At 43.2% G+C, this 57,671-nt stretch carries 38 protein-coding genes and 1 other RNA gene (2 of these 39 running past the window's edge); 4 read left to right on the top strand and 35 right to left on the bottom strand.

The genetic code is table 11. The features are described from left to right. The 3 genes from ACFGVR_RS20220 to ACFGVR_RS20230 form a co-directional block, all read right to left on the bottom strand. Window positions 1-145: the beginning of a glycoside hydrolase family 88/105 protein gene (locus ACFGVR_RS20220; RefSeq protein WP_448699314.1), read on the bottom strand. 1,004 nt of this gene lie to the left of the window's left edge; 145 of the gene's 1,149 nt are visible here — the first part of the coding sequence; its start codon is at window positions 143-145; the stop codon falls past the left edge of the window. A gap of 72 nt (window positions 146-217) precedes the next feature. Then, window positions 218-448 carry a hypothetical protein gene (locus ACFGVR_RS20225; protein WP_448699315.1) on the bottom strand — a complete coding sequence of 77 codons (231 nt, stop codon included), beginning with the start codon at window positions 446-448 and terminating at the stop codon, window positions 218-220. A 141-nt stretch (window positions 449-589) separates the two neighbouring features. Next, window positions 590-1,138: an RNA polymerase sigma-70 factor gene (locus ACFGVR_RS20230; RefSeq protein ID WP_448699317.1), complete on the bottom strand. Its 549-nt coding sequence runs from the start codon at window positions 1,136-1,138 to the stop codon at window positions 590-592. Between the two features lie 298 nt (window positions 1,139-1,436). Here ACFGVR_RS20230 and ACFGVR_RS20235 point away from each other — a divergent pair, with 298 nt between their 5' ends. Then, complete coding sequence (locus tag ACFGVR_RS20235; protein ID WP_448699318.1) at window positions 1,437-2,498, top strand: substrate-binding domain-containing protein; 1,062 nt, start codon at window positions 1,437-1,439, stop codon at window positions 2,496-2,498. Window positions 2,499-2,506: 8 nt separating this feature from the next. Here the strand turns inward: ACFGVR_RS20235 and ACFGVR_RS20240 are convergent, their stop codons facing one another. The 18 genes from ACFGVR_RS20240 to ACFGVR_RS20325 all read right to left on the bottom strand — a co-directional run bounded on the left by ACFGVR_RS20240 (window position 2,507) and on the right by ACFGVR_RS20325 (window position 32,008). Then, window positions 2,507-3,793: a sugar MFS transporter gene (locus tag ACFGVR_RS20240; protein ID WP_448699319.1), complete on the bottom strand. Its 1,287-nt coding sequence runs from the start codon at window positions 3,791-3,793 to the stop codon at window positions 2,507-2,509. A 14-nt stretch (window positions 3,794-3,807) separates the two neighbouring features. Further along, a complete protein-coding gene (locus ACFGVR_RS20245; protein WP_448699320.1) occupies window positions 3,808-4,449 on the bottom strand; it encodes a carbohydrate-binding family 9-like protein in 642 nt (213 codons plus the stop codon). Window positions 4,450-4,459: 10 nt separating this feature from the next. After that, on the bottom strand, window positions 4,460-5,566 hold the full coding sequence (locus ACFGVR_RS20250) for a phosphotransferase enzyme family protein (RefSeq protein ID WP_448699321.1): 1,107 nt from the start codon (window positions 5,564-5,566) through the stop codon (window positions 4,460-4,462). An 11-nt stretch (window positions 5,567-5,577) separates the two neighbouring features. Beyond that, on the bottom strand, window positions 5,578-7,491 hold the full coding sequence (gene nagB / locus ACFGVR_RS20255) for a glucosamine-6-phosphate deaminase (protein WP_448699322.1): 1,914 nt from the start codon (window positions 7,489-7,491) through the stop codon (window positions 5,578-5,580). A 280-nt stretch (window positions 7,492-7,771) separates the two neighbouring features. Next, complete coding sequence (locus tag ACFGVR_RS20260; protein ID WP_448699324.1) at window positions 7,772-9,721, bottom strand: metallophosphoesterase; 1,950 nt, start codon at window positions 9,719-9,721, stop codon at window positions 7,772-7,774. A 220-nt stretch (window positions 9,722-9,941) separates the two neighbouring features. Beyond that, on the bottom strand, window positions 9,942-11,186 hold the full coding sequence (locus tag ACFGVR_RS20265) for a DUF2264 domain-containing protein (RefSeq protein WP_448699325.1): 1,245 nt from the start codon (window positions 11,184-11,186) through the stop codon (window positions 9,942-9,944). Window positions 11,187-11,220: 34 nt separating this feature from the next. Continuing rightward, window positions 11,221-12,567, bottom strand: a complete 1,347-nt coding sequence (locus ACFGVR_RS20270) for a hypothetical protein (protein WP_448699326.1) — start codon at window positions 12,565-12,567, stop codon at window positions 11,221-11,223. Window positions 12,568-12,631: 64 nt separating this feature from the next. Further along, window positions 12,632-14,092, bottom strand: a complete 1,461-nt coding sequence (locus tag ACFGVR_RS20275) for a RagB/SusD family nutrient uptake outer membrane protein (RefSeq protein WP_448699327.1) — start codon at window positions 14,090-14,092, stop codon at window positions 12,632-12,634. A 20-nt stretch (window positions 14,093-14,112) separates the two neighbouring features. Further along, window positions 14,113-17,301, bottom strand: coding sequence for a SusC/RagA family TonB-linked outer membrane protein (locus ACFGVR_RS20280; RefSeq protein WP_448699329.1), 3,189 nt, complete (start codon window positions 17,299-17,301; stop codon window positions 14,113-14,115). Between the two features lie 227 nt (window positions 17,302-17,528). Further along, window positions 17,529-18,950 (bottom strand): BNR repeat-containing protein, encoded by a 1,422-nt coding sequence (locus ACFGVR_RS20285; RefSeq protein ID WP_448699330.1) that lies wholly within the window; start codon window positions 18,948-18,950, stop codon window positions 17,529-17,531. Window positions 18,951-19,024: 74 nt separating this feature from the next. After that, entirely contained in the window at window positions 19,025-20,917 is a 1,893-nt protein-coding gene (locus ACFGVR_RS20290; protein WP_448699331.1) for a beta-N-acetylhexosaminidase, read from the bottom strand. A gap of 27 nt (window positions 20,918-20,944) precedes the next feature. Continuing rightward, a complete protein-coding gene (locus ACFGVR_RS20295; protein WP_448699332.1) occupies window positions 20,945-22,147 on the bottom strand; it encodes a DUF4998 domain-containing protein in 1,203 nt (400 codons plus the stop codon). 88 nt (window positions 22,148-22,235) lie between these two features. Then, window positions 22,236-23,441 carry a DUF4959 domain-containing protein gene (locus ACFGVR_RS20300; protein WP_448699333.1) on the bottom strand — a complete coding sequence of 402 codons (1,206 nt, stop codon included), beginning with the start codon at window positions 23,439-23,441 and terminating at the stop codon, window positions 22,236-22,238. Between the two features lie 24 nt (window positions 23,442-23,465). After that, window positions 23,466-25,358 carry a RagB/SusD family nutrient uptake outer membrane protein gene (locus ACFGVR_RS20305; protein ID WP_448699334.1) on the bottom strand — a complete coding sequence of 631 codons (1,893 nt, stop codon included), beginning with the start codon at window positions 25,356-25,358 and terminating at the stop codon, window positions 23,466-23,468. Window positions 25,359-25,370: 12 nt separating this feature from the next. Beyond that, complete coding sequence (locus ACFGVR_RS20310) at window positions 25,371-28,613, bottom strand: SusC/RagA family TonB-linked outer membrane protein (protein WP_448699335.1); 3,243 nt, start codon at window positions 28,611-28,613, stop codon at window positions 25,371-25,373. A 191-nt stretch (window positions 28,614-28,804) separates the two neighbouring features. Next, window positions 28,805-29,617 carry a phytanoyl-CoA dioxygenase family protein gene (locus tag ACFGVR_RS20315; protein ID WP_448699337.1) on the bottom strand — a complete coding sequence of 271 codons (813 nt, stop codon included), beginning with the start codon at window positions 29,615-29,617 and terminating at the stop codon, window positions 28,805-28,807. 50 nt (window positions 29,618-29,667) lie between these two features. Then, window positions 29,668-30,489, bottom strand: a complete 822-nt coding sequence (locus ACFGVR_RS20320) for a sugar phosphate isomerase/epimerase family protein (protein ID WP_448699338.1) — start codon at window positions 30,487-30,489, stop codon at window positions 29,668-29,670. 202 nt (window positions 30,490-30,691) lie between these two features. After that, window positions 30,692-32,008: a BNR repeat-containing protein gene (locus ACFGVR_RS20325; protein ID WP_448699339.1), complete on the bottom strand. Its 1,317-nt coding sequence runs from the start codon at window positions 32,006-32,008 to the stop codon at window positions 30,692-30,694. 236 nt (window positions 32,009-32,244) lie between these two features. Between ACFGVR_RS20325 and ACFGVR_RS20330 the strand changes: the two genes are divergently transcribed. Then, a complete protein-coding gene (locus ACFGVR_RS20330; protein WP_448699340.1) occupies window positions 32,245-32,379 on the top strand; it encodes a hypothetical protein in 135 nt (44 codons plus the stop codon). 112 nt (window positions 32,380-32,491) lie between these two features. Here ACFGVR_RS20330 and ACFGVR_RS20335 read toward each other — a convergent pair whose 3' ends face one another. The 12 genes from ACFGVR_RS20335 to ACFGVR_RS20390 form a co-directional block, all read right to left on the bottom strand. After that, window positions 32,492-33,184 (bottom strand): TlpA family protein disulfide reductase, encoded by a 693-nt coding sequence (locus ACFGVR_RS20335; protein WP_448699341.1) that lies wholly within the window; start codon window positions 33,182-33,184, stop codon window positions 32,492-32,494. A gap of 127 nt (window positions 33,185-33,311) precedes the next feature. Further along, the gene (locus ACFGVR_RS20340) at window positions 33,312-34,184 is read right to left on the bottom strand and encodes a glycosyl hydrolase (RefSeq protein WP_448699343.1); all 873 of its coding nucleotides are present in this window, start codon (window positions 34,182-34,184) and stop codon (window positions 33,312-33,314) included. A 41-nt stretch (window positions 34,185-34,225) separates the two neighbouring features. Continuing rightward, entirely contained in the window at window positions 34,226-37,039 is a 2,814-nt protein-coding gene (locus ACFGVR_RS20345) for a beta strand repeat-containing protein (protein WP_448699344.1), read from the bottom strand. 19 nt (window positions 37,040-37,058) lie between these two features. After that, on the bottom strand, window positions 37,059-37,964 hold the full coding sequence (locus tag ACFGVR_RS20350) for a hypothetical protein (protein ID WP_448699345.1): 906 nt from the start codon (window positions 37,962-37,964) through the stop codon (window positions 37,059-37,061). Window positions 37,965-37,993: 29 nt separating this feature from the next. Next, a complete protein-coding gene (locus ACFGVR_RS20355) occupies window positions 37,994-39,559 on the bottom strand; it encodes a RagB/SusD family nutrient uptake outer membrane protein (protein WP_448699346.1) in 1,566 nt (521 codons plus the stop codon). Between the two features lie 19 nt (window positions 39,560-39,578). Beyond that, window positions 39,579-42,629 (bottom strand): SusC/RagA family TonB-linked outer membrane protein, encoded by a 3,051-nt coding sequence (locus ACFGVR_RS20360; protein WP_448699347.1) that lies wholly within the window; start codon window positions 42,627-42,629, stop codon window positions 39,579-39,581. Window positions 42,630-42,667: 38 nt separating this feature from the next. Then, window positions 42,668-43,927 carry a glycoside hydrolase family 5 protein gene (locus ACFGVR_RS20365; RefSeq protein WP_448699348.1) on the bottom strand — a complete coding sequence of 420 codons (1,260 nt, stop codon included), beginning with the start codon at window positions 43,925-43,927 and terminating at the stop codon, window positions 42,668-42,670. Between the two features lie 5 nt (window positions 43,928-43,932). Then, complete coding sequence (locus tag ACFGVR_RS20370; RefSeq protein WP_448699349.1) at window positions 43,933-45,765, bottom strand: glycoside hydrolase family 2 protein; 1,833 nt, start codon at window positions 45,763-45,765, stop codon at window positions 43,933-43,935. 363 nt (window positions 45,766-46,128) lie between these two features. After that, window positions 46,129-48,021 (bottom strand): 7TM diverse intracellular signaling domain-containing protein, encoded by a 1,893-nt coding sequence (locus tag ACFGVR_RS20375; RefSeq protein ID WP_448699350.1) that lies wholly within the window; start codon window positions 48,019-48,021, stop codon window positions 46,129-46,131. Between the two features lie 1,031 nt (window positions 48,022-49,052). Further along, window positions 49,053-49,420: a transfer-messenger RNA gene (ssrA, locus tag ACFGVR_RS20380) on the bottom strand. A 102-nt stretch (window positions 49,421-49,522) separates the two neighbouring features. Next, complete coding sequence (locus ACFGVR_RS20385) at window positions 49,523-50,719, bottom strand: pyridoxal phosphate-dependent aminotransferase (protein WP_448699351.1); 1,197 nt, start codon at window positions 50,717-50,719, stop codon at window positions 49,523-49,525. 125 nt (window positions 50,720-50,844) lie between these two features. Then, complete coding sequence (locus ACFGVR_RS20390; RefSeq protein WP_448699352.1) at window positions 50,845-51,270, bottom strand: DUF1573 domain-containing protein; 426 nt, start codon at window positions 51,268-51,270, stop codon at window positions 50,845-50,847. A gap of 138 nt (window positions 51,271-51,408) precedes the next feature. Between ACFGVR_RS20390 and ACFGVR_RS20395 the strand changes: the two genes are divergently transcribed. Both ACFGVR_RS20395 and ACFGVR_RS20400 read left to right on the top strand, forming a co-directional pair. Beyond that, window positions 51,409-53,841, top strand: coding sequence for an alpha-ketoacid dehydrogenase subunit alpha/beta (locus ACFGVR_RS20395; RefSeq protein ID WP_448699353.1), 2,433 nt, complete (start codon window positions 51,409-51,411; stop codon window positions 53,839-53,841). A 14-nt stretch (window positions 53,842-53,855) separates the two neighbouring features. Beyond that, on the top strand, window positions 53,856-54,434 hold the full coding sequence (locus ACFGVR_RS20400) for a nitroreductase family protein (protein ID WP_448699354.1): 579 nt from the start codon (window positions 53,856-53,858) through the stop codon (window positions 54,432-54,434). A 1-nt stretch (window position 54,435) separates the two neighbouring features. Here the strand turns inward: ACFGVR_RS20400 and ACFGVR_RS20405 are convergent, their stop codons facing one another. Beyond that, window positions 54,436-55,443: a PorP/SprF family type IX secretion system membrane protein gene (locus ACFGVR_RS20405; protein WP_448699355.1), complete on the bottom strand. Its 1,008-nt coding sequence runs from the start codon at window positions 55,441-55,443 to the stop codon at window positions 54,436-54,438. Window positions 55,444-55,627: 184 nt separating this feature from the next. Continuing rightward, window positions 55,628-57,671, bottom strand: the 3' portion of a protein-coding gene (locus ACFGVR_RS20410) for a PKD domain-containing protein (protein ID WP_448699356.1). Its footprint extends 1,373 nt past the window's final position; 2,044 of the gene's 3,417 nt are visible here — the last part of the coding sequence; its start codon lies beyond the right edge, outside the window; it ends in the stop codon at window positions 55,628-55,630.

Below are 57,671 nucleotides of genomic sequence, written 5' to 3' on the forward strand. Positions count from 1 at the left end.
ATAAAAGCTTAATGCTGTCTTTAGACGGTTTATTTTGCAAAACAGCCGATGAAGTCAGTTCTGTTTTTGCGAAAACAGGGATTGATGACAGGCATAGCACAGCCAGGCCCAGGGTGCAGGCATAATGTTTGAGCAACAATTTCATAAAGTGTAGTTAGTAGTGCAGTATGCTGAAAGTGCACATCGACCCGTGGTAACTCCGATTCTAAAAAACGAATCAGCCTTTGTGGTTGATTTTCTTATAAAATTTCTTCAGCAGGTCACCAGCTAAAAGCTCATTATTTTCTGTCGGAACATTGATCTTTTTCCACTCTTCTTCCAAAATTTCATCTAAAAGATCTGGATACTCCGTATTTACTAAATAATGCGCAATCTGCTGCATTTCTGCTGCCGAACATTTATTTTCAAGATATTTTAATAACAGCTTTTTCTCCTCTACCTGTAGCATAGCGATCATATATATCCTCAATACGAATATAGATGAAAATACCACCAGTAAAAAATATTAATTCGCAACAATGCGATCAATCAGCCAAAAACTATTATTATTTATATCCCTGGGTAAAACCCTTTCAGCATGTCTGTTTGGTTAATAGTTTATATGAGTTTTTAATTGTTTTAACGCAGCTACCATATGGTTTTCAACTGTATTTTTCGATATGTTCAATCTTTGAGCTATTTCATTATAAGTCAATCCTTCTTCCCTGCTTAACTCAAAAACAACTTTTTTTTGTGGCGACAGGCCGCACAACCCATCCATATATTTCCGCTCAAGCTCAATATGCATCAAACGGTCATCCGCTCTCATGTGCGAGCTTATCTCTATATAGGTATCCTCATCATTAATGGATATCGTTTTTAAAGCGTTCTTCCGGTAATGATCGATCATCTTATTTTTAACCGACCTGAAAAGATAAGCCGATACAGGTAATTCATTATTTACCAAATGCTTTTTTTGCCAGATGTTAAACATTACATCCATCACGATCTCTTCGGCCACTTCCTTATCACTTATAAATTTTAAAGTGTAGTGATACAGCTTTGCAAAATACTTATTGAACAATAGATTGTAGGCCGCCTCGTTCCCTTGTTTCCAAAGCTCAACAAGCTTATGATCGTCTGCTAATTTTACATCCATAACATTTACATTATTACATATAAGCCGGGTAATGGCAACCCATTAAAATCAATTGGTCAATATATAGACGTTTGCAACTTCTCAAACACCACCGCTTTGTCTACATACCAAACTTATAGATAAAAAAAACATCTTCAAAATAAATTTGATAAAAAGTGTGCGCACACACTATTAAAAAACTAATATGTTTGCGCACACACACAAAATTTTATAAATGTTGCCGCACACACAAATTAAAATCATATTTTTGTTAAATAACAGGTGTTTTTTAGTGTGTTGTATTAACTTAATGTAAAACGTGGACAATAAAAATATCAGGATCAAAGACATTGCCATACAGGCGGGAGTATCAACAGGCACAGTCGACCGCGTTATTCATAACCGCGGCAAAGTATCATTAAAGGTGCGTAAACGCATTTTGGCCATCATCAAAGAGCTGGATTATCAGCCCAACATGATCGCAAGGGCATTAGGCACCAATAAAATTTTTACCATTGCGGCCCTGATACCCGACAGCAATGTCGACTTTTATTGGGATGCGCCAAAAAAAGGTATTGAAAAAGCCGAAACCGATCTGAAGCAATTTGGCATAGCAGTACGCCAATATATATTTGACCCATACAACGTAGCATCGTTTTTAGAAAAAGCCCGCGAGGTTGAAGCATCAGATGCGGATGGCATTTTACTGGCGCCAATATTTCACCGTGAGGTACTCCCCTTTTTGGATGTATGGCAGCAACGGTCCATCCCGATGGTGTTTTTCAATACCCAGTTAACCGACTTTGATCCGGATAGCTATATCGGGCAGGATTCTTACCAAAGCGGTATGCTGGCCGGTAAACTATCACAACTTGGCCAGCCGGAGCATTGTTCGATCCTGATCGCTCATATTGATGAGGATATCAGCAACTCTGCTCACCTGATCAAAAAGGAACAGGGCTTTTATAATTATTTTAACAGCGATGCATTAGCCAGCAAATACAACCTGTTTAAGACTGAACTGAACAGATCCAACAAAGATGATTTTAACAAACAACTGGCTAACATTATAGCGGGTAACCCTAACCTGCGATCGATATTTGTAACAACCTCCAAAGCTTATTCGATTGCCGATTACCTGGAACAAATGAAGATCAAAAACATCAGGATCGTTGGGTATGACCTTTTGCCTAAAAACGTGGAATTTATGAATAAAGGCTCGATAGATTTCCTGATCAATCAGAATCCAAAAGGCCAGGGATATTGGGGTATATATCAATTAACAGATCTGCTTGCATTGAAAAAGAAGATCCAACCCATCAAATACTTACCACTGGATATTGTAACCAAAGAAAACCTCAACTATTACCTTGATATCTAAGCCGGAATCTATGCTTTACGCGATTTTGCCTTATGCCCGGCTACCGCGTAATAATAAATAAACAGGTAACAAGGCACCAATATCCAATAAGCTTCGCGCGAGTTAAGCTTGTCTACCAAAAAGCCGTATAATGGTGGGATAACTGCCCCGCCCGCTATAGCCATAATTAATAAGGACGAGCCTATTTTTGTAAAGCGGCCCAAACCGGCAATAGCCAATGGCCATATGGCCGGCCACATTAAAGAGTTGGCTAAACCCAGCAAAGCTATAAACAATACCGATGCATAGCCATGGGTAAATATAGCCGCAACCGAAAATATGGCACCTAAAACCGCGGATACTTTTAGCGCGTTCTCCTGCTTAATATAACGCTGAATGGTGCATATACCTATAACATAGCCAACTATCATGGCAACCAATGTACAGGCAGTGAAAAACTTGGCAGTACTTAGCGAAATACCTTGCGATGCTCCGTAACTGATAATGGTATCGCCGGCCATAACCTCTACCCCTACATATAAAAACAGCGTTAACACCCCCAGCATTAAATGCGGAAACTGAAAGATGCTTGTTTTATTGGTATTGGCTATAGCTACTGCTTCGTCCTCTTTATCAGTATCGATCTCAGGTAAACTTGAAAAATAAGTTATAATGGCCAAGATAACCAGTACAACAATGATAATGATATAAGGTAAGATAACCCTTGATGCCAGGTTATCCAACTCAATTGTTTTCTGAGCCAGGCTCATTTGTTTTAAACGGACCACCAAACCATCGGCATCCTTTAAAGCAATAGCGCCTAAAACTATTGGTGCGATAGCGCCGGCCACTTTATTGCAGATACCCATGATACTGATCCGTTTTGCAGCACTCTCGGCAGGCCCGAGTATAGTGATATACGGGTTTGACGCTGTTTGCAATATAGCCAGACCGGTACCCTGTACAAATAAACCAAACAAAAAGAAACCATAAGTACGCGTAAGTGCCGCCGGGATAAAAATAAGTGCGCCCAGCGCGATGATACCCAAACCTACCGACATCCCTTTTTTAAAGCCGGTAAATTTTAATACCCAGGCCGAAGGAATACCCATCACCAGATAGGATATATAAAAAGAGAACGCCACCAGGTAGGCTTCAAAATTATTAAGCTGGCATGCTATTTTTAAATAAGGTATAAGCACCGAGTTTAACCAGGTAATAAAGCCGAAAACAAAGAATAGAGCACCGATAATGATGATCGGGTTGCCATTACTTTTTGAAATATTATTGGGGGTTGGTTCTGTTTTAGGCGTCATAAATGCTCAGGTTGTTAAACAAATTGAATATTACCAAAAAATTGTGGTAAATGGAAATCCGGCGTATCAGAATAAATTTTATTCCATGATAAGAAGTGAGGTTCAGGCAGGTCATCACCGCACTTATAAAAATTAACCCGGCAGTTTTTGATATTAAACTCATTGATATCATGGTAACAAAATACATCGAATGGAATAACGAGTGTAAGTTGCCAGCTGATCAGATCGTTCTCGTTGTTGCTGTTAACAAAAGTTTGGTGCCTTATCCTTTTTATAACCGATACAGGCAATAATGTGCGCTCCTCTCTTCCTTTACCAAAACCGGCAAAACAAGCACCAATGCTGTTAAATTCAAGGTTATAATATTCGTCATCATCATCAAACGCGATAAAAAACTCCACACAGCTATCCTTATGCACCGGGTCGTTAATGTTATTGTAAACCGCCCGCAGATCCTGTTCAGACACATAAAATTTCACAAAAAAACAATCACTGCCATATGCCATAGCAAAACCCACATCTGGTTTATAAGCATAATCGGGCCACGATACATTGGCTATTTTTTCTTTTGGGATAAGATCAAGTAAAGTGGATATCTCATCAGTGGTATTGCTTTTGTTGGTATTGATAAAATACGGTACCGTTAATATTTTCATAGAATGCTGTTCAGTTTAGTTGCACCAGCTGTGCGGTTTCAATAATTAGGTTATTGATCTTATCAATATTTTCTTCAAGCTTGCTTACCAGCCTGAATTGTGCGAGCGCTCTCTGCAAGTTGTGCCCCGGCGAATGGATCTTAAAATAATGGTCGCCCTCCAGGTAATCAGTTAAAAACCTAACCCCTTGCATGTAAGGCAATAACAACACCCCGGTAGATAATGAATCGATCTCGGTTGAGGTAAGCATCATCGCGGTTTCCTGCAGGTAGCCCTTAACAAAAGCCTCAAAAAAATCGAGCCTGATATCAATTTTATCAAGTTCGGGCTCATCCTCGGCCGCGGTGCTCACGATAGTTCTAACGGCATCACCAAAATCATAAGCCACATAGCCGGGCATCACCGTATCCAGGTCTATCACGCATTGCACCTCGTCATTCAGGTTAAGCAATACATTGTTGAATTTGGTATCATTGTGTATAATGCGCAGCGGCAGTTTACCCTGCTTACCGGCGTTTACAATACTGCTCATTTGCGCTGCCCGTTTATAAATAAAGTCGATCTGGTCGGGCACATTTATTACCCTGTTATACCGATCGGCCTTTATAGCTTCATCAAGCATGGCCAGGCGGCTTACGATATTGTGAAAATTAGGTATTACTTCAAGAATGAGATTAGGATCAATATCAGCTATTTGCTGTTGAAATTTCCCAAAGGCACGGCCACCTTCAAAGGCTTGCTTTGAGTTGGTCACCACGTCATAACTTCGGGTATTAAACAAAAATTTACATACGCGCCAATAGTTGCCGGCCTCATCTTTAAAAAACGAATGATCATCATATGTAGAGATCAGCGTGAGCACTTCCCTGTCAGCATTGGCACCGGCCGTTTTGTTTAGTTTATTTTTGATATGATCGGTAACCAATTTAAAATTGAACATCAATCCCGGGACGTTTTTAAACACATGATGATTAACACGTTGCAAAAGATAGTCGGGCTTGGCGGCGTTGTTGTTTTTTACGCGGTAGGTATCATTGATGTGTCCGGAACCAAACGGTTTTATTGATTCTACTCCGCCTTCAATTTTAAACTGTGAAACTATTTTAGTCAAGTCCATATTTAGCCAGTTTAAAATTCATAACGTTTAAAAGCTTCAATAGCTTCATACTCAGCTAAACCCAGGCGGTCAAACAATCGCGCTGTACTGCGGTTGCGGTCTTCGGCACGCTGCCAAAATTCTCTTTTATCGTTACCCGGGAACACAGGACTATCTTTTTGCGACTGATGCTTGAATATCGCTTTGCGCTTGCGAAGTAATTCTTCGGGACTGATCGGCACAGCCATATCAATATCTTCCACATCCCATTCATGCCATGCCCCGCGATATAGCCATACAAAGCAATCTTGCATCCAGGGCTCGTTTTTTAGCCGGTCTATGGCTTTAAAAATAGCATCCAAACAAACGGCGTGTGTGCCATGCGGATCGCGCAGGTCACCTGCGGCAAATATTTGTTGCGGTTTTATCTGCGTGAGCAGGTCAACAATGATCTGGATATCCGCTTCGCCTAAAGGTTTTTTTCTGATCTGACCGGTTTCATAAAAAGGCATATTTAAAAAATGTGCATTCTCTTCTTCAATACCGCAAAAACGGCAGGCAGCAGTAGCTTCGCCACGTCTTATCAATTCTTTAATATCCCTAACCTGTTCATTATCCTCTTCGCCTAACTTTTTTGTATTTAAAAATGACGCCACATTTTTCTTGATCTCCATTGCCTTTTCGGGAAGGAGCCCCATACGTTTGGCAAATCCCGCAGCAAAATCAGCGAACCGTAAGGCGTCGTCATCAAAAACCGCGATGTTACCCGACGTTTGATATGCTACATGAACATCGTGCCCTTGATCGGATAGCCTAAGCAAGGTGCCTCCCATAGATATTACGTCATCATCCGGGTGCGGACTAAATATTAATGATCTTTTGGGGAAAGGGTTTGCCCGCTCGGGCCTGTTAATGTCATCAGCACCTTTTTTGCCACCGGGCCAGCCGGTTATTGTATTTTGGATGCTTTTATAAACCTGGATGTTCAGCTCATAAGCGGTACCAATACGCACCAGCAATTCCGATAAGCCTTCTTGTTTATAATCGTCAACAGTTAGTTTTAAAATAGGTTTATTAAGAAACAAGCTTAGCCAAACAACGGCCCGCCGTATTAATTTCTCATCCCAATCGCAGCTACCAACCAGCCACGGTGTTTTGATCCGGGTAAGCTCTAAAGCGGCATTCTCGTCCACATAAACTGTTACATTTTTGTGCTGCTGCAAAAACGAAGCGGGTAATTTGGCTGTGATATTACCCTCAACCATATCCCGTACTACTTCGGCCTTACCTTCACCCCATGCCATCAATATAACTTTATGCGCCCGCATAATACTGCCAACACCCATGGTAATGGCCCTAAGCGGCACGTACTCCTCCTTAATAAAATCCTTGGTAGCATCGGCTATGGTAATAGGATCGAGTTTTACCAGCCTGGTTGGCGAATTAAATGCTGAGCCCGGCTCATTAAAGCCAATGTGCCCGGTACGGCCAATGCCCAAAAGCTGAATATCAATACCGCCTGCATCCAGGATGCTTTTTTCGTATTCGCGGCAAAACTCGCTTACCTTTTCAATGGGTACACCGCCATCGGGTATGTAAATGTTGGATCTTACGATATCAACATGATCAAACAAGTGCTGATGCATAAACCGCCAATAGCTTTGCAGGGCATCCCTGTCCATCGGGTAATACTCATCCAGGTTAAATGTGATCACATTTTTAAAGCTCAGGTTTTCCTGCTTATGCAAACGCACCAGTTCCTTGTAAACAGCAATAGGCGATGATCCGGTTGCCAAACCCAATACGGCCATCTGGCCCTTGCTTTGTTTTTGTTTGATACAATTTGCTATCTGCGCCGCTATACGTACAGAGGCTTTATCTGGATCTTTATAAATGTGTAAGGGGAGTTTTTCAAATGATGTTATCGTATAGTCTAACAGTTGCATATGCTATAGTTCTTCGATCGGATTGATTTACTGTGATCAGTTATTTTTAATTGTTGCAGCGGTATGCGAAACTTTTATCGTACCGTGTTCATACTGCATGATGTAATTGTTATTAAATACGCAGTTAATAGGTACTACCACCAATTTGCTTATTAATTATTAACATAAAATAACCTGTTAATTTGTGGTTTTGGTTAAGCTGCGTTTTATTTGTTTAAGTGCGCAGCGTTCACTATTACCGTGAATTAACAGGTCAGCTTTATGTCAAAAAGGGTTTGTTTTATGGAAAGTAAACACTTTGAAGGCTGTAAGGTAAATTCAATATTTTATCACCGCTACCACCCAGGGTAATGCTGGTGCCACCATTAATGTTTAACACTCCCGACCGGTAATAAGCATAACCGGTTTTACCTGTGCCAAGATAATCGCCAATGCAAGGGATATCTCCGGCTGTGCCACTCCAGTATTGAAAGCTCGATTTGGTAGTACCATCAGCAGCGTTACGGATATACCATGTGCCGTTTGACGGACGGTAAATGGCGATATCAGTTAAGCCGTCGCCATCGTAATCACCGGGTACCGGGATATCATTAAGGCTGCCAAAAACAAAGCTGGTTACGCCATAAAAATAAAATGTACGGGTAGATGGTCGGTAAACGGCCATGTCCGACGTACCATCGCCGTCAAAATCGCCCGGAATAGGTATATCACCGGTGGTACCATATTGTACATTATTACTCACGCCATTCAATAAGTAGTAAAACTTATTGGTGTTTGCTGTAGCCGATGGGCGGTAAATGGCCAGGTCTGTTTTACCATCACCATCAAAATCTCCGGGCACAGGGATGTCTCCTGCCTGGCCATATTGTGTGGTAACGCCCCCCGGAAGATTATGCCATGTACCATCGGCCGGGTGGAAATATACGTAATCGGTTTCCCCATCCCCATTATAATCACCCGGGCAAGGGATATCTCCTGCAGCACCCTGGGTTACATTTGATAGCCCGCTTACTTTCCAGGTACCATTGTTAAAAAACGCGAGGTTACTTTTTCCGTTGTTATCAAAATCGCATGTCCTGGTCAGCACCGGTTCATGAAAAAGTGTTTTTGTAAAAGAACCAAATCCAAAAGTGTTGAGCCACGGCGAGTAAGTACGCACTCCTATCCTGTCATTATCGCGCGAAAAGTGCATTAAGCGCATATATCCGTTACCACCATTGGTATTAAATTGATAATCTGCCATAATGGTTTTGATGGTGCGCCCCTGGTAAGTATCCTGGCGGTAAGCCTCGCCGCCAACATGCCCGCTTAAAAACAGGCAAACATTACGACGTGTTTTCAAGCGATCGTAGATACCTTGTCCCTGGCTGTTTGTTGCGTTAACACCACCAGTTGCACCCCATGGGGCCGGGCTGCCATTATCTAAAAAGTAATGGGTAACAATAATAGCCTTACGGGATGCATAGGTGCCCAATAAATTATAGGCCCAGGTGTTCATCGCGGTTCTATCCTGGTTCTGGCTATCGTATTCCAGGTAAATACATATCCAATCCAGTCCGCCGCCGCTAAACAGGTCATAGTGGCTATCATTGGCGCCCGAGCCACCTGTATAGTTACCGCCATAATAAGAGCGGCCACTAAAGTGCGATGTACCAAAATAGGTATTGTATTGCGATGTGGCATCGGTTAAAGGAAAGCCCTGGTTAGGATATTGATCATGATTACCTACCGCCAAACCATAAGGTATCCCACTAGGTAATCCTGTTAAAGGCGACTCTAACATATAGTATGCGTTTTTAGCGTTAACCCACTGAAATGGCTGGCTGTCACCATCATCGGTTATATCGCCCAAACCTATCACATAAACGATATTCGAATCGGCCTGATGCGCTTTTATCCAGCGGATCTGGCTTGTGAGCATAGAGTCTGTAGCTCCGTTTTTGTTCGATGTTTCGTATTGAATATCGGGCATCACCACAATATTAAAATCAGTACCGGGTAAAGAGCTGAGTTTTAATTGCCCCGATGAATTTTGAGCTGTCGGATTATCACTGCTGGTTGTTTCGGCAGTCAGATTACTTTTTTTACATGATGAGATGGATACCATGAAAAAAAACGAGCATCCCAAAAAGGCTGCAAAAATTAGAGACAGTACGCTTAGATGACGGTTTTTGAAAGGAATGCCTTTCGGATTCCATGAGGTAGTCCTTAAGTTTAAGATCTGTTTCATAAAAAGTGATTAATGGTGTTTAAATTAGGTTACTGATTTGCCCTTTTCGATCAAGAGCAAACAAAAATTGGCGTATTGAATACTGTGTATCAATTATTTACAATACGCACAAAACCAAACACACCACTAATCACCTCATATTTATATCATTGCGATACCTGGATAGATAATAAAAAATGTTAAAGATTACAGATGTAACCGGAGCTGCTAATGTGGTAAGTTAATGCAGGGGCACATCTACTCCTGCCCATATCTTTTTTGACGACCAGTCTTCATCCGGAGCCGCCCAAAATTCATCACTCTCGGGTAAACCGAGCGGCAGCAGGATATTCGAACAGATATACAAACTCCCGGTTGAAACATAAATGTCGGCTAAAAGAGGCTGATGCCCATAAACGCCTAATTGCAGCCACCCGTTTTTATCATAAAGGCCCGGGGCCGAAGTGACTTTAGTTATCACTGCCGACAAAGCGCACCTCACCTGGGGCGCAGTAAGCTTTTTAGGCAAAGTTTTTTTTAATGCGGTATTAGCCAGGTGCTGGAATGCTGCGGTACGATAAACTATCGATCGCCCAACAAGCGGATAAGTACCATCCGGGGCTATAAACTGCTCCTGTATAATGGCGTATTGCCTGTTAATATCAACCAGGTCCTTTTTCATATCCAGATAAAAAGGATCTTTTTCTGCCACCCAGTTCAACACTTCGTGCATGTATGGATGAATTACAAAACTATTGTAATAATCTAACGAGAAATGAGGGCCATCATTGTAAAAACCGCCTCCCTGGTACCATTGCGCATGCTGGCGCAAAGCATAGTCAATACGCATAATATCGTACTCTTCCCCTATTGATAGGAAGAACGTTTCTATCATGGCGCTAAACAATATCCAGTTATTGAACCCCGAACGTATTTTACGGGTACTTCTTAAACATTCGAGCGCCTGTTTTTTGCATTTACTGTCTAATGCTTGCCACAACCTGGGGCAACGGATAAAGGCATAGGCCACATAAGATGCATCAACTAATGATTGCCCCAATGGCGTACCATGGTCATCCCAGTTCATATAATCGCGCGCCGAGGGATTAACAGCATTGCCTATCCCCTTTACTGCCAGCGCAAAGTATTTATCTCTTAGCTTCTTTTCTGCAGCGTTCATGTCTTCCAGTTGCAGCCAGGGTGCAATTCCGGATAGTAAACGGCCCATAGCCTCCAGGTGCGAGTATTTGCTTCTATCGCCCAATACCTTTTCGGGCATTTCTACCGGCATTTTCTCCCGTAGCTGGTCTGCAGCCAGGGCGGTTAATACGGGTTCGGTTAAATTCATCAAAAAATCAAGCCACAACTTACGATGATCAATGGCTGCCGGTATTTTTTCATCGGCGGCCATATTGATATTACGGGAAAATACAACAGGGCTTACGCCCAGTATCGTGCTGTTTTTTAAAAATGTTCTTCTTTTCATGGCTCTTTTATTACTCTGGCCTCGCCCTGCTCATTTATTGGTTGGTTTTCATCTTCAGCATCCTGGCTTCGCCAGGAGCAAATTCGATCGATAGCAATATTTTATCGTTTGTTACTTTGGTTTCCTTTACGGGTGCATACATTGTTGCTCCCCTATCATAAGGCAATACCGGCGCCGAAAGCTGCACACCCAAAGGATAATGTCCTTTCAAAGTGACGCTTACCGATTGTGCCTTGCCCGATTTATTGACCAGGTACAAGTAATCGGTACGATCGGCATTCTTAAACAGCGCACATAAAATGTTTTGATTATCTATCGAACCCAAACCAGGAACAGCATTAATATCCAACTCACCTACCGCAATATCCTGGTTATAAGGCTGGGCTGATACATGGTAAGGGCCGTACAATTGGCTGCTCATTACCACCGGACCGATAACATCATTGAGGTAATGGTTAATGGCTTTTACATAAGCATACTTTTCGGTTAAACGGCCGGCGCTGTCGCGGATAGCATACTTGTAAGGTTCAGGGGTATCTAAAGGATAATCATAAGTAAAATACATACAGCCTTTGCCCCCATAAGCCACCGGGCAAAAAGCCATAAAGCTCAGTTCGTACATGCCGGGGTTATTGTAATTACGATGCTGCGTAGTGTATGGGTAATACCATAAGGGGCGGCCATCAGCTTTTTGTTTCATGATGGAAAGATTATAAAAGTAATCTTTGCGCAGGTCGCCGTTCACAAAGGGATAAAAATCAAAGGATACCACATCGGGTCTCATCAATGGGTTTTTATTCACAAGGAAAGTATCGAGATAAGCCTCATACAATTCATGGCTTTTAAAAGCATACACCGGCAGCATATTCACATAAGCCATTTTGCCGGGATCGTTCCGTTTTACATCCGACACCCATTTCCGGATATTATCCGCTTCTTTAACCTTAGGCTCATCGCGGATGCTATAGCCCAGCAGGGTTGCACGCAGCTGCTTATCCAGCGATTGGGTAAAACGGAAGGACATAGTTGAAAGCGAATCGTTATATCCTTTACCACGCGGCGTAAGGTAAAATGTTTGGATGTGATATTGCTGCAGAATACGCAGCAGTTTAATGTGCGTAGCTTCGTTTTGATAGGGTAGAAATTTATTGTAATTGTTCTTTCCCGAAAAGAAGTTAAACCAGGCATCTTTAGCTTCTTTTACGTGCTTTTTGTAAACATCAAAGTTTACATCTGCCGAATCAGGCGATACATCCACATAGGTGCCTATAATAAATTTATCCTGCTTAAACTGGGCATAAACCGGTTTGCTGGTCAATGCAAAAATCAACAAACAGCAGCCCATAAAAGTATTAACACCTATGCATTGCCTGCCAGTCATTTAATAAGGTATTAAAGTTATTGGTTATAAAAAACCCGGCCGTTTTATGCGGCCGGGGCTCAAATTAATATCCGGGGTTTTGAACCATTTTGGTTGGGTTCACATCAATTTGTGTTTGTGGTATGGGCCATAATTTGTTATGATCATCTAAACGCAAAGCATTACCTAAACCGGCAAAGTAAGCATTCATTACATTAAGCAAATTATTGGTGCGCACCAGATCGAAGAAACGCAGGCCCTCAAAAGCCAGCTCTACACGGCGTTCGTGCATAATACGGGTACGGAAATTTGCCTGACCAGTTACATACGTAGCTGTTACTGCAGCATTGGTAGTTTGCAATGCGGCTAAGCCCGCACGTGTCCTCACTTTATTAATGTAAGGCAGGGCCTGCACAAAGCCAGCTGTGGCATCGTTTTCATTTAAACATTCGGCGTACATCAGCAAAATATCAGCATAACGCAGTACCGGGTAATCGGTATTGGCATCGCCTGGTACGGTTACGGTAGGATCTGCAAACTTCACCACATATGACGAGCCGAATGTGTTACCCGAAATATTTTGGATATTAACCGTTGCATCGCGGCGGATATCGCCGGTCTCGAATTCGTTATAGATATTAACAGTTGGCTGATCGGCGTTGGTTGAAGTAAAAGTATTGGTTGGGCCCGCACCTACACCCAGGCCGCCGCCCGAGTACTGTACCGAGAAGAGGATCTCTTTATTGTTACCGTTGTTGTATTTAAAAACATCGGCAAAGTTGGGCAACAGGTCGTATTGTGTTGTTCCCTGGTTGTCGATAATGCCTTTCAATATAGGTGCAGCTTGTGAAAACTTTCCTTCGAACAGTAAAACACGCGCCAGCATTCCCTTTGCAGCACCGGCAGTTACCCTGCCAATATCCGACGTAGCGGTATAAGTGTTAGGTAATCCGGCAGCAGCCTCGGTAAAATCTTTTTCAATTTGCACAAATACGTTTGCTGCGGTTTCGCGGCCGTAATCATATGATTGCTCAGGGCTGGTTATCTCTTTAAGTACAAGCGGCACACCGCCAAAACATTTTACCAGGTTAAAGTAATAGTAAGCGCGCAAAAATTTTGTTTCGGCAATCAGGCGGGCCTTCAAGGTAGCATCCATGGCAACGGCATCAATTCTGCCTAATACGGTATTTGCACGTGAAATACCTACATAAGCTGCATTGTAACGGTTTGATATCTGTGTAGAATTATCGCCACCTACCGGTGCGTTGGTATAATTATCAAAGCCGCAATGCCCCTGTGCACACAATGCCGAAACAGCTTGTGCATCATCTGTAGGAATATCGCCAAACATAAACTCCTCCGACGCGGCGCCGGCACCTTGCAGTGAACTGTATACCGCGGTTACGGCATTCACCATATCATTACTGGTTTTATAAAAACTCTCGGTAGATGTCGAGGTAATAGGTGCCAGATCAATAAAGCTTCGTTTACAGCATACTACAAGTGTAGAAATAACGAGTAGTAAGCACCATGTATATTTTTTCATGTCTTTTTTAAATTTAAGGATTATAAGCCAACGTTAATACCAAAGGTGAACGTACGGGTTAGCGGATAAGATGCATAATCGATGCCCATCAAACGTAATTCGTTATTTGTACCTCCGCCGCTGTAAACATTTACATCGGGGTTATAACCAACGTAATGGGTAAAGGTGAACAGATTTTGTGCTGTAGCATATAAACGAACAGACGATATATGTGCCTTGCGTGTTAATAACGACGGAACGTTATAGCCCAGTGTAACATTTCTTACCCTTAAGTACGAACCATCTCTTAACCAGCGGGCAGGCTGTGATGCCGTATAACCAACAGCAGCGTTACCGGTAGTACCCTGCCTTGGGTAAAGGCCGTTGCCCGGCTGAGATGGCGACTGCCAGCGGTTCAACACCTCTTCCTCCAATTGGTTCCACGAAAGTGCCGGGCCGTATGAGCCGATGAAGCGCGAACTCAGCATAAATACATCATTGCCTTGTACACCCTGTAACTCAATAGCCAGGTCGATACCTTTATAGCTAAAGCGGTTGGTAATACCGTAGGTAAAGTCGGGATTAGGGTCGCCAATAACGGTACGATCGTCGGCGGTAATCTTGCCATCGCCATTCACGTCAACAAATTTGGTATCGCCGGGGCCGCTTAAGCGGTTGTTTTCGGTAAAACGTTGTTCAGAGTGAGCATCCACGTCGGCCTGATCTTTAAATACACCATCTATTTTGTACCCATAAAAAACAGATACCGGATAATCTACACGCAGTTGCTGCGTACTTGCCGAACCTTCAGAGTTGGTAGTAATGGTTTCATCTTTTTTACCCAGGTGCAATACCTTGTTACGGTTACGCGAGAAGTTAAGATCAGTAACCCACTTAAAACCTGCGTTATCAATATTGGTAGTGCGCAGTGAAATATCGATACCTCTGTTTTGTATCTCGCCAACATTACCATTTTGACTGGTAAAGCCCGACAGTGCCGGTACAGGCAGCGAGTAAAGCAACCCGGTGGTCAGATCGCTATAGTAATCAAAGGTTAGGTTAACGCGGTTTTTTAAAATACTTACGTCTAAACCGACGTCCATCTTTTTGTTGTACTCCCAGGTTATCTCATTATTAGGCAGGTTACCCGGCGCGTAACCAGAGACCACGCCAGAGTTACCAAATGTATAGTTAGCTGAACTTAATGACGGGATACCAGGGTAATAACCAATGTTGAAATTACCCGCTTCACCATAGCTGCCGCGTAGTTTCAACTCATTAAGCAAAGTAAACCTTTTAGCAAAATCTTCTTCACTAATGCGCCATCCGGCTGATACTGACGGAAAGTTACCCCACTTTGTATCCGTGCCAAACTTACTCGAACCATCGCGGCGAATAACTGCCTGCAACAGGTATTTATTTTTATAAGCGTAACTGGCACGGGCAAGATAACTTAACAGTGTCCATATGTTTTTGCTAACACCGCTACCCACAATACTTGCAGAACCGGCCAGATTTGGCACCAGGTCATTTTGAAAACTGCCCGCGGCACCTGCTAATGTATTACTGATGGCCGTGTATTTTTGTGCGCTATAACCGCCCAGCAAGTTCAGGTCATGATCTTTGGCAAAGGTATGCTGATAGGTCAGGATGTTATCCCAGGTCCAGTTCATGGTATGGCCTTCTGTTCGCGAAGCAGCTATATTGGCAATATTAGGGCCAGGGAACGTAGGTGTGAGCGCCTGGGTACCGTTGGCTGCAACCGATACGGTTGACGGGCGATATTTATCGCTCCAGTTTGAACGGGCATCTATACCCAGGGTGCTGCGAAAGGTTAGCCCTTTTATAAATTCAATTTCGCCATAGGTACTGCCCATATATCGCGATACTTCCTGTGTCCAGTGATATTTAGGATCTTCAATAGGCTGCAGTGGTGAGTTGGCTGTTGCGTAACCATATTGAGTATACAAAGGAACACCGTTATTTGAATTATATAATCCTTCGGGGGTTTTAGGTGCGATGGTTGGCGGCTGCACCAGGGCCGACAGGATAACACCGGCATCCAGATCCGGGCTATTGATATGTAGGTCGGTATTGCGGCGATTTTCTATTGAGTAAGAAGGCGAAAAGTTCATGCCTACCTTAAAAAAGCTGTTTACTTTGGCATCTAAATTTACCCTGCCGGTATAGCGTTTAAAATCGGTAGCTTTAACAATACCATCGCGGGTAAGATAGTTACCGGATACAAAGAAGGTAACTTTATCACTACCGCCCGAGCCCGATAGCTGATAATTTGATGTGGGCGCATTCTTTTGATAGATCAGGCTCTGCCAGTCGGTATTGGCCACATTTGCCGGATCGTCAAAAGCGGGGATATAATTTACGTTAGCCAGCGAGTTATTGTAAAGGCGGCTGCCGTTAGGCGTAGCCGGGTTACCATTTACCGATGCCCAGTTAGCTGCCGTTTGCTCTTTATAGTATTGGATAGACTCGTCCCTGTTGAGCAGTTTTAACATTTTAGGTATATCCTGTATACCGGTATAATAGTTAAAATCGATACGGCCCTGCCCGGCTTTACCCTTTTTTGTAGTGATAAGCACAACGCCGTTACCACCACGCGAGCCGTAAATAGCTGCTGCTGATGCATCTTTTAACACATCAAAAGAGGCCACATCATTCGGGTTGATCATATTGATATCGCTTGCATCGGCCAATGGTATACCATCAACCACATACAATGGGGTATTATCGGCGCTTATTGAACCGGTACCCCTGATCTTTACTGTAGGGCTGGCACCGGGCCGACCGGTACTGGCGGTTACTTCCACACCCGGCACCTGGCTGGCTACAGCATCAAGGATGTTGGTAGTTATCTGATCTTTGATCTCGTTAGCCGTAACCGAAGAGGTTGATGCGGTTAAGCTTGCACGTCGCTGGGTTCCGTATCCAATTACAACTACTTCGTTAAGTGCATTGGTTTCTATAACTAATGATACATTGGTTAAAGCACTGTTAACCTGGATCTCTTGGCTGCGATATCCGATGAAACTAAACACCAATGTACTCCCTAACGGAGCATTGATTGTGTATAAGCCGTTAGCATCGGTTTGAACTCCTTTTGTAGATCCTTTTAAAAGTACTGAAACGCCTGGCAGGGTTGAGCCATCTCTGCTCTCGGTAACGGTACCGTGTATTGTAGTTTGCGGATAGACTGCGGTACTACAGAGCATTGCAAAGAGCAACACAAAGGCGCATTTGATTACTGGGGTAAGTAAAAGTTTCATTTTCAAATAATTGATTATTAATTGGTGTGTAGGTTAATACGAGGATATGATATTGAACCACTATAAACCCATACTTTTTTTATACATAAAGTGCGAGTTTATGCTAAAAACCTATTACGGGCTAATTTTAAGGAAAAAGAATGACCTTTATGTTATCTGCAGATCTGATTATATTACCAGGTAATATCTAAAACACTGAGTGCCGATGGCGCGCCCGAACTTAGCGGGGCCTTTTGTAACATAACCGATAAAACACCTTTTTGCTGCCACCGTACCAGATCTATTTGCGGCTCGTTAAAATAGCCCTCTTTCGAGACAAAAAACTCTTTCCAGTCCGTCCAGTTATTTGCGGCGGTTGCTCGGGCCACAACCAAAGGCGCAGCCTGATCCTGCGATTCAAAATGATCTTTTCTCATATAGATCAGGTAGAGGTTATTGTGTTTATCCACGATAAGCTTTGGACGGTTACCCATTAGCGAAAGTTTTATTTCCTGCCAGGTGCCATCAGGTTTACGATAGTAATGAAAATAGCTGGCATCTTTATTTATGCGCGCCCAACCGGTCTCTGCACCTGCTTCCATCCGGTGATACATCACAATGTGCACCACACCGTTATAATCTATAGTTTGCGATTGGCTGTTCATCATTCCCCATCCCCTGTTTAATTCTTTAATTACAATCGATGGTGAATTGGTGCTGATCAGTTTACTTGTATCTAAATTAGCCACAACCTGATCTTTTGTATTATACCAGGTATCTCCGTTATCCGGGCTATAAGCATAACCAATATCGCGGTTACCAACGCCCTCTTTTACTTCGCGCCAGGTCCAGCTTACATGCAGTTTGCCATACTTATCGTAAGTTAATCCGTTCAAATAAGCGTTACGCGTTTTACTGGTACCTTTAAACGGGTCGGAGTAATCGCCTTTGCCCGAAAATACCTGGTGCAGGTTACCCCATTTACTGCTTTTGCCATTGTAGGTAGCTATCATATAGTCAGCATTGTTGCTGCCGCCTTTTCGGTAACCCAACAACATATTTCCCTGCGGTGTATTAACAAAGCGTGGGTAGGTAACGTTATTGAGTGGTTTGCCGTCTTCTAGATAATTCCTAACCTCGCTGAATAATGACGGTTGCCATTTAATTTTTTCAGGCTGGTCTATACATCCCTTTTGCGATACCCGGTAATGCAGTGAGCTGGCATGATGATCAAAAGCGATATGGATAGTACCATCGTTTTTGCATAAGCCAATGCTGATGGTATTGTGCGAATCGTTCATCAATCCCTTGGCGTAAGAAAAATAATAATCGGTAAACCGGATAATTTGCCATGTGCCTGCAGGCAGTTCACGCCGGCCTAAACAAACGTGACGATCGATATCATAATAAGCGACATACTGCCAGCCTTTATAACTGGTAAGCGCATCCTGCTGAAAGTTTTGACCGTTTATAATGTTGCCGTAAATACCTTTGGTTAAGGTTAACGCGGCAGTATCTACAACCGATGCAGTGCTTTTTATATTTTGAGCGTGAATATTACCCGATAAGCCGGAGAAGAACACGATGGTTAATACCAACAGGAAATTCTTTTTCATTTACTGTCTAAATATGATCTATATGCTGAGATACCTCAGCTGTTTGTTTTGAATTTTATCGGGCAACCGCCCTATTATTTCTTTTGTGCCGGTGGTGTTATGCTGATATCCCAATCGCTCACTTTGCTTTGCCTTTCATCTGTAATATTTACCGCTTTAAGGGTTGCGGGTATATTTAATTGCAGGGTTCCGGTGTATTTGTTTGAATTTTTACCGGGTGTCGATCCATCAGTAGTGTAGTAGATATGCGGATCATAGCTATCGGTTTTTAAAGTAACCGTTGCTTTACGCGATACAGAATCAATTACCATATTCCGTTTTACATTATAGGCGCTCGCGGCATAGGAAATGCCCATCGCATCATAACGTTTATACTCGCTTTCCAGCCTTTTCTTAAACCCTTCCCAGCTTCTGTTTTGTGGATAGGTCCAGGCAATTTCGGCTAACGCCGCACCTCGTGGATAGGTCATGTACTCCAGTCGCTGAGGCGTGTGGATAAATTCGGACCAAACATTGGCTTGTACGCCTTTAATGTACTTCACTTCATCCGCAGCCAATTCTGCAGGTATCGGATCGTAAGAGTAAACCTTTTCTAGATCGAGCACGGGGCCGTAGCCAAACTCGCCTTCCAGGACCCGTTCACCTTGCGGGTAATCCAAATAGAGATAGGTGGTCGGTGTCATTACCACGTCGTGTTTAAGTTTGGCAGCAGTGATACCGCCCTGGATACCACGCCACGACATTACAGCCGCATTGGGAGCAAGTCCTCCTTCTAATATCTCATCCCAACCAATAATTCTTTTGTTTTTGGTGAGTAAAAAGTTTTCGATGCGTTTAATGAAGTAGCTTTGCAATTCGTTTTCGTCTTTCAGCCCCTCCTGCTTTATGCGGGCCTGGCACTTAGGGCAAACCTTCCACCTGGTTTTAGGTGCTTCATCGCCACCGATATGAATATATGGGCTTGGGAAAAGTGCAGCAACTTCGGTAAGCACATCTTCTAAAAAGTCAAATGTCTTGTCATTACCCGCACAGTAAATATCGTGTACGCGTACCCAGTATTTTGATACTTCGAAAGGACCGCCGGTACACGAAAACTCGGGGTACGCAGCCAGGGATGAAAGTGTATGGCCTGGCATTTCAATCTCGGGAATAATAGTGATATACCTTGCTGCGGCATAGGCAACTACATCCTTTACCTGCTCTTGTGTATAAAATCCGCCGTTAGGGGTATTATCAAACTGATCTCTGTTTCGCCCCCATTGTGTACCGGCTTTATACGCCCCAACAGATGTAAGTTTTGGATATTTTTTGATCTCGATACGCCAGCCGGCATCTTCAACCAAATGCCAGTGAAAGGTATTGAGTTTATGGAAAGCCATGTTGTCGATAAACTTCTTCACGTATTCAACACTGTAAAACTGACGCCCAACATCAAGCATCATTCCACGCCATCCAAAACGTGGCTTATCAACTATTTTAACAGCCGGTATAGGTATGTTTTTTTGATGTTTAATGCCTGCTGGCATTAATTGCAACAATGTTTGCGTACCGTAAAACAGCCCGGCTGGCCGGCCGGTTATCACTACTTTTTGTTCATCAGCAGTTAATATGTAACCTTCGCTATTCAAGCTATCAGGTGCCTTGTTCTGCGTAAGCAGTATTACATTCTTTTTTAAACCCTGCTTGTCGCCGATAACAGTAATAGGGCTGCCAATAATTTGCTCCAATTGCTTCGCTATTATTGCAGCGGTTGATCTTAGTTCTCTGTTCGATAGATCGATCTTTATCCTGGTTGTTGCCGAAATAGTAAACTGACCCTGCTGCGTTTGAATACTCAAAGGCATGGGGATAATGGCCGGCCCTTCCTTTTTAAGTGATTGGGCTGCCGATATTTCTACAACAAAAATCAGCATCAATAACACGATGCTGATCTTTGTAAAACTTTTATAACTATATGGTATTTGCATTTATCTTGATCCTAAATTTAAGCCGTTTCAATATGCCGGCTCGTACAAAGCTATTTCTAATATACCTAAATTGGTTACTCCGCCCCAGTTAGCTGTTGTTTTCCAGCGTAAGTATCTGATTGCCGGTGCAGTTGTTGGTATAGCGATCAAATGCCCGGCGTTAGCGGCTGCTTCATCGGCAACGGTATTTGTACCTTTTGCCGCGTTAGATGGTTTGGGGTAGGTAAAATCGCCAAGCTTGGTCCAGCCGGTATTTGAACCATCGGGGTTAGGCGTATTGGCAGTTCCCCAAAGTTCCCAGGTTTTAGGACTTCCGGCGTTATATAACAGTGTAGATTCGAGCAAGCTGTTGTTGATGCCCCTTTGATATACGCGCAAGTTACCAAGCTTAGTAGTAACCCCAAGATCTATTGTAAAATATAAGGCTGTTAAAGCAGCTGTGCCCGATTGATAGGCATCATCATCGCCATAACGGTCATCCCACATTTTTTTTAGTTCAAGTGATACGCCGCTTGCACCCAATGCCGGAGCAATTACATAATCTCCTGGTAATTTAATATTGGCGGGCGGGATAAAATATTCCTGAAATTTTGTTTTGTCTAACTGCGAGTATATCGGAAAAGTACCGGTAACAGGAGCCGAGTATGCCGTATCCAAAGCATTTACATCGGGCAAAAACAAAACACGGTATGAATAACTACTACCTGGTTTAACATTTGGTAAGATCGCCTTTATTTTATCAAAGCCCAAAACGGTAGTTGTTTTTACAGTTCCTGTTATATCGGTATAGGTAATTTCGAGTCCTGCAAAATAATCAGTTTGATACCAATCCAACACGCCTGAGCGCTCAATAATATTGGCCCCTTTTAAAGGCATTATTGTTGAACTCAATTCGGCAATGCGGGCGGCATCATACACCTGCCCGGTCACTTCAGACTTTACCGACACGTGCCCCGCACTATCGTACGTATAAACTTCAAAAGTGTATGATCCTTTGGCAATGGAGTTAAACGTTAAATTGATGTTTTGGCCAGGCAACTTTTGAACATTATAAGTGGCCGAATCGGCTCTAAAATTCCAATAAACTTTTACTTTGGTGATCTGTGGCTCTGCATCAAACCTTAAAGTAAGCATCATCCTGTTGTTACCTCCGTGCGCTACTATGCTACTTGGCTTACCCGCGTAAATGATTTCGCCGTTCTTAATAAAATTCTCATAGCTGGCATTCATTTTACCACATGAGGATAATAAACCAATTGCTAAAATATAACAAAGGGCGTATTTAAAAAATATCTTGAATTTCATATTGTTCTATTGATTATTGCCCCCAAAAAGTTAATTCGACACACGACATATAGTTGGTGCTGCCCCAGGTACTGTTGCACTTAATACGCACGTAACGCACAGGGGGCAAGTTCCTGTCAAAACGCCACTCCTCACCTTTTAAGCCGGCAGCAATGTCTTCCGCTGTTTCCGTACCTACAGGCAAGCCCGATGGTTTAACCGACAGGCAAGACATAGCCTTTGTCCACAATGAAAAATCATCCGACGGCAAGCCGGCTCCGGTCCATACGTAAACCTCATAATCTTTAAAAGCCGCGTGTTTCCATATTACTGCGGTTAGATCCATACGTGCCTGATATAACCAGCGGCTTAATTTGGTAGTTACGCCCAGATCAATAGTAAACCAACCCGGCATACCTGTACCGGCGTTAGTTTGAAAGGCCTCTACATCGGTAGGGCCGGCTTTACCATTCCAGGCTTTTTCCAGGGCCATATTTTGGCCGGCCGCGTTATAAAAATAGTTTGTTTTATTAGTTACATCGCTGGATAGGACATATTTTTTAAACTTGCTTTTATCCAATTGACTTTCATAAATGGGGGTTACAGTTTTGATGAGCGTATCCGATCTGTTATTCCATCTATCTTTTACAAATACCCCAAATATACGCGGCACGGCATCAAAACCACGGGCACTCATATTACCCTGAGGGCTTTTGGTGTAGTTCACTTCGGCCTCTGTCCAATCATCAGTAGCTTTAAGTTTTGTTAAAATTGTGATGACGATGTTGGCCGTATCCGGATTGGTATAGGTTACGTATAGTCCGCCAAAATCAGCATCGGCAGTAATACTTGCCCTAACTGTTAAGATCGGGGGTGTTAGCGGAACGATCTTTACCGCCAGTGGATCTGACTGCTTTTCATTCCGGCTAACCGCATATAAATTCACATCATAAGTATTGGTGGAACCTAATCCGGTTATCACTAAAGAATTACCATAAGAAGATGATTTAACTTCTTTTACAGTGCCTTTCGGCGATTCGTAAACAGCTTTTACGTACAATACATTAGGGTCGTTAGGTAAAACATAGGTAATTTTAGCCCCGCCGGATAGTGGCTGTACGGTAGCGTTTAATACAGGAGCCGGTGCGGGCCCGTCTTTAGTAAGGGGCTCATTACGTTCTTCTTTACAACTTGCAAACAGTATAAGCACTGCTAAACAGATATTTATAGCTTTTTTCATTGTGTGTTATTTATATTGTTTAGGTTACCATCCCGGGTTTTGAACCAGGTTTTTATTAACAATCACGTCATATTCTTTTATCGGCCAGAAATAATCGCGGGTTTTGAAGGTTTGGTTAAACAAAACCTTTTGCCTGTAAAAACCTGCTACATCTGCCTGATTTACATCCCATCCTAAAACGGGGCCATTTAGTTCTTTGATAGCTTCTTTCCATCTGCGCAGATCCCAGAAACGTTGGCCTTCAAACGCCAGTTCTATCGCGCGTTCGCGATGGATAATATCTCGGAGGCCACTTTGCGTAGTAAATTTTGTAGGGTTGGTAGAATACTGTGTCCACGCATCCTGAACGGTTTTTAGCCCTGCACGATCACGTACCTTGTTGATCCATATATAAGCTTCGGCTTGATTATTTACTTCATTCAAAGCTTCTGCGTAAAGCAGATACAGATCTGACAAACGCATAATTGGCCAGGTGTATGCAGAAGGGCTATAACTTGCCGTAGCCGAATAAACACTTAAATAATTAACCAACTTTTGTGGAAAATAACCAGTGATAGAATACTTAATGGTATTATTTTTAGCAGATACCTGCCCTAATTTGCTTTGTACCGTATAGCTGTTGGCTTCTACCAATTGGCCTTGCCCGTACCAAACACCTCCGTCAAAACCTAAACTTGCATAAAAACGTGGCTCTCTGTCAAAATGGAGCTGGATGGTTTGGTAACCTTCTTTAACATAGTATTTTTCTGCTGTAACGGCAGTTCTTAGGTTAAGTTTGTTGGCATAGTTCCAGGTCACATCTTCAGTTATAGGCACACCGTTCTTTGAATAAAACATTTCAACCATTTTAAGAGTAGGTGCCAGATCCGAGTTGAGACTACCCGCTGCTACGGCCGAATAATCCAACCTTGGCTGTGATGCTACCTGTATATCACTGGTTGACGTGTTTGAGTTACCCCAAATCAGCTCTGAGCTCCATTTAGATGAAACAGCGTTACGGAAACTCAGTTTAAGGTTAGTTTCGGTGGAAACAGTTGCTGAAAGCGGATCCTGGCTGTAGGTATACAATTTCATATTGGCGCTGTTGCATGCATCTATAGCTGCTTTACAGGCGTCAACCCCTTTTTGCCATTTACCTGCGTCGTACGTAGGATTAAAAAGTTGCACACCATCTTTATCTTTAAAGTTGGCATAATCAGTGTTACCATTAAATAGTGGACTGGCAGCAGTAACCAGCACCTGTGCCTTTAACGATAGTGCAATGGGTTGTGTAATACGCCCCAAATCAGTTGCCTGGTTTTGTATGATAAGAGGCAGGCTATTGCTGTTTATAGCCTCGTCCAGTAACTGAACTATGTAATCAACGCATTCGTCAACTGGCGCACGTTTTATCTGTACGTCATCTACACTCGTTGAAATTGGCAAATTAACCCTGATCAGAGGAATAGGGCCATACATGCGGAAAAGCCAAAAATGATAATATGCTTTAAGCACTTTAACTTCGGCCACCCATTGTGCTTCTTCAGAAGGACCCAAATCGCGCACTTTACTGATATTATCCAAAAAAATATTACAATCTCTTAACCCTTTATAAAGAGCTGTTGCATTTTGTTCACCATCCCAGTAATTATTTACCGGGGCAACTGTACCCTGGCTGCCTGTTGCTATTTGCATAGGCAAAATGGTTGTTGTATTGTAATACCACAATTCATCAGCTCCCATTAGTGCGGGATTATTTTGCCTTAGTGAATGCTTTGGCATGTATGAATAGCATGTAAACAGATATTTTTGAGCAGCCGAACGTATGGTAAACGCGTTCTCAATGGTCGCGATGTTATCAGGCACGACATCCAAAAACTTGGTACAGGATGCCAATGGCAGTATACTGATCAATATCAGTGCATATATTTTTTTCATATCAATGTTTTCTTAAAAGCCAACTGAAAGACCCATATTAAATACTCGTTGTACCGGGTAACCTAAACCTGAGCTACCCATCTCAACATCCCATAATTTAAAGCTGCTTAGTGATGCCAGGTTTGAGCCGTTAACATATAGCCGCATCGATTCGATGCTGAATCTCCTGGTTAGTTTTTTAGGTAAGGAATATCCTATTTCCACGTTTTTCAATCTTAAAAAAGTGCCATCGCGCATAAACCAGGTGCTTATCTGGTTATTATTGGTGTTGGTAGTTGGGCTTAAACGTGGCCACAAGGCATATATATTCCTGTTATCTTCAGACCAATGGCTATCAGCATAAGCTTTTAACAATTGGTTTTCTGTTTTCGAGACAATTGTTTCTCCCGGATAAGTGTAAGAGATAAACGGAGCTGTGGAACCATTTTCGTTTATCCAGAAAGAAGAACGGCCGGAGCCCTGAACAAAGAAGGATATATCAAAATTTTTGATCCCCATTGATGCGCCGAAACCATAAATAATTTCAGGATCTGTTGGGTAGCCTATCGCTGTCATATCTAAGGTGGTTATCTTACCGTCACCATTCAAATCGCGGTATTTGATATCACCGCCGCCATAATCAACGCCGGGAGTACCAAATTGTATAGGAGAATTTTTCGCCTCGTTATCATCTACAAACAGGCGTTCGGCAACGTAGCCAAAGCGCTGCGACAAAGACCTGCCCACATGCGATAGGTAAGTTTCGGGGTATTGCGGCTCTTCATATACATCAAACCTGCTGGTAACATAGGTAAAGTTACCCCTTGCGGTTAGCCAGGTACCGTTACTAAAGGAAGTTGAATAGTCTAAAGACATATCCACACCTTTACTTGATGCCTTACCCACATTAGCCCGTACAGCTGCAGAATTACCAATAGTTGTAGGAATGGATGCCCTGGTCATCAGGATGTTGTTACGGTTCTCTTTGAAAAAGTCGGCCTGCAGGTTAAACTTATCAAATAAGCTTACTTCCAAACCTAAATTTGTCTTTTTGGCTACTTCCCAGGTGATGTCTTTATTATCATATCTCGAAACGGTAACTCCGTTAAGCGTATAGTTAAAATCGGTTCCGAATGTTGCGGCCTTTGCAGCATCATTCATGTTAACCACCGACAGATAAAAGAAACGATCATCGGCACTACCTATTGCATCATTACCCACTAAGCCATATGTGGCCCTTAGTTTGAGCTTCGATACCGTATTTAGAAACGGTTTGAAGAAGCTCTCGTTAGATACTACCCAGGCACCTCCTACTGATGGGAAAAATCCAAATCTTTCAGTCTGGTAAAACTTCTCCGATCCGTTGTATCCAAAGTTAAATTCGGCAATATACCGGCTATCATAAGCATAGGTCGCCCGGCCTGACAAGCCCAGATTGCGGGAAGGGAGTGATTGCTGTAACGATGAGGCATTACCTACCAATTGGTTATTCAACATGTAAACAAGTAAACCGCTTATGGCATGCTTTTTATCAAATGTGCGTGAGTAATTAAGTACAGACTCGAGGTAAACCTGCGATTGAATGGTCTTGGCGCCTTCGCTGTAACCTAAATACTCTGTACCTGTATTAGGGTTAAGTTCGGTTAAACTAAAATTGCCTGTGGCTTTATCAAAGTTACCTGCCTGGTAAAAAAACGGATTATAATACCTGCTTACATCAAAATAGGCAGTTCTGTTAGTATTACCCATCGCCCTAAAGGTTAACCCTTCTGTAATAAACTGCAGGTCTTGTTTTAACTCAAACTGAGCCAGCATTAACGACCGGGAATAATTTTTATATCCCTTAACCATATCGGCATATGGGTTGAGGTAACCGTTAACAAATGTACCACTGCTTTCGGCTATTGCATTACCAAATAAAATATGTGGTACATTGGCATAGTTACCTGTATTTTCATAATAAGGGCTAAACAATACAGGGTTGGTACGCATCACTTTTTGATACATACCTGCGCCGCCATCTATGGGGCCGGTGTAATCATCAAAACTACCGTATAACCGTACACCAACCTCGGTAGTTTTGGTAACGCTGATGCTGGTATTGGCACGCAACAGGTAGCTTTTAAGATCGATATTTGAGTTGAAGTTGTTCTTTTTATCTACTTTAAGCACGCCGTTATCCTGGTTCAACGAACCTGCAATGTAATATTTAGCTACCTGGCTACCACCACTTACGTTGAAGTTGGCCCGCTGGTTCATGGTATAATCCTTGAAGAGCGCTTTCCTCCAATCAGTGGCAGGATAGAAATACGAATTAGTACCTTTAATTGTATTATCGATCTTGCTTTGTGAATACGGGCCGCCCTGCAACGGGTTACGAGTTAAGTAAGCTTCGTTTTCAAGTTGCATGTAGGTTATCGGGTCGGCCAGTTGTACGTTGGTGGTTGGTGCAGAAATAGAGTTTTCTAACCTGAAATTCACTTTGGCTTTCCCTTCTTTACCTTGTTTTGTAGTTACCAAGATAACACCGTTAGCACCTCTGGCACCATATACCGCGGTTGATGTGGCATCTTTTAAAATTGAGAAACTGGCAATATCGTCTGGCTGTGTCCGGGCCAGTTCGGTAGTAGAAAGCTCCACACCATCGATCAGGATCAGCGGATCTTTTTTATAACCGAATGTTGTTACACCACGAATAAAGAACGAGGCATTATCCTGCCCCGGCTCGCCGCTGCGCTGGTAAGCTATAACTCCTGATAATCGCCCGGCCAACGCGGTTGTTAAGTTACTGGACGGCACCTTGAGCTCTGAAGGATTTATTGTGGTTACAGCACCGATCAGATCGTTTTTCTTTTGTGTGCCGAAACCAACAATAACTACTTCGTTAAGTCCTTTTGCTACCGGTTTCATGGTAACATCTATTACGGTGTGCCCGGCAACAGGTATCTCCTGGGTTACATAGCCTATCATGCTAAATACCAAAACCGAATTATCACCGGGTACATCTAATATGTACTTACCGTTAAAATCGGTGGTGGTGCCCGTTGTTGTACCTTTAACCATTACCGATACACCGGGAACGGTGCCTACGGAATCGCGAATGGTACCATGAACTTCTTTTTTGAATGGCGCGTTTCGCAGCAATTTCAAATTGACGTTAGCCGTATAGGCCTCCTTTTCAACCAGGTGTTTTTTTTCAGAACTGAAGGCATTGTATTTTAAACAACAACACAGAATGACCTGAAGTAATAAAACGCATTGTAGTGGTTTCTTCATAAATTAATCAACATTGGGGGTTTGTATGATGATGTTCATTTCTTAACCTCGTATACGCTAAAAATGCACACCGCCACTATACACATTCAAATTATTATGCAAAACATCAGCACTCAACTACCTGATGAACAACAGGTAACACAGATTTAAAACAAGGTTAACATAACGGTTACTTTGCCACTTGTAATACTTTAAGACCTTGAGTATATAAGCGGGTTTTGCTCATTATTATTTAGCGGATCGCCAACCTTAAGCTGGTTAACCTGCTCATCGGTCAATATATTTTGGGTACCGTTAAAAGTATTTCCATCGGGCATATAAGCACACGTCATGGCCCGCCTGAAGCCTGGAGTCATATTGGCGTGGGCCCCATGTATGGTAAGGCCGTTATGAAAAGAGCAGCTACCGGCTTTCATGTGTGCAGCAAACGCTTTGGTTGATTTAAATTCGGGATAGTACGTGAAGATCGCTCCCATATTTTTGCTGATCCCGGGGTTTTCGAAAGTTGTTTTTTGATGCGAACCGGGAATGAAGAACAAACAGCCGTTTTCAAGCGTCGCGTCATCCAATGCTACCCAAATCGACAGGGCGTTCCTGTCAGTAAACGACCAGTAAGGTGTATCCAGGTGCCATGACGTTGGGTTTGCCCAGGGCTTTTTAATTAAGGCCTGATCGTGCCATATCCGTATCCCATCAGAGCCGGAAAGTTTGGCTGCCATCTCACCAAGGCGTGAGTCGAGCATTATGGCGCGCATCTTTTCGTTATCCTGCCATAAATTGAGTAGCTGGTCAAATACATTATCATAATAGGCTTTATCCGCGTCGTCGCCTTTGCCATATACTTCTGCACGGTCGGGCATTTTGTTGCCATTACGTTTAGCTACTGCCTCATTGAGGGCCTCGCGCCATTCGCTAAGTTCTTTTTCGGATAAAAAATCTTCAATAAGCAAAAAACCGTTGTTTTGATAGCTTTCTATTTGATCTGTTGATAGTTGGTTCTTCATTGTTTTTATTTTTTAGTTTGTGTTCTTATCATATTAACCTGTGTTATTGATCACATCAATACACCGTACCGGGCGCGCAGCAGATCTTTCATATAGCAGTTTATTTCGAATCGATCGGCAACAGGTTGTTGCGTGAAGGGCACTACCGGCATATAGGGCGGCGGGCCAAATTCGGTAGTGAAGGTTAAAACATGAGCTCCATTGTTCTGATTGCTCTCAACTATCCTGTCCCACCACGAAAAAAAGTATGTTAACGCGTACGACCATTCCGGCGCCCGCGGGTCGGGCACCTGCGGACCTTGTTCAAAACCTATCCGCGCGTGTACGTGCTTTGTTCTTTGTATGGCTTCGGTAACCACATCGGTAAAGTTTTCAAGCATACTTTCGGACACACATACCCAATGCGAAAGGTCGGCAGTGATATTGAAATTCTCCCGTGCTAAAAAATAGTCTTTTATAGCTGCCGGACCATACCCTATCCTCCCCCGATGTGTTTCGTGTGCTACCCGGATGCCTGTTTTTGCTGTAAACTCAGCGGCTATATCAATTAAAGCCAGATTATCTTCAAATGAAAAATAATCCCGCCCCGTGTGCGAGTTGATCAAAACCGGGTTAGGCTCTGCACACCGATAAAGGTTTTCTTTAAACGAAGCTCTGAATTGTTTAAAAGTAGTACCGTTAGCTTCGTGCTGATGCGTTACAATTAAAAGCTGGTGCTTCTGCAGATCATCATAAAGCGCGTTCCTCGATTTACTATCAGCTGGGATCCAGGTATCGATACCATCATAACCCGCATCAATGATCTTTTTTAAAAATTGTTGATGCGTTAAATGAGTATGCCCCCAATAAGGACTCAATATTTTAATTTGCATAAATGATTAGCCGGCTTGTAATTGTGTCAGATGATGTTGATCATCTGTACCTAAAAACGTAAAAACCGTTGCTAACCACTAATAGGCAACCTAAAGAAATATTGAAAATATAACCAGTACGTTAAATCTGGTAATAAAAATGTAGTATCTGCTGATATTACAACAGATGCTACTGTAGAACTTTACCGAGATATTTTAACTGCTACCATTGAGGTACCCAGCTCAATACTTTAATAGGCTGTGGTGCAGTATTTGTTGTTTTTTCACCGTCGCCCTGATCAACATTCTCGACAAATAAATTAAGTATCTTTTTACTTCGCCATAGTTCGGTATCATAGCTCGGTTCCCACGAGCCTACCGATTCTGTGGTGAGATCCTTAAACACCCAGGGTGCATTTAATATATTGGCGCAGGTTGCGGCGGTCACCTTTGATCCCCTTTCCTCGTCGCGGTAAATTACAATGGCTTTAGTTTGCCCGTCTTTTGTATCCATCATAATTTGAGGGCGTGATATCGGGATCCGTTTTGTTCCGCCGCCTGCTAATGAAAAGGTTGTAATGCGGTTAGATATCGTTTTTGTTATCCATTTTGTTCCATCGTTATAAATCAGCTGATACTGCGGTGCCTCAGCGCCGGTACTTTTCCAATAAGTAACAATATAAGGCCTTCCCAGTTTATCGGCAGCCATTGATGTGGTATTGATGAGGTCGCTGTTTTGAGGTATTTTTAATGCATATTCGGCTGTAGCGGCGGTTATAGGTAATACATATTTCTCTCCCGTGCTTTTTTCCCAGGTTACACCCCCATCTTTAGACCGGGCATAACAGATATCATGATTGGTAGCAACATCGCCGCTCTCGCGCCACACCCACGACACATGTATGGTACCTTTGTCATCGGTAGTCATTTGCCAATAGGCATTTCTATGTCCCTCGCCGTCTATCAGGTCATCCTGTAATTGTATCCATTTTTTATCTTTTACATCATACCTGTTTAGGATAAGGTTACCATTGCCCGAACTGCCATCGCGATACAGAAACAAAAGATTGCCGTTAGCTAAACTGTAAAACTCAGGATAGGTTACGTTATGTTCCTTTTTACCGGTCATTGATATTTTCTCCGTCATTTGCAAAGAGCCGGGAGCAACGCTTTTGCAATAATTTAAGTTTTGGTTATGATGATCCCAGGATAGATGAAGATAACCCTCGCCATCTACCATAATGCTGATAGCGTTATGCGCATCTTTTATATTCCCTTTATATTGCGTGGTTTGCAAATCCCATTTACTGGTATTTAATTTACGTTTACCCAATACAACCTGGCCGGTACCATTGTAAAAAGCTATGTACTGATCGTTTTTGTAAGTAACCAATGAATTATGACGAAATACTACCGCGTTAATCGAATTGCCTGCCCATCCGGCAGCCACGTCAACCAATACGGGTTTATTTTCATGGCCTTGTGCAAAGCCTTTAAATGATATAACTAATAAAAAAATGCAATATTTAAGTTTGTTCATATACACGGGATAGTTTGTGTTGAATAACAATACGTGGTGTAGTTTATTTACCACTAAAGTAATTTATTTTATTGGATCCGGACACTCTGTAAAAACTTTAAAGCCCATCCTAAAAGGACGGGCTTTAAAGTTTCGTGGAGCCGGAGGAATTGTGATTCCGTTTATATTATACCATTTATCCCAAGTTGAACTGTTGTAAGATGCAACAATTACGAAGCAGATAATACCTAAAATAATTGTTCCATACATTATGGCTACTGTTCGACCTCAACGGCGACCGCATCCAGATCGGTTATATTGTACCATTGATCTGCTTTATCGTTATTTTATACTTTAGCATGAGCGGATATAAGATCAGGAAGCATATTTAAATGTGGGATCGGGATCATTATAATATCGGATGCTCCTCTTTTTAGGATGTTAATATGCAATGGCCCTCTAAGGAGGGCCATATACATATTGCTATCAACTGACCTTGATAATTTAATTCTTTGCCAACGCGGTGTTCAGGTAATTAGTAAAGGCATCATGATGGTCGGGGACCGGCAAGCTGATCTCTACGATTTTGCCTTGCTTATCAACTAATATGAACCTGGGTATGGCATAAATAGCATACTTTTTGGCAAACTCTTTTCCTGAGTGATCGATCAATTGAATACCGCCTAACTTAAGTACCGTTTCGCCTGGCTTCAGTGGCCCGTTACCCAACTTTCCGTTCTTAACAAAATCTATCCACGTTTGATGATCGGCCACACGATCAAGTGAAAGGCTAACAAAGGCAATATCGTCGCGGTTATGGTATTCTTCTTCTATCTGGGTCAGGAATGGGATCTGCCCTTTACAGGGCCCGCACCAGGTTGCCCAAACATCAATAAGTACAACTTTACCGCGCAGGCTTTTGAACGAGACCATTTTACCTGATGTATCAGGAAATGAAAAATCAGCTATCTGTTTGCCTACATAAAGCGTATCGCTGATAACCTCTTTCAACTTTTCGGCATAACTTTTCTTTGATGCATCAAGGATCAGATATTTTTTAATGGGTTGGAATGTGCTGTTAAACTCGGTCAAGTTGTTTATTTCAACGCTGCCTAACTTGCTGTTAATAAAGTGAGCTTTGAGGGTGTCATTAGTGATCAAATTTACCGTGTAGTTCAATTTATCCCCTTCCGACATCGCTTTTAGTTTATTTACAATGAGGTGGTCAATTCAGCGGAATCTCTACCATATCGTTCAAATGGGTCAAACTGAACCCATTTGAACGATATGTTTAGATAATCAGCCGCGGCCGATAATCATGCGATTATCTCTTAATAGCCGTATTCGGTTGGAATTGTGAATACCACGCCCCCAATTTAGTTAAGTTGCCATTTGCATCTATCAAAGCTGATGACCATAAACGGGCACTTGTGGGTGAGCCCGAAAACCAAGAATATCGCTGAACGAAACTCAGGGCTTCCAGCTTGGGCAATAGCCTTTGCATAAAGGCCAGCACCTGATCGGGTGTATATGGATTATCCGATATATTGACCGCGTTATTCGCTACGGTCGCAAATTCAGTAATCCAAATAGGTTTATGGTATTTATTATACAGATCTTGCAACACCTGTACAAACGCGGCGTCATCCGTTCCCACATACATATGCACGCAAATAAAGTCGACCCGACGGCCTTGTAGGATAGCCTGGTCCATAAAATCGTATATCCACTGCCTTGTGGGCCAGGATGCGGCCGGGCTGCCTAAAGGCAGGCCAATGGTTTCCAGTTGCGGCCATGCTGCTAAAGCATCGGCAACGGTCATGTTAGCCTGGTCAGAAAGGTCCGGCTCATTAAAGCCAAGTACATACCTGGCGCGGCCCTGTGTGGCTAACGTTTTGGTATAAGCAATATTAGCATCCGTTACCGAGGCTTTACTCCAAAACATCGGCACAAACTCAGCGTTTTGTGGTGCGAGCTCAAACGGGATAGAGTTGCCCCAAGTGTAATACCAGTTACTCTGCAGGTTGATGGTATTTCCCCACCAGGTACCTATTTTGGTGCCGGTATTAAAATCAGCCCCTTTTTTACCGGTAGGTATAAATGTAACCACCGATGCCTTTACAGGTGTGTATACATTACTCTTTGAGCAACTTAAACAAAACCCGCATAATGCAAGTAATAAAACAATTCTTTTCATAATTTCTATTTTAAGTCTTTTATATGCATTTCTCGTTTATATCAAGGTGTTGGCGATCCGCCATTGTATCCTACACGCTGCAGGGTCGGGAAGCCATCCGTATCTGTTTTCCAGATCGAATAATCAAAGCCCATGGTGCTTTGGAAAAACGTTTGCGTGGTAACTGCGGTGGTACCTCCGTCTAATCCGGCCGGATCATTACCCATAGCTGTAGAGCGCAATGCCGCGGTCACACTTGCTGTTGCATAGTTTCCTCCGTTAACACCCGGACTGTTTCCGGCGGTACCTGCTATCCTAAAAACATAATCGCCGTTAGGTGGCGTGGTAGAACCTTCGAGCGAGGTAGTCGTGATAAAGCTGTTTGATGTGTAGCCTCCATTTTGGTAAGTACTTACCATGCCGGCAACCGGCATTAAGTTAGTTGTTGCGGCGGCTTTGAGGGTGGCATTTTTTACTACGCAATTAACCAGTTTCACCTTGTTCGTTCCGGCAATACCTCCGATGTTGCCGGTAGCCGGTGTACCCATGCTGCGTAATGTTGGGTTAAAACTTGCAAAACCCTGCCCTATAACGATACAGTTGGTGATATTTGAGCCTACCCCTGCAATACCTCCTATGGAGAATCCTGCCGAAATTGTTCCGGTGAACATACATTGATCAATGGGGACGATGCCAGCGTTTTGATCGGCGCCAAAAATACCTCCGACACCGTTTACATTAACAGCGTTAATACCTGTGGCTGTGATAGCTACGGTTGCCAGGCAGTTCTTAATGATACCTCCACCCACTACCGTACCTTCGGCCCGGCCCAGTATACCGGCTATCCGGTTTTTAGAGGCGTTCTCTTCAATAGTGCCGGTAGCGGTTGAGAATGATATTTCGGCTGTTGGGCCAGCGGCAGTAGTTAAACGACCAACCAAACCGCCAACCATACCACATGATGCAACTATGGCCAGGTTGGTATAACATTGGGTTACTTTACCACCCGAAGCAAGTTCACCAACAATACCTCCTAATACGTCGCCTGTATTGGTAGAGGTAACCGAGCCGCCGACGAGTACATTCTGGATCAGTCCCCCGTTATTTTTGCCGGCTACCACGCCGAACGCAGCGGAGGTATTGCAGTTCACATTCAAAAAGCGGATATTTTTGATGGTACCGGTACTAGTACTTATCCAGCCTTCATTAGCGGTGGTGGAAGTAATGCTTATGTTGCTCACCTTAAAATTTTGCCCATCTATTGATCCGCTAAAAGTAGGTATAGGTGTCCATTGGCCGCTCCAGGTAATGTCGGTAACTATCTTGTAATTTTTTGTCCCATCATTACGAATAGCATCTAAAGCTGCCGCTGTCGAGATGAGGTATGGACTGCCTACTGATCCGTCTCCGGCATCAAATATCGATCCCTGGGTCTTTGAGAATATCTTGACAGTACGTAAAGCGGTGAGCTTGCCTTTTTGGAGCGACACCTGCAGATCACCGGAAATAAAACCGGTAAGCGGTGTTAACGTCAGTTTCTGCTGGCCGGAAACCGGGCTTGCGGTAAGATTGGCCGGAACCGTTTTAGCCGCTACCGTACCATCTGACGGAGCGAAAGAAAAGTCGACGTTTTGGGCTGAAGACACACCATAAACCGTCGTCGGGAAAGTTGCAGGTACAACCAGTATCACATTGCCTGTTTGTGTAGAGCCACTGTTTACATTAGGCGTTAAACTGGCGATATTATTTATCCCTGAGACGTTAAGCGCCGTAACATCGCAACTGGCAATGCTACCAAAGTTATTGCCGGCGATACCGCCTACAGCTGTGCCGCCACTGATACTCCCGTTAACAGTTACATTGGTTATGGTTCCCCTGTTAATGCCTGCAACAGCGCCAATGTTATTTTGGCCGGTCACATTCAGGTTGTCCAATATCAGGTTTTTAACGGTACCTGTGGTAGCTATCTCTCCAAAGTATCCAACATTATCCGTGGTGGCCGAATTGATGGTAACGCCTGATATTTTTTTGCCATTGCCATCCAGTGTTCCGGCAAATACAACCGTTCCGGCTGCGCTGGTGGTTGTAATGTCGTTGATCAGCTTATACGAAGAGGACAGGCCATACGGCAACCTGCCAAGGCGCTCGGCGTCGGTGATCTCAAACGGCGCGGCTGCACTGCCATCGCCTTTTGAAAAGGCGGTTACTTTGATTGTTTTCACAAGCGGAGGCAAGGCCATAAAGTTAGCCGTAACTACAACGGTGCCCGAAACAAATTGACTTGTTGGCGTCAGTTTCAACGTCCGTCCTTTTGCCGAAGTGCTGATGATCTCGACGGTCAGGTTTGCGGGGGCAGTAAATGTTAATACCGTTGTTCGCGGATAGATATCGAAATTGATGCTCGTTACTACGTTGACATTAAACAAGTCTGTTTCCGGTAACGTTGACGTGATGGTCGTGATATTCGGCAGATCCACATTGAATATCTTGGTGCACAAATAAACTGTACCGCCTATGTCGATCTTAACGGCCAAACTAAAGGTACCATCCGAGGCAGGGGTACCGGTGATCGGCACATCAACGGTAGCGCTGTTAGTTAGCGTAACCTGGGTTGGGGCGATAGATAGCCCATTAACAGCCTCGGCGCTAATGGTAGCACTTGTTCCTGAACCGGCGTTAAGGTAAGCCAGAGTAAACGTATTGGCTTTGGTAAGCGCGATACCATCAACCATGTTTCCGTTCACGGTCGATTTAGAATCAACCACCTGGAACCTGTCGCCTACCGGTGTCGGCTCCTCGTTATGTTTTTTACATCCTGCTATTGCTATTCCAAGCACCAGGATCAACAATATGCATCTTTTATATATAAGGGTCATAGTTTTAAATTAAGAGTGATTAAATCCGTACGTAACCTTTTTTAATGAGTATATAAACATCCCGCCAGGCGGCAGAAGCTCTTGATGCCGGCAGGTTCTCATAGTGAGTTACCACCATCTCGTTATCGGAAATCGATGTGATCTCATACTCGATCACATCAGCCTGGCCGCGGTAAAAGAAAAAGAAAGCGCCATCATAAAGTTGCAGGTAATGTTTTCCATTCCGCACCTGCATGGTCCAGTGCTGTACCGGTTTATTAGGTGTGTAGTTGATCACCAAATCACCACCATCGGCCACCGAACCCGTGGTTACCCCCCAATTGGCGTTCAGTTCTTTTAAGCGGTATTGCGCAATGCCATCAATAGTACCGCCATGACAATAACTGCCATTGTTGTTTCTATAAACCACTTCTTTATTAGCCAATTTGAAATTGAGCTCGTCATCATAAACTCCTTTACCGGTTTTGGCTAATTTGTTCCAGGGTGTTATTGATCCCGAATTGATGAGTTTGACGTGCCCGTCAGACAGCGAATCAAGCACCCAGGTCTTACCTGTGGCAGCAGCCGCACCCCCGGTCAGCAAACCGTATACGGGGTCGAGGTCAACGTTATCCGCGGTAAGCGATAAATTCACGGTTTTGGTTACCGCGGTAATGCCGTTAAAAACCGTCATGCTAATTACGTAATCACCTTTAAACGGGTACTTGCCAATAACGGTATCGCCAACAGCGGTCGAGCTATTACCCAGGTCCCACTTGGCTACAGCTGTTTTACCAATTTGCGCGTTGATAAACCGGTAAACATTAGGTGTGCTGGTTGCCTGTACGATGATATTGACAGTACTGGCGTCGATAGGGGTTTCCAGACTGCCCGATTGCTTTTTGCAAGCTGCCAATAAAATCAGCAGGCATGCAAGTTGTATCATTTTTTTCATGTGTTTCTTGATCTTAATAGTTAATATCCCGGATTTTGAACCAAAGCATTATTGGATATGATGATCTCTTGATCAGGTATCGGAAACAATCCGGCAGCGGCGGTATTAAATTTGCTGATGAATGGCTCGCCCCTGTCAATATTGATCTTTGATTTGGCATAGTCCATGCCCCGTCGCATCAGGTCCCAATATCTTACACCCTCTAACGCCAACTCAAGGTCGCGTTCATCATATAAGATATCGAGTGTGACCGCTGGCGGGATATAACTTGCCGGCCTTGCGCGTTTAGCAACTCTCTCAAAATATTGCTGTGCTTTTACCGCACTTCCGCCATGCAGCAATTGAAGCTCCGAGGCCATCAGCAGCACATCCGAAAAGCGGATATTGATAAAGTGGTTAGGGAAGTTGAGGTGATAATCGCCTTTTGTAGATTGATTGGCTTTTAACGCTGCCCATTTTTTAGGGAAGATATCTGTATTTTGATAACCTTGTGTAAATGATACCGACTGTGCTTTGGGCGAAAAAAGCGTAGCATCCCTCCTCACATCCGTAGCTGCGTAGTGATTGTATAGTGCCGTATCTACCGGGGCGAATGACCAACCGGCGGAGTACACCGAAGCGGCGTTTGGATCGCGCATTGACCAAAGCATCACCGATAGATTGCCATTGGCTTCTTCGCGATAACTGTAATTACCGCTATAAGCCAGCGATGAGTATTGAATTTCAAATACCGACTCTTTGTTGTTGTTATTATACGGCGCATCCAATTTGAATACGTCGGCAAAGTTTGTTAACAGGTCGTGGCCGCTATTATTGATCAGGTCTTCGCTGATGTTCAGGATGCTTGAAGATGATACACCAGGCAGTTCCGCTTTTTTGTAATAACCGGTGTAATATAACCAAACCCGCATCATTAAACCGCGTGCCGCATCTGATGATATACGGCCCAGTTGTTCGGCTGGTAAGCTTTTGTACCTCGGCAATACATTAACCGCTTCTGTTAAATCTTGCGATATCTGGGTATATACCGCTTCGGGCGAGGATTGCTTTTGTGAATATTCTGATGCTGATAATGTATTCAGGATGAGTGGTACATTCCCAAAAAGGCGCACCAGGTCAAAATAATAAAACGCGCGCAGGTATTTACATTCGGCTGTATACCGCGTCCGGAGCGTCGGATCATCAAATTTTGCATCGGGCATTTTCTCCAACAACAGGTTACAACGATAAATGCCGGTATAGTATTTATACCAAAAAGCCTTGGGAGCCAGATCATCTACCCTGATATTGCCTCTGTCGATCCTTCCGGTACCCGGAATATCAGTTACTGACGCGCCGCCAGTAAAGCAACGATCGCCCAATACCTCGCTGATCAACTGAAAAGGAACATTCTGATTTTGTGGAGCATCCCATAACAAAACATTATAAGCCGCGGCCAATCCCTGGTAACAGTCGCTTTGCGTTTTATAAAAATTAGTTTCAACATCGGAGGTGATCGGGTCGAGGTCGATCTTTTTATTACAGCCAACACTCACAAAAAGGAGGATGACCGGTATGAGTTGTATGCAGTTTCTAATTGCTTTCATGTGTTTTCAATTAAATAATTTAAAATCCGATCGAAGCGCCAAAAATGATCGTCCTTGCCTGGGGGTAAACACCGCGGTCAATACCCACGCTCAGTGCTCCACCCGAAACTTCGGGGTCAAAACCGGTGTACTTGGTCAGGCAAAACAGGTTAGTACCTGTTGCATATACCCTGATATTGTTGATCTTGATCTTTTTAAGGCCGGTGAACGTATAGCCTACAGAAGCATTCCGCAAGCGCAGGTAATCGCCATCCTCAAGGAAAAAAGTAGAAGGGTTTACAAAGTTACCGTTCAGATCGCCGGCTGATACGCGCGGGAAGGTATTAGATGTACCCTCTCCGTGCCATCTGTTCAACACCGATACAGGATAGTTGGCTGTAGGCAGATCCCAACGGTGCAGGCTATTAAATATTTTGTTACCGGCCAGGCCGTTAAAAAATACGTTAACATCAAATCCCTTATACCTGGCCGTTAAATTTACACCATAGTTGTATTTGGGATGCGGTGTGCCCACGTTCGATCTGTCAAGATTGTCGATCTTTCCATCGCCGTTAAGGTCCGCATATTTAATATCTCCGGGCACTGCATTTGGTTGTATCAACACGCCGTTCTTTTGGTAATTATTGATCTCTGCCTGGGTTTGAAAAATACCCTGCATAGTGTACAGCCAAAAATAACCTATCGGAGCGCCCGCTTGCATCCGGGTAACGCTTGTCATCTGGTTACTTGCCGCTGCACCGTCAATAAAGCCGGATGATGTACCAACATAGGTTACGTTATTGGAATTGTATGCCCCGTTAACATTGGCCTCAAAATATACTTTGCCAAATGCTTTCCGGTACCCGATGGTTAACTCAATACCTTTGTTAACTACATTACCGGCGTTGCCTGTCGGGGCGGAGTTACCTACGTATAGTGGGATGGGGATGGTTACCAATAAACCCTTTGTCTGTTTTTGATACAGATCAAGCGTAGCGGTAAAGTTTTTCAAAAACTCTGCATCGATACCGATATCGGTTTGTTCAGACGTTTCCCATTGCAGGTCATCGTTAGATACACCACTTGGCGAGGCACCTACAACCTGCGTACCACCAAAGTAGTAATTACGGGCATAGGTACTGATGGTAGATACGTATTTGTAATCGCCGATATTATCGTTACCTGTACGGCCCCAGCTCGCCCGTAATTTCAATGAGCTGATCGCGCTGATGTTTTGCATGAATTTTTCTTTGGTGATATTCCAGCCTACGGAGGCAGAAGGGAAATAACCTATCCGGTTGTTCGGACCAAAACGGTACGAACCATCAGCACGCAAAGTCCCGGTAAACAAATACCTGCCATCGTAATCGTAATTGAGACGGCCGAAATAAGAGATCAATCCCGAATGAAAGGCACCGCCGCCGGCAGCTGCGCTGGTATTGTCTTTAGCAAGATCGAGGTAAGCAAATGCGGGATCATCGTACAATAAGCCATTTTTCGAAGCAGATATATTGGTGCCACTGCCTGTGTTTACTGTATTACCGATCAAAGCAGTAAATGAGTGCTTTTTAATGGTATTAGCATAAGTGAGCACATTCTCAATGTTGAGATATTTGCTTTCGGCAGAGCCTGCGCTTGCGCCAGAGGCAATGGTTTGGTTGGTAGAGTTAAGGTAATAAATGGGGGTATAGCCGGCAGAAACATCATATTGCAAGGCATAACCAACGCTGCTGCGCAATTTCAACCCTTTAATAATATGCAGTTCACCAAATGCATCGCCATTAAAACGGGTATATCCTGATGTGCCGTTGGTGTAATATATGCGGGCTATGGGGTTAACAACTTCCTGCGATACATACCTTGAAATAGCGAAAGTACCATCATCATTCATTACCGAGGTAACGGGATCCATATTGATCGCGCTCATGATCGGTCCGGCGTTGCCGCTGTTGGATGTTATAGCATCCCTTGCTACATTGGTCACACTCAGGTTCACACCCGTTTGCAACATGCCGTCAATAAACTTTTGCGTGGTATTGACACGGCCGGTATACCTCGTAAAATCCGATTTACCTTTGGCTACTGTGCCTGCCTGATTAAAGTAGGAGAATGAGGCGGCGAACGTTGAATTTTCAGAACCTCCCGAAAGCGATAACTGGCTGTTTTGAACAGGCGCGTTCCGGTAGGCAATTTCTTTTTGCCAATCGGTGCCCGAACCTAATTTCGCGATCTCATTTTCTGAAAAAGGCATCTGAAGGTTTGAATTAAAGAACGCCTCATTCTGGATACGGGCATATTGCGTTGCATCTAACACCTGTATCGGGTGAGCTGTATTTTGTATACCATAATAGTACTCGAAACCTACTTTATTTTTGCCCGGCTTTCCGGATTTTGTAGTAACGATAACGACACCGTTAGCACCCCTGGCCCCGTAAATGGCCGCAGATGCCGCGTCTTTAAGCACCTCCATCGATTCGATATCCTGAGGGTTGATCGCTTCCAGGTCACCGCGGGGAAAACCATCCACAATGTATAAAGGGTCGTTTGAGCCATTGGTGCCGGCCCCACGTATCCTGATGCTTACGCCCGCGCCCGGCTGGCCGCTGTTCATCATTACGGTTACACCTGCTGCTTTGCCCTGCAAGGCCTGATCTGCCCGCATTAAGCCGGGTACTTCAAGGTCCTTCTGTGTGATGGACGAAATAGCGCCTGTAACAAGGCTCTTTTTTTGAACCCCGTAACCAACAACCACCACATCGGTTAATGTGGTTGAAGCTTTGCTCAGCATCACTTCTAAGTTGGCCTGGGTTCCAATTGCGACCTCTTTGGGCTGCATACCTACCGACCTGAATGCCAGGACAGTAGAACCCGCAGGTACATTGATCGTAAATTTTCCGTCAATATCGCTGCTAACGCCGGTGGTAGTACCTTTAATTGTGATACTGACCCCGGGGATAACGGCATTATCTTCAATATCCTTTACCACTCCCTTTATGGTTCTCGGGCCTTGCGCACGGGCTGAGGCAACGCAAAAGGTCAGGTAAAAGATGAAGAGGAAAAACCGTGTTAATTGTGTAAAGTTGATTCTCATAATTGTTAATTGGTTTTAAACTGGTGGTATCTGGTGTGTTAATTACTCATTTGGGTAGATTTTGTATTATCGATGGTTATCGGCCGCAAGCCCAGCGCCTGGATATATCCATCGTTGGGTTTGCAATTCGCAAACTTGCATTGATCTAAAAATTCATTGAGTACCTGTTTCAATATGTCGCGTTGTATATGTAATGCACGCAGATCTTTAAAGGTGGCGCGGGGGCTTTCGGCGTAATTTACCAGCGAATCATATTTAGCAGGCGGTATTACCGATAGTATATTTTTAGGACTATCCAACTTTTTATAGGGCCAGAAATGCCAGCCAATGTTATTGCTTTCCAATAATTCGCGAAACTTAGCTATCCATTCATCCGTGTTTTCGCCCGTTTCGCCGGCATAGATCGGCACATTGTATTTATCTCGAAAAGCAATAAAGCGGGCAATAGAACCCAAAGAAGGCTGATCGCCGTATTTGTGAAAGGTATAGATCACCTTGTTATCAAATGGCTTGTTAAATATGTTGAAATTGGTATCCCATTGTGCGCCACCTAAAAACAGGATGTGGTTTTGATCAACATCGCGGATGGATGCAGCGATCTGTTTATAAAAAAGCTCGACGTAAGGGTTAAGCTTGTTTACATCAAAATAGTGCGCGACAGGTTCGTTCAACAGGTCGTACCCTAATACAGTCGGTTCATTTTTATACCGTTTGGCTATTTTGCTCCAAATCTCAACGGTGAGTTTGCGGTTAGCGCTGCTTTCAAATAAAAAAGGGTAGCCAAAACCATCGTCGATATTATCGCCTGTTTGACCGCCCGGCGCGCAATGCATATCCAGTATCACGTACAGGCCTTCGGCTTTGCACCATTTGATCACACGGTCGAGCATGGTAAATCCCCTGGACGCATCATTGGTTCCCAGGTAGTCCTCGTTAGTGAACAAGCGGTAATTAAAAGGCACCCTTATTGAGTTTATGCCGATAGTTTTTAGATAATGGATATCCGGTTGGGTGATATAGTTGTCTAAAAATGTCGACCAGAATTTTGCGGTTTCTTCAGGGCCGATCACCTGGCTGATCATCTCGTTGATCATTTTAGGCGAGTTGGTATTTTTAAACTTAAACATGTAACCTTCGGGCACCAGCCAGTTGCCTAAATTGGTGCCTTTTATTAGGAATGGTTTATCATCCAGGCCAATCACCTCTTTCCCCCGTACAGTAATGAATTTTGGGTTAGCGGCGTTAAGGCGCGATGTAAAACAAAGTTGTATAAAGCCGAATAGTAATAGTTTTTTCATGCTCATTAGTCTTTTTTCTGCAATTCGGTATAGTAATTTTTGAGGATATAAAATGCTTTTTTCTTGTGACCGTCATGGTCGATCAGCCCTTTATTGTTCCAGCCTTCCTGGTAAACAGGGTTGTTGCGCCTTGGCGATCTGAAATCGGCCAGTATCCATGGCGAAATGCCTATATAATTCTCAGGCATACGCTTCAACATGCTCACCTGTTCGCGGTAAAACCGTTCCTGAAACTCCTCGGTCCAGAGCGTACCTTCATCACCATGGTTTCCGCCAAGTGCTTCGGCCCCTGTTTCGCTGATGAACAAAGGTTTGTTGTACTTGGTTGCCCATCTGGCATCACGGCAACTTTCGGGCGTGCCGCCGTACCAGCCCAGGTATTCGTTAAAAGCTACCACATCTACATACTCTCCTAAGGGATCGTCGACGCTCCTCATGTTTTCGGCCGAATGATAGTCAACCTCCAACGCGGCTGAAACGAGACGTGTGGGATCAGTATTTTTTGCAGTTTGCAACAAGGTCTTCATAAAGTTAGTGCGGCTATCGCTCACCGGCGTTTCGTTGCCAACCGACCAAATGATAATACTGGCACGGTTATGGTCGCGCGAGATCATTTCGTGTAATTGCGCCTGCGCTTTGGCCAGCACTGCCGGACTCGAAAAATCGATGGTCCAGTAAACCGGTATCTCCGACCATACGAACAAGCCCAATGAATCGGCAAGGCGCGTCATTTTCTCATCATGCGGGTAATGGGCTAAACGCACCATATTGCAACCCAACTCCCTCGCCCATGTCAATAATTGCACCGCATCATCCTGGCTATGCGCACGACGCTTACCCTGTGGTATTTCGCCATGGATGCTTATCCCGCGAAGAAAAATAGCTTCTCCGTTTACTAAAATGCGCTTGCCCTCCACTTTAACTTTACGGAAGCCAATTTTTTCTTCAACCTTATCATATTTTGTGCGAACTATTACCCGGTAACACTTGGGATTTTCGGGCGACCATAATTGAACTTGCGGAAGTTTAAATTGAACCTGAACCAGGTTGTTATTTGCCGCGAACGTTTGCTTAACGTTCAGTTCCGGTATTTCAACCGTCACTTTTTCATTGTCACCGGTATTGGTCAAACGCACCCAGCCAGATACTTCGTTATCTGGTGAAGTTGGCGATAATTGGATTTGATAATCGGTGATGGCGGAGGTGGGTAACTCCACCAGTTTTACGTCACGTGTAATACCTCCATAGTTCCACCAATCGGTATTTAGCGTAGGGATCTCATCAGCATAACGCTTGTTATCAACTTTAACAACGAGGTAGTTATCCTTTGCCTTGAGTACCGAATCGGGAATGAGAAAGTTGAATGGTGTAAAGCCGCCTTTATGCATCCCCAGTTTTTTACCGTTGAGATAAACGTCGGCCCGATAGTTCACTGCTCCGAAATAAATGTACAACTGGTTTGAGATCGCTGTTTTTTTATAGTCGAATGACCTTTTGTACCAAACCGTTCCCTCATAATAGTACAATCTATCATTTTGTGAGTTCCAGTCCGAAGGCACATTCAGGGTATACTTATCAATATAGCCATGCTCTTTCCGGTCCATTTTATTAGCCTGCACATCACTGCTCCAGTAAGCTTCGGCATCACTTTCTTTACGTTCCTGGTAGCGGTAATCATAAAATCCGGTTTCGTAGGGATCAATGATGTATTGCCACCTGCCATTCAGGTTTAGCGTATTACGCGAAGGGATATTGGTGATTATCTCGCGCTGAGCAGATGCGTTCAGCGCAGGTAACAAAGCAGCAGAAAATAAAATAAGCCTTAAAAAACGGATCATTAATTTATAATTAGAGTAAAAAATAGGTTTGCACTGCTTAAGTGCGGTTATCGCGACTAAAAAGGTATTATGACCCTTAATATTTGTATCGTCAACTGGTTTATGCTGACAAATATAATTTAGAAAAATCGGATTAAGCAAGAATTATTTGTCGTATTTAATTGATTTATAGGTAGTTAAATCAAATTTAATACACTTAAGCACCGCTGCTATTTGATGCTAAAAACTGGTATATCACGTACATAGCGGTTTTTACCTGCGATAAAATAAAAAAAGTAATACGCGTAAAAAAAACCAGAAAAAATGTTGCTTTTTTATGAAAAGAGGGTGAAGTAGTATAGTATAAAAAGAAGAGTAGTGAATTTATTCAAGTACAAGCCTGCTCCAGCCCTTTTCGCCGGCGTTGCGTAATACTTTCTTACGCTCTTCCATCACCTTGAGTATCTTGCTGCTGTACGACCAGCAGGTAGCTTGCCTGATATCCAGAACCTCGGATAATTTATAGGATGATATTTTACCTTTGGTGCTGTACAACAGATATACTATATAAAATGCCTTGTTGATAGGGATCTTGCTTTTATGAAATATGGTATTTGTGGTTACCGATTCCTCGTAATCGCAATCAGTACAGCGTTTACTAAAAGGAGCATGGCCGTTAAAATGGTTCTCGCATCCGCATTTTTTGCACTTAAAGCCATTTTCCCATTTTAATTTTGCTAAAAACTTAAAGCAGGCCTGGTTATCCGGATAGATCTTACTGAACTCCTCGAAATTAACCTCTTTAGACATTACCCTCGCCTCATTCACCTCTTCAATATTGATGTGAAGAACCTCATTATCCGAACGCAAGAGGGCATTTATCCTGCTAATCTCTTGTGCCTGCTCCATCAGCTCAAGATTCTTCTTCTCAATGATGGCGGATTTTTCGACCACCTCGCTGGTACGTTCCTGAACTTTAAGCTCCAACTGTCTGTTCAGATTATCTTTTAAAGCCTGGTTATGCTGTAATTCCAGAATGATCCTTTTCTGCGCCTTTTCTTTCTTCTTTTTAATTATCCGCACGTTATCGCTGATCGCAAACGAAACAAAAAGCATCTCCAACAACAGGCAGAAACTTAAACTGTAAAAATTGGCAGGACCAAAAGGAAGATTAACGACGATCAATACTTTGATCAGGCGGATCATGAATCCCAATAAAATAAAAGAGTACCCGGCAACAAAAAATCGGGCCGGATGATACCCTTTATACCAAACATAACACCCGGAAAATAAGGCGAGGAGAATGGGGACGATTTCTATAACCTTATATACAAATAAATGCTTATCGATAACCAGGCACACTAAGAAGAAAGCACTTCGCAATACCACTGTTGCAATAACCGCTTTATCCAACCATGGCGCCTTTGTTTTTAGATGAAGGAACATACGCGTAAACTGCAACGCAAACGTACTGGCAAAATACAAAGCCACACCATAAGCAATCTCGTTCCAGCGCGGGGAGTCGGGCCAGAAATATTGATAGGCGATACCGTTCGAGCTAATTTCGTAAATCCCGATACTTAAATTATAAAGTATATAGTAGATGTACTGTTTTTGACGGAGGGCAAAAAACAACAAGAAATTGTACACGCAAAAAACCAATATCATGCCATAAAGCGTGCCTAATAAAAGGTATTCGCGCAAGCCGTATTGAATGAACCAGCTTAAATTCTTTAATACGACCATTACGGCAGCAGGTTGCTCCGTCCTTACCGCAAAATAATATACCCTGTCACCGGTAAAATTTTTGTCGATCAAAAAGGTAATATTTTTATGATGATAGGCACGATTCGCAAACCCGATACCGGCCCCTAATTTATATTCTTTGAAATTACCGGGGCTTAGTTCGACATAAACATCAATATGATCAATCGTTTGATCATAAAACTCTAACACCCAGTTCTCGTTAGTTCTGGATTTATTGCTTAAACGGATACGGTACCAGTATGTGGTATTGCGGTCATACGTTTTTGGCGTAAAGGTTTTAGATGGTTCAAATTGGGAAGAGACGGCTGGGCTGACTATATCCTGGATATGCATGACACTTTTTCTGTCCTCAAATCCATAGATCTCGCTATAAGAAAATATATGTTGCTTTATGTTACTCTCAAATGGTACCGTATTTTGCGCCAGGCACGGCAATTTGATTAAACTACTTAATGTTAAAAAAATAAAAATGATGAAAAGGCCTTTCCTCTTCTTTAAAGCTCTGTTCATTAAATAGGTATGGCAGGGAAACGGTTAGTTTATATTTAAGCCGGACTAATATACGAAGTGTACCGCTAACCTATTTAGATTAAATTTACTATTGGGGTAGATATAGTAGAAGAGATAAAAGGTAAATGCGATACTCGACAGTGATTAAAGCGTAATTTATTTGAAGTTTGAATGGTAAAGTGGCTTTCATCTAATGAGCAGATCGTTGCACTCTCAAGAAATTTAGCACCTAAAAACGCATTCTCGCTTCCCGAAAGCTCCCCGAAATCCGGTTTCATAAGCCTCGTATTGTTTTCCAGGATCGCCATTGTTGTCATCGGTAATTTTACCTCTTTACAATTGGGTAAAAATCGTACTCAGACATGGCTTAGATAAATCATTTGTGTTATTCCGGCTCATTCGCACGGCATTCAGGCTCATTGCAACTCTACCCATTCCATTACCCATGAAGCAAAAAACGCAGCCTCTGTATACAGAAACTGCATTTTAAGTCGTCCCGGCGGGAAGCGATTAAATATTCTGGTTATATAATGACGTTTACAAACATATTCGAATAATGTCAGCAATGTCACGAGGGTTATCTCCCAAAAGACGGGCAGGTCAATTCGCGTTTTTAAAATCGCATTTTGCCGACCGGGTGGGTCGGTTTTTGGGATAAAACAAATCGAGATCAAACGATAGCGACATAAAGTAATATGATTGAAATACTTATGTTATTTCTATTGAGTCTGATAAGAACTCCTAAGTTCTTTGAACATTGCGGCAATTATTTACTTTCAGTAATCCTTTCATGACTAATAATACCTGTAGACCGGCAGTAGCCAGATACAGAATTAGTGATATGGTGCCTTAAATGAAGATCAGAACTACACTGCTTATGATAAACACGGAACGTGTAAACTACATAAATGATTTGTTTATGTGATGCGCATATAAATCACTCGAAATTTTGCTACCAAAATTGCTACCACATTCTAAAATTCAATAAAAAAAGGCCATTATTTATTAAATAAGGCCTTTTAGCGATTAAAATGTGGAGCCGGAGGGATTCGAACCCTCGTCCAAACATGGTATAAGGTAGGCTTTCTACATGCTTATCTGTTGTTAGGTTTTCGAAGAGCAGAAGGTCAACCGATTACCTGTACTACTCTCTTAGATACTGTTTCTCACTTGTTTATCGTACCCTAAACAAGCCAGTTTCATTTTTCGGTGCCCCTGTTGCCGGTTCAACGAAACAGAACACCGGCGGGACAAAAGCTATGCTAATTCTAAATTAGGCAGCTAAGGCGTATTGATTTTCGCCATTTGAAAGTTTGAGCGTTCAGATTAAAGCGCTAATTCACCCAACGCGCTGCATGCTTACATACTTATCTCCATCCTGTCAATTCCGGTCGACCCCATTTTTTATTTAGTGGCAGTAGCAGTGATGATAAGTTTGCAAAGATACGCTTTTTTGTTACAGCAAGGCATCTACTGTCACTAAAAACTGCCATTGCTACTACTATTTTCTTCCCGGATACACTCTCAGTCCTTCTTCAAGGCAAACCATCGCCTTTTGCAGATCATCAGTATTTAAAACGTATGCCATCCTAACCTCGTTAGTACCAGCACCGGGCGAGCTGTAAAAGCCCGTTGCAGGCGCCATCATCACGGTTTGGTTATCGTAGCTAAATTCTTCCAGCATCCACTGGCAAAATTTATCGGCATTATCAATCGGGAATTTGGCCACAACATAAAATGCCCCACCGGGGTTAGGGCAAAATACCCCTTCTATCCTATTCAGGCTTTCTACTAAAATGTTACGGCGTTTGGTATACTCAACATTCACTTTCTCAAAATAGTTGTCTGGAGTATCAACAGCGGCTTCGCCGGCAATCTGTTCAACCATACCCGGACTAAGGCGAGCCTGTGCAAATTTTAATGCTGCGGTTAAAATCTCTTTGTTTTTAGTGATCATGCACCCTAAACGTGCACCGCAAGCGCTATAACGTTTACTTACAGTATCTAAAACCACTACATTTTCGTCCAAACCATCCAGGTGCATCGGCGATGTAAACGTACGGCCATCATAGCAAAATTCGCGGTAGGCTTCATCCGAAAATAAATACAGATCATATTTAAGGCATAACTCTTTTAATGCCTGCAACTCTTCTTCTGAGTATAAATAACCTGTTGGATTATTTGGATTACAGATGATGATCGCTTTGGTTTTACTGGTGATCACTTTTTCAAACTCGCTTATCGGCGGTAAGGCAAAGCCATTTTCAATGTGCGATAATATAGGCTTAACCACAATATCGCTCTGGCAGGCAAAACCATTATAGTTGGCATAAAACGGTTCAGGGATGATCACCTCATCGCCGGGGTTAAGGCAGGTCATCATGGTGATGATAATAGCCTCGGAGCCGCCGGTTGTAACTATAATATGATCGGGCGTAATGTTATAACCGAGTTTATTATAGTACGACGCCAGCTTGGTGCGGTATGATAAGGTACCTTCGGAAGCGGTATAGGCCCACACTTTGAACGATATATTTTTTATAGCGTTAAGCATGCCTTCGGGTGTTTCAATATCGGGCTGGCCGATATTTAGATGATAAACCTTTTTGCCTTGCTGTTTGGCCTTATCTGCGAAGGGAGTTAACTTTCTTATTGGCGACGCGGGCATACCTATACCCTTTTGCGAAATTTTTGGCATGTTACAAAATTACAAATTTGCAGTAATGCTACATAGCACTTACGCAATTGTTACGAAACCGCCACCTGATAAAACAAAAAATCCCTGCTTTATTAAGCAGGGATTTACATATTTTGTAATTAAAATTACTTTTGAGTGGTCCCTGTAGTACCCGTTGGCGCAGGCGCTGCTGCCGGGATAACTTCGCCCATAATGATCAACACTTTGGTAGGTGTTTTAGCGTTTGATGTTACTACGATGCTTTTGCTGAATGGGGCAGGATTAATTGCATTGTAGGTAATTTTAATAACCCCTTTATCGCCTTTTTTTACAGGAGTTTTAGTGTAATCGGCAATGGTACAACCGCATGTAGGTTGTACATTGGTTAAAATTAATGGTTCCTCACCAATATTGGTAAAAGCAAATTCAGTGGTAACTGGTTTATTTTGAGGTATTTTACCAAAGTCGTGTTTTTCCTCGTTAAATTTAAACTCAGGTTTGGTATCTGTTTGTGCTGATGCAGTAATGGTAAATCCTAAGATCACTGCGCATAAAATCATTAGTTTTTTCATAGTCTTGTATACGTAATACACAAATATAATGTTTTATTCTATTCCAAAAAAACTATTCGAAAAAACATTAGTTTGACAGTAAATAATGATGCAAGCGAAATAGAATTTTATACTTTTGCTGAGTAACCCAAATTATATATGCTCGAAACAGCAGTTAACGCAACTACCAAACCTGATGCTGCACCACTAAGCTTTGATGGCTTTAAGCAGATTGTTATTAATGACTATCGTATTGGTTTTGAGAGCCGTCAGGCCAGCCTGATAGGCCGCCGTGAGGTGCTTACAGGCAAGGCTAAATTCGGTATTTTTGGCGACGGTAAAGAAGTTGCCCAACTGGCCATGGCCAAGGCTTTTCGTAAAGGCGATTGGCGCGCGGGTTACTATCGCGACCAAACCTTTATGTTTGCCACCGGCATGAGCAATTTAAAAGAGTTTTTTGCCCAACTATACGCCAACCCCGATATTGAAAAAGATCCATCGTCTGCCGGTAGACAAATGAACTGCCACTTTGCTACACGGACAATTGACGAAAATGGTGACTGGTACGACCTGACGCAAATGATGAACTGTGCATCGGATATATCAACAACCGGTGGTCACATGCCCCGTTTGTTAGGCCTGGCCTATGCATCAAAATTATTTAGGCAGAATAAGGAGCTTGAATATCTTAAAAAATTCTCGGTAAATGGTAACGAGGTTGCCTTTGGTACTATTGGCAATGCTTCAACATCCGAAGGTTTATTTTTTGAAGCCTTTAATGCTGCCGGTGTTTTACAGGTGCCTATGGCTATTTCCGTTTGGGATGATGCCTATGGTATATCAGTACCGGCAAAATATCAAACTACTAAAGAGGATATATCTGAAATACTAAAAGGCTTTCAGCGCGAAGATGGTACCAATGGGTATGAAATTTTTAAAGTACGTGGCTGGGATTATGTAGCGCTTTGCGAAACTTATGAACGCGCCATTGCTGTTTGCCGTAAAGAGCATGTGCCGGTGTTGATCCACATAACTGAAATGACACAGCCACAGGGGCATTCAACCTCCGGCTCGCACGAACGCTATAAATCGAAAGAGCGCTTAACCTGGGAAGAAGAGCACGACTGTTTACTACAAATGCGTAAATGGATGCTTGAAACTGCAATAGCTACTCCACAGGAATTGGATGAACTGGAAGAAATTGCTAAAAAAACCGCCCGCCATTACCAGCGTGAAGCCTGGAACGAGTTTAACACTGAAATTAAAGTTGAGCTTGATCAAGCTGTAGAATTTATCAATAACATGGCCGAAACATCGGCTCACGGTACAGAGCTATCAAAAATCGCCCGTGAAGTTAATGAATCTATTGACCCCGGCCGTCGCGAAGTACTGTCGGCAGCTCGCAAAGCTTTGTTATTAACGGTTAACGAGAGTAACGATACACGTACACAATTATTGGAATGGGTAAAGTTAGAAAACGAAAAGAACAAAGAGCGTTTTAACTCTAAACTGTTTACCGAAACACCGCATTCACCGCTTAACGTACCGGTTATTGCGCCTGTTTATACAGATGATGCGAAAGGCATTAATGGCAGCGAGGTATTAAATACCTGCTTTGAAGCCAATTTTAACCGTGATAAAAGCATAGTTGCCTTTGGTGAGGATGTTGGCGCCATTGGTGATGTTAACCAAGGCTTTGCAGGCTTACAATTAAAGTTTGGCGACCTGCGCATAACTGATACCGGTATACGCGAAGCTACTATTATTGGTCAGGGCATGGGTTTGGCGATGCGCGGCTTACGGCCAATTGCCGAAATACAATATCTTGATTACCTGATGTATGCAATGAACGTTTTAAGCGACGATCTGGCAAGCCTAAGCTATCGTACCAAAGCAGGGCAAAAGGCACCTGTAATTATCCGTACACGAGGTCACCGGCTCGAAGGTATCTGGCATTCGGGTTCACCACTGGGCTTTATTTTGAATGTTTTAAGAGGCATACATATTTGCGTACCCCGCAACATGACCCAGGCTGCAGGCATGTATAATACCTTGCTGCGTGGCGACGAGCCGGCCTTGGTTATTGAATGTTTAAATGGCTACCGTTTAAAAGAAAGGCTGCCCGAAAACGTAGGTGAATTTACCGTGCCATTAGGCAAGGCTGAAATTTTGCGCCCGGGCAAAGACGTTACCATCGTATCTTACGGTTCAACCCTGCGGATTGTACAGGAGGCTGCTGCCAACCTTGAAGCAATTGGTATCGATGTTGAAATTATTGATCCGCAAACGCTTTATCCTTTTGATACCGGCCATATCTGTATCAATTCATTAAAGAAAACAAATAAATTATTGATTATTGATGAGGATGTGCCGGGCGGTGCTTCTGCTTATATTCTACAACATATATTGGAGGTACAAAACGGCTATTACACCCTTGATTCGCAGCCACGTACTTTAACGGCTAAACAACACCGTCCACCTTATGGTTCTGACGGCGACTATTTCAGCAAACCTTCGCATGAAGATGTTGTTGAAGCGGTGTACGCGATGATGGGTGAAACCAATCCGGATAAATTTCCGCCGGTATATTAATTAAAAATCAGTTCATGTCCGATACTCCCTCTACCCTTTTCTCCATCATTAAAAACAGGCGTACAACTAAACCGCCAATGATGAATGGAAAGAAAGTACCCGATGAGCAAATATGGCAGTTGCTGCAATTGGCAGATTGGGCGCCTACTCACGCCAATACCGAACCCTGGCGGTTTATAGTATACGCTGATCCCAAACTGTTTTGTAGCGAACATGCCGAGTTTTACCGCGACAAAACATCCGCCGAAGACTTTATGCAATTTAACTATGAAAAATTGCTGCACATGGGCGATAAGGCGTCGCATGTGATAATCTGCATCATGCAACGGGGGCCGTTATCTAAAATTCCTGTCATTGAAGAAATAGCCGCAACAGCCTGTGCCATGCAAAACATTTTACTTGGCGCAACAGACCTGGGGATAGCCAGCTACTGGGGAACCGGCGGCATGGTACTTAAACCCGAAATGAAAGATTTTTTAAACTTAAGGAACGAGGACGTAATATTAGGTATTTTATATCTGGGTTACACCGATAACAAATCTGCCGGCGAACGAACTATCGCGTTAAGCGAGAAAGTAAAATGGGTAGGTTAACTTAAAAGGTGTGTTGCGGACAGGTAACCTTGTAGCGGTTATTTAAAAATATGCCCAATACAATTTCGTGCGTACCGTTACTTACTGAGTTAAGGTTCGACGTTGTATAATCGTACGAATAACCAAAGCTCAAAAACGATCCGATATTAAAGCCGACCATGGCTGCTACGGCATCCTGTTGACGATATGCTCCGCCTATCCAGAAATGATCGCGAAAAGCCAATTTCATATTAATATCATAACTGGCGGGCACGGGGTTAACCACCTTCACCATTGTTGATGGTAAAAGGGTAATATCATCGCTTAAAAACAATTTAACACCCGCTGTGAAGAAAAAATGTGGTACGGTTTTGCCCTGATTGTAAATAGGATTACTGCTAAAAGTAATGGTTTGTGGCAGCAATTGCTGTACCGAAGCACCAATAAAATAAGTTGATGAATAGGCCCATAATCCTGCGCCAACATCAGGTTTAAATTGGTTATAATTGCCGCCGTTTATGGCAGGGTCAGAAAACTCTGTAGTTACTTCGGCTGTATTAAGCGTATAGTTAGATACCCCTGCCGATACACCGACAGCCAGGTTTAAGGTTGGCGAAATACCCAAATGATAGGCGTATGTAGCATCAAAATTAGTTTGCCTGATGGGGCCGGCTTTATCAGTAACCACAGTTAAGCCAATGCCATGGTGTGGCTCAGCAGCCATATAAGTCTGGGTAAATGCGCGCCCAAGCGGGTTATCGCCATTAGCCGGGCTTTGTGTAGCATCGCCTTCTAAAAAATTACTACCTAAAGGAGCATTAATAGTAAAGTATGAAGTAACAGGTGCGCCTTGCAATCCCGTCCATTGGCTGCGGTAACCTGCTTTAACATCAGTATAATTTTCAATACCACTAACAGCAGGGTTAACTAAAATAGGATTGAAAACATATTGGGTATATTGCGGCCTTTGCTGAGCGCGGAGCTGTAAGCCTGTAATAACAAACAAAACTATAGTACAAAATCTCTTCATTTAGCTGGTAATTGTAACAATCTCTCCCGACGGTTTTATGTTTGTTTTAAAAATTGGCCTATAGATGTAATCTAAGTAATTATACTGCACCAATAACGTTCGCAGTTGCCTTTAAGTATCTATTTATCTACGAATATAACTTTTCTACGCTTCAGTGATCAAACAAATTTCAAAAAAACTGCTGCTATCGCAAAATAGTAATATATCCTGAAAGAACCTCACGCCCGTGTTTAGGGTTAATAATATAATAATAGGTACCAATAGGCAATGGCGTACCATTATACTTTCCATCCCACGGAACACCATACCCTATCGACGAAAACAGCAGGCTGCCATTGCGGTTATACACTTCCACTGTGCAATTACTGTAGTCGCTTAAGTTGGTGATGTTCCAGGTATCGTTTACACCATCGTTATTGGGGGTAAAGGTATTGGGCACTATTGGCGGTAACAAAACCTTTATTTTAATGCTTGCCGTATCGCTGCATACTCCCTTCCCGGTAACGGTTAAGGTATAAGTGGTTGTATGAGCAGGTGTAGCTATAGGATTTAATACGTTATCGGCGCTCAGCCCGGTTAGGGGTGTCCATTTATAGTTTAAACTATCACCTGTAGCTGTGGCAATGATACGAATGCCTTTACCGGCCAAAACTGCTGTATCGGGTCCAAGGGTCAGCAATGGCAAAGGGTTTACTGTAATGGTTTGGGTAATAGTATCGGCACACATGTTGTTGGGGGTGAAAATATACGATAGCGTATGCCTACCCACACCGGCCACAGCAGGATAAAACATGGAACCAGTTACCCCTGCACCCGAAAATACGCCTGCCGGGCCGGGAGGCCCCTGGGTTTCGGTAGCTACCAACTGTATCGGCGCGGCATTTAAACAAACAGGCGCCAACGCCGGGAACGATAATAGCGGTACAGGTAGCAATGTGACAGTCACATCTAACGGATTAGAGCATTTGGTGCCCGAATAAGCGATCATGTGTACAGTATATGTTTTGCTGCCGGTATAAAACACCGGGTAACGATGACGGAACATTTGCCCGGAAACAGGATGGTTGTAAGTGACCAGTGACGTTGGATCGCTGGCATCATAATACATTTCTATTTTAGTTATTGAGCCAAAATCGACAGTAGAGTTATTGATAAAAAACACCTCGTGATCGCTGCAAAGCTGATTTGGGTTAACAACCGTAAATGCAGCTTTAGGGTTAGCGCCATTTACAGTAAACACGGTATCTTTTTTAACACTGCAGCCATTTTTAGAGGTTACCGTAAGGCTCATATTGTAATTGCCGATATTGCTGTACGTATGCGAGGGGCTTTTTGCTGTGGAAGTATTGGGATTTCCGGCCGAGGCGTTTGCATCGCCAAAGTTCCACAGGTAGGAAAATTGAGCCTGACTGTTATCGGCAATGGTACTACTATCGGTAAATTGTGCGGTACCATCAGTAATACAAATATCGGGCAACACGGGTTTAACTACCGGCAATGGGTTTACAACAACGGTTTTGGTAACCGCATTTCCGGCGCAACCTTTGTTGGTAATGTTATATAGCTTAACATTATAACTGCCGGCTTTGGTAAAGGTGTGGGTAAACGGCAAATTGTTGGTTTGGCTTTGTATAGCGCTCCCATCGCCAAAATCATATACCCATTGTACTATTGGGCTTTCGGCCGATGTAGACTGATCTGTAAAGGTTATCGTTCGGGTTTCACAGTCGGGCTGGGATACGCTAAACGCCGCAACAGGCGAAACTTCGACATGCACCTTTTGTTGATATGGGGTGCCAATACAACCGGTAGAACCTGTTGCAACCAGGGTCACTGTAAAATCGCCTGAGCTTGAGAAAGAATGAACAGGGCTTTTAACCGTTGATGTATTACCATCTCCAAAGTCCCACTGCCAGGCGGAAATGCCTTTGCCCAGGCTGTCTGTGAGGTTATTAAACTGCACAGTATCGGCGAGACAGACATCGGTACGTGATGAAAACTTAGCTTTCGGCGGATCGATGATATCAAAGCTCATATCTACTTCTTCGTCTGATCCGCAGGCATCGGCCACGGGATTAAAAGCAATAACCTTGATAGCGTAGGTACCCGATGCTGAATAGCTTACCGGTGTAGGATATTGATAGGTATACAGCGTTTGCGTGCCTTTTGTGGTGATTTTCACCGGAGTCGGGCTTGAATCAGTGTAGGTTGGCGAGCCGTTTTTAATA

Source organism: Mucilaginibacter aureus (assembly GCF_053514885.1).

What these genes read in the sequence shown, in the direction of transcription:
- ACFGVR_RS20290 (WP_448699331.1), bottom strand. Translation starts at nt 20,917, where the DNA reads ATGCAAATACCATATAGTTATAAAAGTTTTACAAAGATCAGCATCGTG.
- ACFGVR_RS20260 (WP_448699324.1), bottom strand. Translation starts at nt 9,721, where the DNA reads ATGAAACAGATCTTAAACTTAAGGACTACCTCATGGAATCCGAAAGGC.
- ACFGVR_RS20320 (WP_448699338.1), bottom strand. Translation starts at nt 30,489, where the DNA reads ATGCAAATTAAAATATTGAGTCCTTATTGGGGGCATACTCATTTAACG.
- ACFGVR_RS20300 (WP_448699333.1), bottom strand. Translation starts at nt 23,441, where the DNA reads ATGAAAAAAGCTATAAATATCTGTTTAGCAGTGCTTATACTGTTTGCA.
- ACFGVR_RS20345 (WP_448699344.1), bottom strand. Translation starts at nt 37,039, where the DNA reads ATGACCCTTATATATAAAAGATGCATATTGTTGATCCTGGTGCTTGGA.
- ACFGVR_RS20405 (WP_448699355.1), bottom strand. Translation starts at nt 55,443, where the DNA reads ATGAAGAGATTTTGTACTATAGTTTTGTTTGTTATTACAGGCTTACAG.
- ACFGVR_RS20360 (WP_448699347.1), bottom strand. Translation starts at nt 42,629, where the DNA reads ATGAGAATCAACTTTACACAATTAACACGGTTTTTCCTCTTCATCTTT.
- ACFGVR_RS20240 (WP_448699319.1), bottom strand. Translation starts at nt 3,793, where the DNA reads ATGACGCCTAAAACAGAACCAACCCCCAATAATATTTCAAAAAGTAAT.
- ACFGVR_RS20245 (WP_448699320.1), bottom strand. Translation starts at nt 4,449, where the DNA reads ATGAAAATATTAACGGTACCGTATTTTATCAATACCAACAAAAGCAAT.
- ACFGVR_RS20310 (WP_448699335.1), bottom strand. Translation starts at nt 28,613, where the DNA reads ATGAAGAAACCACTACAATGCGTTTTATTACTTCAGGTCATTCTGTGT.
- ACFGVR_RS20275 (WP_448699327.1), bottom strand. Translation starts at nt 14,092, where the DNA reads ATGAAAAAATATACATGGTGCTTACTACTCGTTATTTCTACACTTGTA.
- ACFGVR_RS20370 (WP_448699349.1), bottom strand. Translation starts at nt 45,765, where the DNA reads ATGATCCGTTTTTTAAGGCTTATTTTATTTTCTGCTGCTTTGTTACCT.
- ACFGVR_RS20285 (WP_448699330.1), bottom strand. Translation starts at nt 18,950, where the DNA reads ATGAAAAAGAATTTCCTGTTGGTATTAACCATCGTGTTCTTCTCCGGC.
- ACFGVR_RS20340 (WP_448699343.1), bottom strand. Translation starts at nt 34,184, where the DNA reads ATGAAAAGAATTGTTTTATTACTTGCATTATGCGGGTTTTGTTTAAGT.
- ACFGVR_RS20365 (WP_448699348.1), bottom strand. Translation starts at nt 43,927, where the DNA reads ATGAAAAAACTATTACTATTCGGCTTTATACAACTTTGTTTTACATCG.
- ACFGVR_RS20355 (WP_448699346.1), bottom strand. Translation starts at nt 39,559, where the DNA reads ATGAAAGCAATTAGAAACTGCATACAACTCATACCGGTCATCCTCCTT.
- ACFGVR_RS20230 (WP_448699317.1), bottom strand. Translation starts at nt 1,138, where the DNA reads ATGGATGTAAAATTAGCAGACGATCATAAGCTTGTTGAGCTTTGGAAA.
- ACFGVR_RS20375 (WP_448699350.1), bottom strand. Translation starts at nt 48,021, where the DNA reads ATGAACAGAGCTTTAAAGAAGAGGAAAGGCCTTTTCATCATTTTTATT.
- ACFGVR_RS20250 (WP_448699321.1), bottom strand. Translation starts at nt 5,566, where the DNA reads ATGGACTTGACTAAAATAGTTTCACAGTTTAAAATTGAAGGCGGAGTA.
- ACFGVR_RS20225 (WP_448699315.1), bottom strand. Translation starts at nt 448, where the DNA reads ATGCTACAGGTAGAGGAGAAAAAGCTGTTATTAAAATATCTTGAAAAT.
- ACFGVR_RS20385 (WP_448699351.1), bottom strand. Translation starts at nt 50,719, where the DNA reads ATGCCAAAAATTTCGCAAAAGGGTATAGGTATGCCCGCGTCGCCAATA.
- ACFGVR_RS20395 (WP_448699353.1), top strand. Translation starts at nt 51,409, where the DNA reads ATGCTCGAAACAGCAGTTAACGCAACTACCAAACCTGATGCTGCACCA.
- ACFGVR_RS20335 (WP_448699341.1), bottom strand. Translation starts at nt 33,184, where the DNA reads ATGTCGGAAGGGGATAAATTGAACTACACGGTAAATTTGATCACTAAT.
- ACFGVR_RS20325 (WP_448699339.1), bottom strand. Translation starts at nt 32,008, where the DNA reads ATGAACAAACTTAAATATTGCATTTTTTTATTAGTTATATCATTTAAA.
- ACFGVR_RS20280 (WP_448699329.1), bottom strand. Translation starts at nt 17,301, where the DNA reads ATGCTCTGTAGTACCGCAGTCTATCCGCAAACTACAATACACGGTACC.
- nagB (WP_448699322.1), bottom strand. Translation starts at nt 7,491, where the DNA reads ATGCAACTGTTAGACTATACGATAACATCATTTGAAAAACTCCCCTTA.
- ACFGVR_RS20315 (WP_448699337.1), bottom strand. Translation starts at nt 29,617, where the DNA reads ATGAAGAACCAACTATCAACAGATCAAATAGAAAGCTATCAAAACAAC.
- ACFGVR_RS20305 (WP_448699334.1), bottom strand. Translation starts at nt 25,358, where the DNA reads ATGAAAAAAATATATGCACTGATATTGATCAGTATACTGCCATTGGCA.
- ACFGVR_RS20350 (WP_448699345.1), bottom strand. Translation starts at nt 37,964, where the DNA reads ATGATACAACTTGCATGCCTGCTGATTTTATTGGCAGCTTGCAAAAAG.
- ACFGVR_RS20265 (WP_448699325.1), bottom strand. Translation starts at nt 11,186, where the DNA reads ATGAAAAGAAGAACATTTTTAAAAAACAGCACGATACTGGGCGTAAGC.
- ACFGVR_RS20390 (WP_448699352.1), bottom strand. Translation starts at nt 51,270, where the DNA reads ATGAAAAAACTAATGATTTTATGCGCAGTGATCTTAGGATTTACCATT.
- ACFGVR_RS20270 (WP_448699326.1), bottom strand. Translation starts at nt 12,567, where the DNA reads ATGACTGGCAGGCAATGCATAGGTGTTAATACTTTTATGGGCTGCTGT.
- ACFGVR_RS20295 (WP_448699332.1), bottom strand. Translation starts at nt 22,147, where the DNA reads ATGAATGCCAGCTATGAGAATTTTATTAAGAACGGCGAAATCATTTAC.
- ACFGVR_RS20400 (WP_448699354.1), top strand. Translation starts at nt 53,856, where the DNA reads ATGTCCGATACTCCCTCTACCCTTTTCTCCATCATTAAAAACAGGCGT.